This is a genomic window from Sinobaca sp. H24 (assembly GCF_023845525.1).
Map to the genome: position 1 here is coordinate 169025 of NZ_JALBWT010000005.1, position 56279 is coordinate 225303.

The following is a 56279-nucleotide window of genomic DNA, read 5'->3' on the forward strand; positions in this document are numbered from 1 at the left end:
TCAACAGGTGAATTATCAAAAATTTTGAATGTCTCGGTGCGAACGATTCGCTATTACGATCAAATTGAGTTGGTGCAGCCTTCAAAGAAGGGGGCTGGTGGTAAACGGCACTATTCTAAAGAGGATATTTTAAAGTTACAGAAGATACTTCTGCTCAAGTCATTGAACCTGTCGCTCGCAGATAGTCGTAGTATCCTGTTGGAACAATCGATGTCCGCAATTCTGCTTGCTCATCAGTCTTTGTTGAGCGAAGAGATCGAACACCTGACAAATTCTCTGAAGCACACCCAGTCCCTATTGAATCTACTGGACTTAAAAACCACTCTTCACTGGGAAGATTTAATTTCCTTGGTGGCGAATGCAGAGAAGGAAAAAGAATGGAATCAATACTTCTCTGTCGAGCAGCAGTCGCACCTTAAAAGTCAATTGCCTAAACTTGAAAACCGAGATAAGTCCACTAAAAAGTGGATTAATATCATCAAAAGGATTGAGCTTTGTCTTGAGAATGGGGTTTCCCCTGTCTCCTTAGAAGGTCAACTTATTCTGGAGGATATTGACATTCTATCGGAAGAAACGTTTGGCGACGATTCAGAACTGGTCAAGGCTTTTTGGGAAGTCCGCAAATCTCCCGAAGCTTCCGCTAAGTTGGGTCTCTACGCAATCTCACCAGCTATCATCGCTTTCTTGGAGATGGCCGCTAAAAAAGAAATCCCTCCCAACTGACAATTGGAGCACGTCAGTCTAGAGAAGGTAGTCAAGCAATAGCAGTCAGAATCACCGCAATCCCATTGAAGACACCGTGAATCAGGATACTGGGAATGATGGAGCCTGTTTTCTGATAAACCCATGAAAAAATAAGACCTGAGACAAAATTCACCGGCAATGTATTGAATGTAGGAATATGTACAACCGTAAAGATTAGGGAACTGATTATCATACCGCTTAAAACACCATAGCGGCTGCTGAAAAAACGGTAAAGGTAGCCGCGATAAAAAATTTCTTCATAGATAGGAGAAATGATCGCAGCCGAAACAAATCCTATTGTAAAGTTCAACAAAGTCATCTGTGACTGGAGGCTTTCCGTTTTGCTATTTTCCGTTCCCACCCCTATAAAAGACATAGTAATTACCAATGCAATGCTCCCAACGATTAGGATGACTGTCCAAACGGCTATCAGTTTCCACTCTCTTAACGGGAATGGCTTTAGTCCGACAGCTCTCCAAGACTGCCCATTAGGTTTCAAAACAATAAAATAAAGCGCAGCTGTAAAAATAATCGCCATGATAAAGCCGTTTAATGTACCGGCATATAACTCGTTTTGAAAAACGCTCAATAGATAATTAAATAATACATATTCAATGAAAATCGGAACCAGTACCAATACAAGAAACAGCATATAAATTAAATCACGCCATTTCCACATCTCATGTCGTTTAAAAGAATTTCCCATCAATGTTATCCCTCCAGGTTTTCAACTTACTAATACCAGCATACGTGGTGACGTAAGGTAACCTGCAAGGGTTTTCTGACAGTAACTGGTTCCGATATGAGAGTTTACATAATCCAACTTATCCGAAGTTCTTCTCATACAAAAGGAGAGAAAGGCTGATTAATTCACCTCTTCTCTCCTTTTTTGTTTGTAAAATCGTACTTTTGCGGAAGGTTATTTAATTTTGGTTACCTAAATGAGAACTAAAAACTTGTTGTAATGAATACAATATAAAAGTACTCAATACACCAATTCCTTATTAGCCAGTCTATTTATTAATAATGATAGATAGTTTGTAGTTTACATGTTCATTCAACTCGACTAGAAACTTATCCAATTCTTGGTTAGATGAGAATCTGCCTTCAAGAATGTAGCAACTATCCCCACTGATTTTATAGTTATTTATGATATATTGCTCTTTTGTCTTTAAGAAAGATAGATAGGGCTGGTGATAGGTGCTTTTAGTGAAGATGTTTATCAAAGCATGGACAGGATAGCCCAGCTCGGCTTGGTTGATCTGAATAGTATAACCCTCAATAACACCGTTTCTTTCCAATTTCTCCACACGTGCCGAAATAGCTGGACCACTTAAATGGATTTTCTCTCCTAATTCTTTCATCGAGATACGGCTATTTTTTGAAAGTTCCTCCAAAATCTTTAGATCTGTGTGATCTAACATCTATTTCAAATCCCTTCATTAATAAAGTCAAACGACCAAAAGACTTTATTTATACTGTGTATTTCGAAAGTGCTCTTATTATAAACTTAACATAATTCAAATTAAAGGAGATAAGAGTATGAACATACAACAAATCCGAAACGCAACTTTAGTGATCGATTATGCAGGGAAAAAATTTTTAGTCGATCCATTTTTATCAGAGAAAGGAACTTTTCCGCCTTTTCCGAATTCAGCACGCCAAGACCAAAAAAACCCGCTTGAGAGCTTACCTATTTCAATTGAAGAGATAATCGCTGGTGTGGATGCGGTAATCGTCACTCATACCCATATAGATCACTGGGACGATGCCGCAAAAGAATCATTGCCAAAAAACATTAAATTGTTTACACAAAACGAAGAAGACAAAAAAGAAATCGAAGATGCCGGGTTCACAAACATCGAAATTCTACATGAAAATACAGTATTTGAAGGCATTCAATTGATCAAAACGAAAGGTGAACATGGCAGAGGCGAAATCTTGAAAATGACCGGTTTAGTCTGTGGAGTTGTCTTCAAACACCACGATGAAAAAACGTTATACGTAGCTGGAGACACCGTGTGGTATGAAGAAGTACAGAAAGCCATAGATGCTCACAACCCGGAAATCATTGTAGTAAATGCAGGGGATAACCAATTCTTTGAAGGTGGTTCGCTTGTCATGAACAAAGAAGATGTTTACGAGGTGCACAGAGCTGCCCCTAAAGCAACAATTATTGCTGTTCATATGGAAGCCGTCAACCACTGGGTCTTGTCCAAAGAAGATTTGAAAAGCTTCACAGCGAAAAAAGGTATTTCTTCTCGAATTTTCGTGCCAGTAAATGGAGAATCTTATACATTCTAAGGTGGCAATTGGGCAGGAAGTCAGAGAGAGGAATTAAAAGTGCTGAGACAGCTAAAATCAAAATTATGGACCAAAAGTTTCATCATTCTTTCTTTAGTCAATTTTTTCTTGATCTTTGTGTACCTTTTATTAAATGCCACAATCACTCTTTACGCGCTGAAAGAATTTGATGCCACTACCGGGCAGGCAGGTCTGGTAGCTGGCATTTTTATCATTGGTGCATTAACGGGAAGATTACTTATTGGAGTAATTGTTACAAGAATCGAATACAAACGGTTATTAGTGATTGGGCTGATATTCTTTACTTTGACGATTCTCCTATACTTTGTAGATTATGGGCTTACCTTTTTCATTTTCAGCCGATTTTTGAACGGAATTACCCTTGGAATAGCAACGACCGTGATTGGAACCCTAGTTGCCCTTGTAATACCAGAAACAAAAAGAGGAGAAGGAATTGGCTATTTTGCTGTCAGTACAGCTATGGCTACAGGGATGGGACCGTTCGTCGGTTTATATATGACCCAGCACACCGATTTCAAGATGATTTTCATCTTATGCCTTCTATTGGGGATGGTAAGTACGATGATTGGTTTCTTCGTTAAAATGCCTGCAATAGAAAAACCAGAAATAAAACAGGAAGACAAAAGCTTTAAAATTTCTAATATTATAGAGCCAAAAGCACTCCCCATCAGTTTTATTATGCTCATTATGACTTTCTGCTTTTCTAGTGTTCTTTCTTATATAAATTTATACGCGATTGAGCTGGATTTAGTGAACACTGCCAGTTTTTTCTTTATTGTGTATACGATAACCGTTTTAGTATCACGACCATTCACCGGTCGATTGATGGACAGTATAGGACCTAATTATGTAATGTATCCGGCTTTTTTCGTGTTCGGTGCCGGAATGCTTATCCTCGGTACAGCCAGCAGTGCTGTAACTCTTTTAGTCGCAGCTGCTTTGATTGGATTTGGCTTTGGGAATATTTCTTCTATAAGCCAAACTATTGCAGTGACAGTCGCTGCACCTCATCGTATGGGGCTTGCCACTGCCACGTTCTTCATTTTCTTTGACATTGGAAACGGATTTGGCCCATCACTGTTGGGGCTTGTGATACCCCTAACCGGCTACTCTGTTATGTATATGATTCTGGGAATTGTGGTTATTGTGACTCCTTTTCTCTATTACTTACTGTATGGAAAAAGAGTAAAGGTGAAGACCCGTAGTTTAAAGAATCAAAAAGAATAATCTGCAATTAAAAACGATGAAAAAGAGGAATTAAAAGGAGCTAAAGAAATGTCTTTAAAACTAGAATCATTAACTAAAAAACATAGAGAATTTGCTAAAGTACAAGAGTTATATTATCGATCATTTCCTAAAAATGAACAAATTCCTATAAACCTTTTATTGTGGAAAGCAAAGCAAAGTTTTGTTGATTTTCTTGTGATATATGATGAGGATAAATTTGTCGGTTTTACTTATTTAATCACCCATAAAGATTTAACCTACGTGCTGTATATTGCAATCGATGCCACTGCTAGATCAAAAGGCTACGGCGGAAGGGCACTTGCTGAAATTAGAGAGCGGTATCCGAATAACCACATCATCCTGAATATAGAAGTCATTGATAAGACAGCAAACAACTATGAACAACGAATAACCAGAAGAAATTTCTATATTCGAAATGGTTATGAAGGATCCACTTATTTATACCAAGATCGCTGGAGCATTTACGAGGTTATGGTTCATGGAGGTAAAGTTAATGTAGAAGAATTTCATGCTTTATTAAAGAAATTCGCAGGAGCTTTACTGTTTTCAGTTTTCAAGCCGAAAATAACATCATCAAAGTAAATGTGATATATCCTTTTCTACAGTGTCGTTAGCGAAAGAGTTCGACAAATGAGCTATAAATGGATTTGGTTTGTGGAAGACCATACCCACGTTGCCTATGTAAGGGTCGCTACCGTATCAATCGCACAAAATATATTAGCAAATACCGATAACACTTGGGTAGATTCAGATGAGATTATGCTGGCGAACAGTTGAAAACACTTAAAACCTTTTGCGGATTTTTTTCCTCCTATAAAAAGAACAATTTTAATATTTTATGATCCGTTACTTATAAAATGAGAAAAAACTTTAATGAAGCTATATTGGGTTATATAATCCCGCTTACCACACATAAAAAAAGAAGAGAAAATGCTCCGACTTGGCATTTTCTCTTCTTTTAGGTTCTTTACTAGTTATTTGAAAAACTAATTCTTCATTAAATTAACTATTAAATTCAATTAACAGATCACCGGTGGCGATGGCGTCGCCATCGGCTACGTGAATGGTCTTTACTTCCCCATCAAACGGCGCCTGAACGGTCGTTTCCATTTTCATGGCTTCGGTGATCATTAAATGATCGCCTTTTTTCACTTTTTCTCCATCTACCACCAGGGTCTTAATCACAGTCCCCGGCATAGAGGCACCAATTTGATTGGCGTTTTTCTTATCTACCTTCGGCCGTTCCATAACGGAAGCCGCTACGTTCTGGTCTTTAATATTCACTTCCCGCGGCTGGCCGTTCAGTTCGAAGTACACAATTCTCGTACCATTGTCCTGCGGTTTGGAAATCGAAATCAGCTTCACAATCAACGTTTTTCCCTGTTCAATCTCCACTTCGATCTCTTCACCCAGGCGGAGCCCGTAAAAGAACGTAGCCGTATCGAGCACCGTGACATCGCCGAACTGCTGGCGGAAACGCTCGAAATCCATATACACTTTCGGATACAGCGCATAGGACAATAAGTCATGGCTGGTGATCTGGCGGTCTACTTCTTTATACAGCTCTTCCTGCAGGCTTTTAAAGTCTACATCATGCATATTTTCGCCGGGACGATTGGTGATCGCCTCGCGTCCTTTAAGAATGACGTCCTGCAGGTCTTTCGGAAAACCTTGATACGGCTGGCCCAGATAGCCCTGGAACAGCTCTACCACAGAATCAGGAAAGTCGAGACTTCCGCCTTTTTCCAGCACATCTTCTTCCGAAAGGTCATTTTGGACCATATACAGAGCCATGTCGCCAACTACTTTGGAAGAAGGTGTCACTTTGACCACATCTCCAAACATGTCGTTCACCCGGCGGTACATTTTCTTCACGTCATTCCAGCGTGCCCCAAGCCCGACCGCTTTCGCCTGCTGCTGCAGGTTGCTGTACTGGCCCCCGGCATTTCGTGCTCATATACCTCGGTATGCGGTGCATTCATGCCGCTCTCAAAGCCCTGGTAGTATTTCCGGGTGTAGTCCCAGTACTCATTGAGCTCTTCGACGGCTTTAATATCATATCCGGCTGCCGCTGGGTGCCTTTGATCGCATAGTACAGACTGTTCATGCTGGGCTGCGACGTTAACCCGGCCATCGAGCTGATGGCGACATCGACAATATCGACACCTGCTTCAATTGCTTTGGCATACGTGAAAATACCATTTCCGCTCGTATCGTGGGTATGCAGATGAATTGGAATCGAAATCGTCTGCTTGAGCTCGGTCACGAGCTGGTACGCCGCTTCCGGCTTCAGGAGTCCAGCCATATCTTTAATACCTAAAATATGGGCGCCTGCCTTTTCCAGAGAAACGGCCATATCTTTATAATACTGCAGGTCATATTTCGTTCGCGCAGCATCAAGAATATCTCCGGTGTAACAGATCGACGCTTCCGCTACTTTCTGCTGGTTTCTCACTTCATCAATCGCCAGCTGCATCCCCTCCAGCCAGTTAAGGGAGTCAAAAATACGGAAGACATCAATACCGGCATCGGCACTTTTTTCGACAAATTCCTTAATCACGTTATCCGGATAGTTTTTGTATCCGACGGCATTAGAAGCTCTAAGCAGCATCTGCAGCAGAATATTCGGCATTTTTCTCTTAGAAGCAGTAGACGCTCCCACGGATCTTCGTGCAGAAAGCGCATGGACACGTCAAACGTTGCCCCGCCCCACATCTCTGACGAAAACAGCTGCGGCAGCATATGGGACGTCGGTGCGGCAATCTTTTTTAGATCCTGTGTCCGGACTCTTGTCGCGAGCAGTGACTGGTGGGCATCCCGGAACGTCGTATCGGTGAGCAGCACCTGCTTTTGGCTTTTCACCCAGTCAGCAAGCCCTTCCGGACCTCGTTCATCCAGTATCTGCTTGGTTCCTTTTAGAGGCTCCGCCGTTTTTCAATAACAGGTACCGGAGGCTTGTGCAGCACCGGCTTTTTCATTTTTTCCAGTCCCGGGTAGCCGTTCACAATCGTTTCCCCGATAAAAGTAAGCATCTTTGTACCGCGGTCCTTTCGTTTTGGAAAGACAAAAAGCTCCTGCGTTTCATCAATAAACGACGTGTTGTAATCGCCGCTCAAAAAGCCGCGGTGCTGCACGAGGTTTTCCAGAAACGGAATGTTGGTGATAATGCCCCGGATCCGGAATTCACGAAGGTTGCGGAGCATTTTGGCCGCGGCTCCTTCAAACGTCAGCGACCAGGTGGATACTTTCACGAGCAGGGAATCATAATGCGGCGATATGACGGCTCCCTGAAAGCCGTTGCCTGCATCGAGCCGCACCCCAAATCCGCCGCTGGAACGGTAAGCCATAATTTTTCCGGTATCCGGCATAAAGCCGTTGGTGGGATCCTCCGTCGTCACACGCGACTGAATGGCAAAGCCGAACGTTTTGATATCTTTCTGCTCCGGCATGTTCAGTTCTTCGCCGTACAGAGACTTTCCATCCGCTATATACAGCTGGGCCTGCACAATATCAAAGCCGGTAATCATTTCCGTAATCGTGTGTTCCACCTGAATTCTTGGATTCACTTCAATGAAGAAAAATTCGCCGTGGGGATCAACCAGAAATTCCACGGTCCCGGCATTCACATACTCAATTTTTTTGCTTAACTGAACCGCTGCATCGCAGATTTTCTCGCGCAGTGCATCGCCGAGCGAGACGCTTGGAGCGATCTCCACTACTTTCTGGTGCCTTCTCTGCACCGAGCAGTCTCTTTCATATAAATGCACGACGTTGCCGTGGGTGTCCCCCAGAATCTGGACTTCAATGTGTTTCGGACTTTCCACAAACTTCTCAACGTAGACCTCATCATTACCAAATGCTGTCTTGGCTTCCGATTTAGCCCGGTCATACGATTCAGATAAAGAGTCGGCATCCCGGACAATTCGCATGCCGCGGCCGCCGCCGCCGAGAGATGCTTTAATAATAAACGGATAGCCATTGGCTTCGGCAAAGGCCCGTACTTCTTCCACGCTCTCCACCGGGCCATCGCTTCCCGGAATAACAGGAAGTCCTGCCTCCAGCGCCGTCGTCCGGGCTTTCACCTTATCACCGAACATATTTAGGTGTTTGGTTTCCGGTCCAATAAAAATAATGCCTTCTTCTTCGCAGCGTCTGGCAAATTCAATATTTTCAGACAAAAAACCATAGCCGGGATGAATCGCATCAATATTATTTTCTTTTGCCGTCGCAATAATATCTTCAATATCAAGATACGCGTCAATGGGCTTTTTTCCTTCTCCCACCAGGTAGGCTTCATCTGCTTTATAGCGATGAAAGGCCCCTGTGTCTTCCTTGGAATAAATCGCTACGGTGCGGATATGCAGCTCGGTACACGCTCTGAAAATCCGGATCGCAATTTCTCCACGGTTCGCTACCAATACTTTTTTTATGTGGTTGAGTTCACTCATATTAGATCGACTTCCCTTTCCAGAGTAATTGCTATCTTCTCTTGTTAAACGAGACAAAAAAGTCGTTTTTAAAACAATGATAAAGTTTTTTAGTTATTCGAACTGATATTAATTATCTCATCTACTGCTCCTGTACCCATTCGGATCAATGCTTCTTTTGTGTTTGCGCCATTATGAGGGGTCCCAATAAAGTTGTTACATGTAAATAACGGATGATCCTTAGAAACTGGTTCTTCTGCAAATACATCCAACGCAGCTCCAAATATCTTTTCTTGATTCAAACTTTCATAAAGAGCATTTTCATCTACTACTTTCCCGCGAGAAGTATTAATTACTATAGTATTTGGTTCCATTAAAGAAAATTCTTTGTGGCTGATTAAGTTCTCAGTATCTTTCGTTAGAGGAACAGAAATGCTAATGACTTGGCTTGCTTTAATTAAATCATTTAATTGTTCGTATTTTATAAATCCTTCTTCTTCACATTTTTGTTTGGAGGTGTAGGGGTCATATACCCCCACCTTCATGTCGAAACCATTTTTTAATTTCTTTCCTACCAGCGTTCCTATTCTTCCTAAACCAACTAATCCAACTGTTTTATTTTGAATCTCAAACCCTGTTAATTCAAACGGAGCTATTTTACTGATACCCTGAGTAACTAGTTGATGAGAGAGATTTATTTTTTTGGCACAGTTTAAAGCTAAAGCGACAACTAACTCTGCTACTGAGTTGATATTAGCTAAAGGGGTATTTGTTACTTTAATTCCTTTGCTTTTTGCATAGTCTAAGTCGATATTGTCTAAACCAACACCATGTTTAGCAATAATTTTTAATTCTGGCATTTTGTCGATTACTTCTTTTGTCATTTTAAATGTTCTAATAATAACAGCTTCTGCCTGACTGTAATTATTAATACCTTTATCCGTCCAGTCCACTATATCTAAGTGTTTTTTTGCATAATCTAATGCCACAGATTCGATAGGATCAAAAATAAATGTTTTGATTATACTCACCCCGTAAATAGATTTATAAACAATGTAATGATGATCGGATTGAAAGCGCTTAAGAAAACGGCAACAATTACTGGCAATACAATCATAGAGTTGGGGGATGGGCCGTTTTCATCGATAACAGCCTGCATATTTGCAACTGCATTAGGAGTAGAACCTAAGCCAACGCCACTCATACCAGAAGACATAACTGCTGCATCGTAGTTTTTTCCCATCACTTTAAATATGACGAATATTGCAAATAGTGCCATAATAATGGTTTGAATGATTAAAAATATGAACATTGGAACTGCCAAGTTTAAGAGATTCCATATCTCTAGCCCCATTATTGTTACAGCAAGAAACAAACTCAGCGAGATATTACCAATAATCGTTGTAGCTTTTGTATCTATAGTAATATTTGAATAGTCGAAAACATTTCTAATAATAGCTGCTATAAATAAACCTCCTACATAGTCAGGCCATATAAAACCGGTTTGGTTCAGTAATAAAACCATTAATGTACCTAATCCCATCGAAAAAAGAATAACAAAGGTTCCATTTGTAAGAGACTTTTCATTCAAATCTTTAACTTGAGTAGAAAGATTTACATTTAACGCTTCTCCAGCAGTTTTCGAAGATAATTTCTTTCTTTTAATAAGATATTTTGCCACCGGTCCCCCAATGATACTTCCCATGACTAATCCATATGTTGCTGATGAAATAGCGACCAAGGAAGCGTTCTCAATTCCCATACTTTCTAAAGTAGGACCGAAGGCTGCTGCTGTTCCTGGCCCGCCAGTTAAAGCCATAGATGCCATAGTCAATCCTAGCAAAGGATCCACACCTGCAAGAGGAGCAAGTAATGGTACAATACCATTTTGAAGAATAATCAATACAATAATGAGAATAGCTAATTTCAAACCAATGACGCCCGTTTTTTTCAAATCCTTTACGCTAAATAACAATCCTGTAGCAGTAAAGAAGGCTATCAGCAAGAAATCATTTAAAGTTTGATCTAATTCAATACTCCACGATCCCGTTTGGTTTCCTATTAACATTAGAATTGCAAAAATTAATCCTCCCACTACTGGGGTGGGAATAAAGTATTTTCTTAAAAAACTAACTTTATTTTTTACTATGTTTCCTAGTATTAGTACTAATACAGCCAAGGCCAATGTTTGAGTCAAATTCAATACTAAAGACATTTGTACCACCCCTACGAGTTAATTTTTATGCCCAAACGCTCAAGCGTATTATCTAAACCCATAATTTCAAATGTATTTTTTCCATGTCTTAGTTGATCCATAATTTCCGTTTCCGCGTCGATTTTTTCAATACATTTTTTATAAATAATTTCTATATCATTTTGAGGCACTACAGCTATCCCATTCTCATCAGCTACAATCAGATCCCCTGGAGAAACGGCCACACCTCCACATGAGATAGGAATGTTAACGGTTCCAGGATTGCTTTTATATCCTCCCCTAGCATTTATACCAGATGCGAACACGGGAAATTTCAATTCTTCAATTTCTTTAACATCTCTCACTGCTCCATCTATTACGATGCCTTTTATCTTTTTTTCCATCGCATTAACCGTCAATACTTCTCCCCATAAACCTGCGTTTTGATAGTTACCAGCATCAACAATCAAAAAATCTCCTTCCTCTGCTAAATCTACTCCTAAATGAATCATGAAATTATCAGAAGGATACGTCATAATAGGTAAAGCTGGACCGACATAACGATCTCCTTTCCAAATAGGTTTTATTCGTTCATCCATAATATTGAACCTGCCCATCACATCTCCAATCACAGGAGTCGGAATATCGGAATATTTCTCATTCCAACTTTTATGTGGTCTCTTAAAGCCTTTACTAAATTCTTGCATTGTTATTCTCCCTCTCTTCAATTACTATTTATCCTTAACATAGTTTTCATCATAGCAAGCGCTTACATTAATGGAAAATGAATGTTTTAGCTATTATTTATGAATATTTTGCATGTAAGGAAAAAAATCATTGTTTACTAAGGGGAAGCGATACGAAATGAACTATAAACTAGTGGAGACTTTTGCTGTATTAGCTAGAACACTAAGCGTGACAAAAACGGCTGAAAAACTATTTTTATCTCAGTCAGCCGTAAGCCACCGTTTAAAAAAATTGGAAGAAGAATTAGGGGTAACTTTGATAGTAAGGAGTAAAGGCTTCAAAAATATAAGACTAACCGACCAGGGAGAAGTTTTTAAATCGATAGCTATCGATTGGGAAAATATTAATGATAAAATGCAGAATTTCAATTCTTTGTCCTCAACAAAAAAGCTGACTATTGGTATCATAGACAGCGTGAATAATTATTTATTTCGTGATATATATCAGCATATGACTGAAAATTCAAATGTTCAATTAACTATAAAGACAGAACATACTAGAGAAATTTACGAGCAAGTGGGGGCTCGGATTATTGACATTGGATTTGTTTTGCACAATATACCTTCTGATCAAATTGAGCGAAAAACCATTTTAGAAGAAGAAATGGTTCTAGCTACTAAAAATCCTGATTTAATTCATCAAAAATCAATAAAACCGCAACATTTACATTCCGAAGATCAAATCTTTATGAATTGGGGATGCTTATTTACAATGGCATCATCATTACTTTAATAATAGATTCAACCCAAAACTAGTATTAGATTCAACCTTATTATCACTCTCCATGCTTAATGATAAGTCGTGGCTGATTGTTCCATTAAGTGCTGCAGACTATCTTCCTATGATTGCGGCAGACGTTCACATTTTGCCATTTGTTGAAAATCCTCCTTACCGAAAAGTGTATATGATATCAAATAACACCCCTATGTATAGCAATAAAGATACTGTAGATGACTTTAAACATATGGTGTATGATCATATGAAAAACTACAGTCATTTGAAAACATTTTAGCTGCTTTCTATAAACCATAGGGATTCATAAAAAAAACCTCCATATTATCGCAGTCATACATGCGAATTTGGGGTGTTTCTTTATATAAAAGAAGAGAAGCTTCAAGATCGAAACTCTTATGAAGTTTTTTTCCGCGTTCGATGGAAAACAATGGCGGTAATACTCATAATCCCCGCTTGGAATTAAGATCAGTGAAGCCTGCAGGCCAAAAAGAGCTACGTCCAATCGCATAACAGAGCCATAAGCTGGATTCATCGTATCAATGGCAATGACAAACACAATAAAACAAACTACGCCGCAAGCAAGTAACCCTAAACTAACGTAAATAACTTTTAAGGTGTTTGACCTGAAATAAATAACAAATGTAATCGCAAGTAATAAAAGGAGTATTCCTAAACCCAAGCAGCCCACCTCTTCCTTTAATTGATATTGTACAAACACCCTTGATAAGTGTTTGTCTTCATGCATACAAATTCTGTAATGTTACGATTTCGAAATCTTGCGAGAGGTCTATAAAATATTCATTTTGCCACAATTGAACTTTGCAGGCACTTTTATTTAATTCTGTAACCCAGCCTGGGTATACTCTAAGAGCCATTTTTCCCTTTTGTGGAGGTTTTTTTAATACTCCATATTTAAGAAGCACTTCCTTAGGAAAAATAAACTGGCCCTTTTTCTCATTATCTACGACGGACACGATTAATTTTTCCGGTGCATCCTCATAGCTGTAAGCCTGGTTAGATCCACATTTACTTTTCTCCCAAAATGCTATGAAATAACCCTGTTTCTTTGGAGTCAACTTAGCAAGTCTGCTTCTATAAATTTGTTGATCTATTTGTACGAGCATTCCCTCATATTCATGATTTTGTTCTTCATATTTTAGAATGGAGAACTCTGTACATTCTACCTTGTCGAGGGTTTCGCGAAGTAGTTTTTCAGATTTCATTTGAATAACTCTTTTCTATCTGGTTATTTAAAATATATTATACTAAAATTTTCTTTTTTCTTTTAATTAGTTATCAGAAATGTAAAAACAGTAAAAATGAAAACAAATATACCGTTTTTCATCTAACCGCACCTATCGTAAAGCGATCAAGAAAGCTGCTGGAGTATTTATTTCTATCTATAATGTTTATACCCGCAAAGTTAGTATAATCTTTGCCTGCGAAAAGAAACTCCACTCCTAACATGCTCTCTTTACTTTGTATTTCATCATCTGTAACCCTCAAGCAATAGACGTCCTCTTTTTTGAAAAGGACCTTCTGTTTATGAAGCCATCTTTCTAATTTCTGCGCATCATTACCTGTCAGTTCAAATCCATGTATAGCGTCTTTATTATTAACATCGACCATAACCGGAGCTTCTTCATTAAGGTCTTCCGTACTCACAATACGAGGAAATCTTTTCCTTTGTAATGTAACGTATCCCATATCTGCTTGTTTGTCATAAGCCAATATCGTTTTCATTAATATCCGCTCCCGACTTTTGAGTTTATTTGTTTTTTTATCCTATCTTTTAGAAAGTGAAAACTATAAATGAGAACTAAAAGTACACCCAGCGTAGGAAACGGATTTAGATTCGAAACAACTAATAAAAAAACTCCTAGAAAATATAAAATACTTAATAGGATGAAATAAGGATTTTTAAGCAGTTTCATGGAATCATCCTTCAAGTTTATTTTCTTTAACAGCAGTCAAAATTATTATAACCCAAAAAATGTAAAAAAGATAAATTTGAAGGGTAACCTTCATTGGATCATTTGTCTTTTAAACATAAATATTTTTCACAAGGAGAGAAGATCTGCTCTAAGCATCAGCTTTTCTCCTTTTATAAAGAATCGAGGTTATTATCATTATATCTACATACATTTGTAACTGTCTGATACGTTCTTTGAACCTGAATTTATTATAAAATCCTCACTTCCTTTGATTCGTCCATAATGGTCTTTATTATAAGGATATTTTATGATTTTTGTTTGCAACGCAAGCTATTTAGGTTGTTTACTACCTATGAATTGATCGCCATTGATCATTAACGCCTTCCGACGATAATATATTCATTTTCGTAATAAACTTCTAACTATTTAAGAAATAATATTCATCATTAAGGACACAACTCGCACTGATAGCTGGGAAGGCAGGTTGTATTGTCTTCAGGAATGCTATTTTTTATTTTTACCATCATGATTATTTTTCTTTTTACAGTTAAATAAAAGTTTAAACTATTTGCTGCTGCATAATACAATTTCACTATAGTGAACATTTAGAATAGTGAAAATAGTTGTATACTTTAATAAAAACGGGTGTATACTCTATGTGTAGCCTACTATTTGAAGCAATCAACTATCTTGGGAGTTTTATCCATAAATCAAAATTGTTCACTTTAGTGAATTTAATGATTATAAAAAAATTTATTAATGGGGACCTAATATTTTTGAAAGGAGTGAGTAATATTAATTTCACTATATTAAATTTACTGAAAATTAAGAAAACTAATATACTTTGTAGGTATATTACTATCTGAAGGGGTGAAACATTAAGTGAAATATTTTAGGATATTCTCCGTTTTTATGACCATCCTTCTCATACTTCCCCTTTTTTCATTACACGTTAATGCCGTCGGAGTTAACCCCGGACTTGGATCAGCAAACCCATATGGTATTTTAGGTGAATCCGTAACAGTGACAGAATCCACTTCAGTCAATGGCAGTTTAGGAGCCGGAGGTTTAACAGGCTCTGCAGATGTGACCGGTTCAACAGACGTAGCGAACGACGCATATACAGAAGCATATTCAGATTTTCAAGGTGCTATGACCCGTGCTGACTCACAACCTGCAGATACTACATTGTCTACACTAGGCGGAGACACATTAACTCCAGGTGTCTACAAATTTAATAATGCCGTCTCCATGGGATCAAGTATTACGCTTAATGGTGATGGCGTTTATATATTCCAGATTGATGGAGCACTTTCTACCGCTGCTAATACGGAGATCCAATTGCAAGGTGGTGCCCAGGCTTGTAATATCTTTTGGGTAGCCGACGTTGCCACTCTTGGCGCAAACAGCACGTTTGTTGGAACATTAATGAGTAAATCAGCCATCACAGTTGGTGCAGACTCCACTACTAACGGAAGAATATTAGCTCAGACAGCTATTACAGCTGATGCGGCCAATACTGAAATTATCGTGCCGCCGGTATGTGAAGCACCGGTCCCAGATCCTGATCCTGAACCTAACCCGGATCCAGACCCTGAACCAAATCCGGATCCTGAACCAAATCCGGACCCTGAACCAAATCCGGATCCTGAACCAAATCCGGACCCTGAACCAAATCCGGATCCTGAACCAAATCCGGATCCTGAACCAAATCCGGACCCTGAACCAAATCCGGACCCTGAACCAAATCCGGACCCTGAACCAAATCCGGATCCTGAACCAAATCCGGACCCTGAACCAAATCCGGATCCTGAACCAAATCCAGATCCTGAACCAAATCCGGATCCTGAACCAAATCCGGACCCTGAACCAAATCCGGACCCTGAACCAAATCCGGACCCTGAACCAAATCCGGATCCTGAACCAAATCCGGACCCTGAACCAAATCCGGATCCTGAACCAAATCCAGACCCTGAACCAAATCCAGACCCTGAACCAAATCCGGATCCTGAACCGAATCCAGACCCTGAACCAAATCCAGACCCTGAACCAAGCCCTGAGCCTGAGCCAAGCCCTGAGCCTGAGCCAAGCCCTGAGCCTGAACCAAGCCCTGAGCCTGAACCAAGCCCTGAGCCTGAACCAAGCCCTGAGCCTGAACCAAGCCCTGAGCCTGAACCAAGCCCTGAGCCTGAACCAAGCCCTGAGCCTGAACCAAGCCCTGAGCCTGAACCAAGCCCTGAGCCTGAACCAAGCCCTGAGCCTGAACCAAGCCCTGAGCCTGAGCCAAGCCCTGAGCCTGAGCCAAGCCCTGAGCCTGAGCCAAGCCCTGAGCCTGAGCCAAGCCCTGAGCCTGAGCCAAGCCCTGAGCCTACACCAGGATTTGTACCAACACCAACACTAAATCCTGAAGTCACACCAACACCAAACACTGACCAACCAGCTGAAACTGTTACTGTAGAAGTGAAGCCGGATGGCAGCGTGGAAATCCGCGCCGAATTACCTGAAGATACAAAGGTTCCAGGTACTTGGAAGTTTGACATTGGTGGAGAGACAGAAGAAGTTCGAGGCAATGAAAAAATTACGTATACCGCTGAAAATGTCCCAGCAGGGAATTATCAAGTAAACGTTCAATTCACTCCAGATGAAGATGAAGAAACAATCGATCTTGGCTCGCACGATGTCTCGGTCCCGACCGTTACAGGCGGCCAGCTTCCAGAAACAGCTACTTCCATGTATAACTTTCTCCTTGGCGGAATAATGCTATCGTTGATAGGATTAGCTCTCTTAATGAGAAGAAAAGTGTATGAATAAGAATTCTTTTCTTAAACGGATACTAAAAACTGTCCATAAACTTTCCCCGGGGTTCTTGATCCTGGGGATATGTTTAATTGCCTGGGCGTCCTATCAAATCTATACTCAATCTGCTCCTGCACCTGTCTCGGTCGAACAGCCGGCAGAAGAATCCGGACTAACCGCCGACACATCTGTATCAGCTGAGGGAGAAAAGAGAGAAGAAACACAAACAGAAGACACGGCCACGAATGAGGAAAATCAAACAGATACACAAATACCACCAGACACAACAGCTCCACCTGAAGCAAAAAAGGAAAAAGAAACACAAACAGCAGCAAGCCCAACAGAAGACACCGCCAAGAATGAAGAAAATCAAACAGATGCACAAATACCACCAGACACAACAGCTCCACCTAATGTACAAAAGGAAAAAGAAGCTGTAAAAGTAGCGCAAGCTCAAACGGAAACGAAAACAGAAACACCGAAACAAAACTCCATTTCAGATGAAACCCTTTATCCAGTAAGACCGAAAGTCGGTGAAAATATAGGCAACTTGACTATGCCGGCTATCGATCAAACACTGCCTATCATTCATGGAACAGATGAGGACGAATTAAGTAAAGGAATTGGACATTTTGCAGGCAGCGTACTGCCGGGCGAAAATGACAATTCTGTTCTATCCGGACACCGGGACACTGTCTTTAAAGAACTGGACCAGTTGGAAATTAACGATGAACTCATTGTTGAGACATCCGCCGGTACATTTACGTACGAAATCAGAGAAATCAAAATTGTTCCAAGAGATGACAAAACCATTATCACCCCGTCCGCTTCCCCTGTTCTCACCGTCACTACCTGTTACCCGTTCAATTTTATAGGTAGTGCCCCCGATCGCTATATCCTTATTGCTGATCTTGTAAGCAGTGAATAAACGAAACGATAAAATCAATATATCCCCTTACCGATACAATATCGGTAAGGGGATATATTTGTTAGTACTCTATTTTTCATCATGAATCCACTACTCAAGACAATACCTCAAGTTCCAAATAATCAGCTGAATGGATATGCGGCTATCCAAACCCTACGAACATGAAGATCCACAGGTTCGGTATGTCACTGCTGCTTAGGATTCAATACGACCGGAGAGTTGAATGACACCGCAGCTAATTATAAAGTGTTCTGGCCGCTGTCTCCCGAAGCGAAGCTCCTTTTCGTTTTCACCAGCATAAAAACATCCCATTTAAAGGAGCCGTCATATTTCTTCTTTTTCGGTTTTCTATTTAATCCTTCCTGCCACAGATTTCGATACCTATTCAGCCAAAGAAAACATCCAAACATTTGATTTCACTATAACTTTTGGGGTGCACTACCCCATCATGGCCATTTTTTATTTTAAGATATTCCCTTATTATCATGAGCCCAGCAGAACAGGGACCCCTTCTTCTTCTGTTCTAAACTGGTCATAGTGTTGTATGTGAAAGTAAGGAAGGTCGTTAAATAAAAGACCTTCGCTGTTTATAAAATCTTTCATATGAGAGGTTTCCATGAAGGGAATAGGTTTTGCCTGTTTTGCAAATATATAACGATAATCATCATAGTCTATTGGAAAAGCAGAACGATTTCTCTTTGCATCCATCGTGAAAAAGTAGATCGGTATATCACGGCTGCAGGCTTTTTGGAGCAGCCGGGTGATTCCTTCGTTATCCCGAATTTTAATACAGACTGGACCTGCGTCCGTTCGAGTAAGATAAAGGTGAATGCTGTTTTGTACTTTATTGGCTCCAGTTACATGTATATAATTTTCGATAATGATAGTCTTTATTTCTTTCCAATCAACGGTTTCGCCGCGTTTTCGGCTCAGCTTATAAACAATACGGTTTGGATACACAGCCGCTGCCGGCAGCTTGGAAAATGGGTAGGAAAGCATCGCCACGCCTGCCAGAATAGCGCAGCCCCCGCCAAGCACAGCAACTAAAAACAAAATGATGTAGAGAATATCGTTTCCCACCAGGTTTGCTAACCAGATCCCATTCCGGCCGGACGGGGTCGCGGAATTAAAAGTAAGGATATAGCCACTGAACCAGTTGTACACAAGAAGCCCGCTTAATATAAGAAAACCAACTCCAAAAAGAAAAACAGCGAGACCACCTAAAAGGTTATTAATAATACCTTTTGTTGTTTTAGGCTCCGAAATCATTGTCAGTATGTCTTCTCTTTTCGGAAAAGCACCATATTTTCGCTTCATCCAAACCACCATTCGTTTACCTCACTATAGATCTCTTCAAAAGAACAAGTCAACTAAATAATGGAAAATTAATTATCTTATGGAGTAATTTCACGCCAGCCCTCGAATAGTGCATTAAAAAAGATCACTATTTATGTATCCGTAAAAATGCATAAGAAACCGAGAACGTCCGCAACGTTATTTAAAATATTTACGGACGTTCATAACGGTTCTTTTTTACTCTATTGTCACCGTTCCTAAACGTGTATTTTTTAGAACACTTTTATATTTAACTTTTTTCGATCACTTTAAAAGTCTAGCTGAATATTATTGTATTCTTTGTCTGTCACCGGAGACAGCCATTCTGTATCTCCCTGTTGTACATTAGTGCTGATAGCTATATGCGTAAACCAGCTGTCTGAGGTCGCGCCGTGCCAGTGCTTTACCTTAGGAGCAATTTTGACAACGTCTCCTTCTTCTAGCATTCGCACTGGTTTTCCCTCTTCTTTATAAAAACCTTTGCCTTCGGTAACCAGCAAAATCTGCCCGCCGGGATGGATATGCCAATTGTTTCGTGCCCGTGGTTCAAACGTGACGTTCCCCATCGGAGAGTTCCATGTATTATCATTGTCCACCAGCATATGAAGCCATACAGCTCCATTGAAGTATTCGTTGGTGACTTTTTTTCCCTTTGGAAAAACAGCACCTTCACCTCCGTAATTGGATGAGCTCATATTTATTCACCTTTACCTTTCATATTGAAGAAGATATAACGTAGTATATTCCTTAGAGTTCACTTTAAGTCAAGCATTCTTTTTTCACAAAACTAAAAAGTCATTCAGAATAAGTAGTCCAAATGTTTTCTGTTTGCGAAGCTTTTCTACGATTATTTTGCTGTTAACTCTTCCAGCTGTTCAAAGTATTACCTCTTTGCATCTATTTTCTTGAATACTTTATCCCAATTTCTTTTTTGTTCTATTAGAATTAATATCTTCTAGAAAAGAAAAACCGAATTTCCAACCTAGGAAATTCGGTTTAAATACATATTTAAATATCATATTTTATTTCGCCAAATGTTTTGACTAACTCTGGATCACGGTGGTTAACAATCAGATTTTCTTCTGTATCTAATGTGCTAATCTGTTTCATATCTGATTCATCTAATTCAAAGTCGAAAACATTTATATTTTCTTCGATTCTTTCTTTATGAACAGATTTTGGAATTACGACTACTTTCCTTTGAATTAGCCACCGCAGGATTATTTGAGCTACACTTTTTTTATATTTATTAGCTAAATCAAGTAAAAGTTCATTTTCAAATATATTATTCTTTACTTCAGCTAACGGGCCCCATGATTCAACTTGCACCTTGAATTCTTTCATGATTTCTTGACTTTTAATTTGCTGAGTGAACGGATGTGTTTCAACTTGGTTAACAGCTGGAACTATTTCATTATGTTGAATCAGATCAATCAGCCGGTCAGAATAAAAATTACTGACGCCAATGGCTTTGATTTTTTCTTCCTTATATAATTCTTCCAGTGCTCTCCACGAACCGTAGTAATCTCCCAGAGGCTGATGAATAAGGTATAAATCCAAATAATCTAATTGTAGACGTTTTAGGGAGCCCTCGAATGCCTTTTTTGCTTCTTCGTATCCCTGCTCTTGAATGATTAGTTTTGTCGTGATAAATAATTCTTCTCTAGGTACTCCACTTCGTTTAATTGCTCTGCCAACTGCTGCTTCATTCAAATAAGCGGACGCTGTATCAATTAAACGATACCCTGCCTCAATAGCATCAACCACTGCCTGTTCACATTGCGCCTCATCTTCAATTTGAAAAACCCCAAAACCAATTATAGGCATTTCAACTCCGTTGTTTAAAGCTACTTTTTCCATGCTGAATACTCCTTCGTTATTTTTTATTTTAGTACCAATCTTTTGCCTTTACGTTGTATAAACGTAAAGATGACTTAATTGATCTCTTTTAACTTTGCGATATCTTCATCTGTACGATCACCATAAATTTGAACATTTTGAAGTTCTTTCTCCATTTGCTGAAATTCATTATTGATCATCTCTACCTCTGCTGCTCCAAGATTTTCCCGAATTCGCTCTAGTGTTCTTGAGCCTGGGATCGGTACAATAAAATCTTTTTTATGCATCATCCACGCTAATGAGATCTGAGCCGGAGTTGCTCCCTTAGAGTGTGCAAAACTAGTAATTAAATCTAATAGTGGCTGGTTTGCTTCGATATTATTTTTATCAAACCGAGTTATAACTCTTCTAACATCGTCTCCTTTAAATTCTGTTTCTTTTTGGATTGTTCCTGACAAAAACCCACTTGCTAAAGGAGAAAAAGGGACAAAACCAATCCCTAATTCTTCGCAGGCTGGAATAACATCCTTTTCAAACTTACGTTCCATAATGGAATATTCACTCTGTACAGCTGTCAAAGGAGTAATCGAATGAGCACGACGAATTTCTTCTTCCGTCGCCTGCGACTGTCCCCATCCGCGTATCTTACCTTCTTCAATCAATTCTCCCATAACAGATGCTATTACTTCTGGAGGTATGTTTTTATTTACTCTGTGCTGGTAGTATAAATCAATATATTCTGTACCTAATTTTTTTAAAGAAGCATCTACGTGAGCGTGTATGAACTGCGAAACTGATTTTTCGGAACTAGTAGAAGTGTTGTCATCAATTTTAAACTTTGTAGCAAGTACAACCTTATCTCGAATAGGCTCTAACGCCTCTCCAACTAACTTTTCGTTCGAGCCATTACCGTAAACTTCAGCTGTATCAAAAAATGTGCACCCTGATTCATACGCCTGGCGAATAAGATGGATCGATTCTTTTTTTTCTGGTCCATCACCATATCCATGGCTAAATCCCATGCACCCTAACCCTATTGATGAAACGTTTAGATTTCCTAACATACGATTATGAATAATATCTCCTCCTTTTATTGTTTATAAGATTATGCTAAATCATTCGTGTAACACGAAGTCAAATAGAAAATAAAATTAAGTCTTTTCGCTGTAAAAAGAAAAATAAAAAACGCACCTGGATAGGTACGTGTAAAACTATGATTATAAAGATTCAACGCGTTGTTTTTCTTTTTGCCAGTCGTCCGGATTCATATCGTCAGGAATCATATTGTTTAAAATTTTATTATAATGATCAACTTTTTTATTCATAAATTGAACACGCTGCTCAGCTTCCTCTAATTGGACATGTGCTTTTTTTTGCTGCTCTAGCAATATCTCATAACGTTGAGGTGTTGTCGATTCACCTTCCAGGCATAAATTTATATACTGTTTAATGGCTTCTATCGACATCCCGCTTTCTTTTAAGTACTTCACCCCCGTAAGCCAGTTAATAGATTCAGCATCAAATACCCTATTATTGTTTTTATCTCGTTTGATACTTGGCACCAGCCCTTTATCGGTATAAAAACGGACTGTATGTTCAGTCATATTAAGCAGTTTCGCAACTTCTTTTTAGTAATCATAATTTCCCACCTTAATTATAATCAATTAGACTTCGAGTTACTTGAAGGTTTTATAATCCTAATCATAGCTCAACTTATTTTATTTTGATAGGAAATTGATCAAGACAGAAAGGAAAACCCAGTAAAATTAATTTGGATAACGTGATCAACAATAAGCACAAAAAAGAATTCTTTCATCTTGCGCAAAATGAAAAATATAGTATGAAACCTTTATTTTTCACTATCTAACTTCATTCAAATCAAAAGAAACACGTATATCACCGTCTCCTACGGCTTGGGCAAAGCGTTCTGCCTCCTCCACATATCCAATACGAGTATAGCTGTAATCACTTGATAAGCTTTCATAAAACAATACCAGACCATTATCTCCATACAGCATAATATCTCCTGCATGAATCTCACCAGGTCTCTCAGAGTTTGTGGGAAGTGTATCTTGAAAACGATAAAATTTCTCATTACTATTAACATCGCTCATGTTTATATCTAATGGTAGTATTTCAATAAAGGCCTGAGTCGTTTCGTTATCATAAAGTCTTGCAGAAAATTCCTGTTCATCTATAGTTATAGCTATTAAAGTTGATGGATTCACCATATCACTATCCCTCGTTTCTTGAATGGAGTCACTTGGTTGTAATTCTTCTTGATTCATTTCATTACTTTCATTCGTGTCACTCATGGAACAGGCGGTCAGACTAAAAATAAATAAACAAAGGATTGAAAAAGATTTTTTCATTTTATACAATCCTTTCTATATGCTTTTATTATAAAGAGCTGCACAATGATGTCAGGAAACTTATAGGACTATACATTTTTATTTTCAATTTTCTTTACTATCTTCGCGGGCACCCCTCCTGCAACTACCTTGGAAGGTACATCCTTTGTCACTACCGCTCCCGCAGCTACAATAGCCCCATCTCCAATAGTGACACCAGGAAGAACAGTGGCATTCGCTCCTATCCAGACATCTTTTCCAATTGTAATGGGGGAAGGATGCATCGTGCTGCGCTTGGCAGGATCTATATCGTGATTAAGAGTAGCCAAAACCACATTATGTCCAATAAAAGCCCTATCTCCAATGGTAATGCCTCCTTGGTCTTGAAAACGACAGCCCGAGTTGATGAAAATATTCTTGCCTACCTTGGTATTTCTTCCCCAATCCGTATAAAAAGGGGGGAAAAGAGCAAATGTAGTATCTATCGGTTGATCAATTAAACGGAAAAATAGTACTTGCACTTCTTCCGGCGTATGATACTGTCCATTTAGCTCAACGGTGAGCTTCAATGCTTCCTGCGAGCCCTCGTGCATCAACTGGTGCAGCTCCGTACCACCTTCGACTGATTTCCCTTGATTCAAGTGGGCCAAAAGATCATTCGTATTCATTATGATTCTCCTTTTCATTTCCTTATTTTGTTGATTATTATCTATTCATTTTTTGCTGATAACTGATTTACATTTTGCAGGTGTTTTCGACTTTATTGTAATTCGACGATCGTTTCTATCTTTCCTTATATCTTCATAAAACAAGTTTAATACCTAGAGTTAACTCTAGTTCAAGAGATTATTTTTTAACTCTCCATAACTGTTCAAGTTAAAAATAAGCTTATAAACAATGAAAAATATATTTTTGAGAAAACTAGCTCTATAAGAAGGTGAACAGATAGAAGTGGATGGAGAAATTCCATCAAAGTGGCTGCATATAAACAGTTAATAATATTATATAGCGGGCACCTTCGAACAATTAATATTAAAAAAGCCCCTCTGTACTCATTCATGATGAGTGCAGAGGGGTACAATTAATGAGTAATTTCTATTTTATTCTTATGGATATCTTCCGTTCCTGCTTCCAGTGCCGTCTTATAGTACGTACATTTATGTTCAATGAGAGCCATTGTTTTTGTTAATTCTTCAATCTGCGCTTCTGCCGCAGCTTTCCGTTCCATAAACATATCGTACCTTTTTTGAAGGGTGGAATCTCCTTCCGCACACCAATCAATAAAATGTTTAATTTCTTTGATGGGCATACCTGTCGATTTTAGGCATTCAATAATTTTTAATGCTCCGATATCCGCGTCATTGAACATCCGCACCCCACTGGCTTTTCTTTCTATAAAAGGCATGAGCCCTTCTTTATCATAATAACGCAACGTATAGACCGTAAGATTCAGTTCTTTCGCCACTTCGCTTATCGAATATGTCTTCATTTGTTATCTTCCTTTCTATGCTAACCAATCCTCTAGTTAACTCTAACTACACAATTGTATCCTATCACGACGTTTATTACGCGTCAAAGAGCCTGGATGAAACTATTACTCGATTAAATTACTGAATAGCAAAAGTATTGGAATAACTTTTGTTTTTCTAAAGTTTCTTATTTTTTCATCACATAAAACACTTGACCTAGAGTTAACTATAAACGATAACATAAAACATACGAGAGAAAGTATAGTAGCATTTCTCTCGTATATTGATAATTAATAGGAGGATTTTTTATGGTAATCGCCAAAGCAAGAGCAGTCGACGGACCGAATAAAGCATTCCACACTACTGAAATTCAACGACGGGACCTGGATACGCATGATGTATTAATTGAAATTAAATATGCGGGGATCTGTCATTCAGATATTCACACCGCCCATGGCGATTGGGGAGAAGTCAACTATCCCTTGGTTCCCGGCCATGAAATAGCTGGAATTGTTACTAACGTCGGCCCAGAGGTCACAAGCTACAAAGCAGGAGACCGGGTTGGCGTTGGATGCATGGTGGATTCCTGCGGGGTATGTAAAAACTGTCAACAAGGAGAAGAACAGTACTGTTTAGAAGGAAATGTTCCTACCTATGCTGGAGTAGACAAATACGGGGAACCAACCCAAGGAGGTTATTCTACACACATTGTGGTTACGGAAGATTTTGTATTGCGTATACCAGATAATATTGGGCTTGACGTAGCAGCACCGCTTCTCTGCGCTGGCATTACCACTTATTCTCCATTGAATCACTGGAATGCTGGTCCTGGAAAGAAAGTGGCTGTAGTTGGAATGGGCGGCCTTGGACATATGGCTGTGAAAATTGCCAATGCGATGGGTGCAGAGGTAACTGTCTTATCCCAGACATTGAATAAACAAGAAGACGGGCTGCAGTTTGGCGCAGTGAATTATTTTGCCACCAGTGATGCCCAGACATTCGAGAAACTCAGTGGCACCTTCGATTTAATGATTAATACTGTAAGTGCCGATATTGACATCAATGCTTATCTTTCTTTATTAACACTGGATGGCACCTTGGTCAACGTTGGCGCTCCTTCGCAGCCATTACCAGTACATGTATTCTCTCTCATTCCTCACCGTCGTTCGTTTGCAGGTTCTATGATAGGCGGCATTCGTGAAACACAGGAAATGCTCGATTTTTGTGCCAAGCATGACATAGCACCCAACATCGAAGTAATTTCTGCCGATCAAATTGATGACGCCTACGAACGGGTAATGGCTTCCAAAGTAAAATATCGGTTTGTGATTGATATCAGTACTATATGACCTTCTTTGGATCCCTTTAAAAATGTAGAGGAGGATTTTCTATGAAAACATGGACTCAACAAGAAGTAACCCACATGAAAAAAGCGGATGATTTGTATATTTCCCCGTTTCGTGAAGATGGAGCGACGTACGGAACACCCACCTGGATTTGGTCTGTAGTAGTCGAGAATAACCTCTACGCTCGTGCCTACAATGGACGAAACTCCGCTGGTTTCAGGCAGCTGTGGATCAAAAAGCAGGTCGAATATCGATAGCCGGGATGACGAAAGAAGTTCGTTTCGAGCCTGTTGTGGAGGAAGATCTCAACGCCCTTATCGATGAAGCTTATCGAGATAAATACAGAAGCAGTTCCTACCTCTCTTCGATGATCAGCGAGCGGGCACGTGCTGCTACTGTGAGAATCATGCCTCGTGAGAACGTATAACTAAAGTTTCAGACGTGAATTCACTTTACATTCACCAAGAAATACAAAAAGCAGCCCCAAACATCTTCGGGCTGCTTTTTACTATTTTTTAAAATCCAACATTTCATAAGCATGCTTCCAGTCTTTTTCGAATCCTTCGATACTTTTTATCGTGCCTTCATGATGAAAAGAGGCCTCTACTAAACCAGGGATAACGTCACCGCGTGACATCCGACTGCACTTAACTGCTGAATCTGTTTCACATTTTAAAACTTGCTGCCAATACTTTTGTAAACCGGTAGTGTTCTATAATCTGAAGAAGCTCACGGGTTACCGCTGTTCCATCCGAAGACATGTTTTCTATTCTATTTACGTAAGGAGCCAGATAGGATGCTCCTGCTTTTGCTGCCCAAAGCCCTGCTGACTGGTAAATACAGCTGTCGCTAATGTTTTTATGCCTTGCTGATGAAAGTGTTGGATCGCTTTTAGGCCTTCGTGGGAGACCGGTATCTTGATTACCATTTGATCGCTTACTTTGTCCAATAGTTGAGAGGTCTGTTGTATCATTTCCTCTGCGTTTCCAGCGACCACTTGAGCGAATAATTGTTTTTTGGCCCAATAATTTTTTGTATTTCCTTTAACTGATCCAAAGGAGCCGATTTCTCTTTAGCTAATATTGATGGATTGGTCGTCACCCCATCCATGGGGAAAACCTCTAAGGTCTTTCGAATGGCAGACAGATCAGCAGTGTCTACATAGTAATCCATATAGAACCTCCTTATATTGCATGAGTCAAACGCCGGCTCACTATTGTTTAATGCATTACCTGCCCGCCGGTTACGTTAATAGACTGACCGGTCATATAAGACGCTTTCTCCGAAGCATAAAAAATCAGGGCATTCGCTACATCATCATACGTGCAGCCTCGTTTCAAAGGCACTTTATTTTTATACGTTTCTTCTACTTCTGTTTCCGGGATACCCAATTTCTTTGCATAGGAAGGAATAAGGCTCTGAAACATTGGTGAGGAAAGCAAATTTCCCGGCATAATAGAATTCACACGTACATTATGTTCGGCCAGATCTAAAGCCAGGCTCTGGGTTAATCCATACCGCCGAACTTCGAAGCCGAATACCCGGAATTATGCTTGCTTCCCACTTTACCGGATTTGGAATTGATTTGAATAATGTTTCCTGACCCCTGCTCGATCATGATTTTACTGGCTTCCCGGGCGCAGAGAAAATAGCCGGTAAGGTTCACATCCATGCTCAATTGCCAATCCGCTAAGGAAAAATTATCGATTTTCGTACTTCTGGCTACACCGGCGTTGTAGACAAGAAGATCCACGCTACCGAATTCTTCTTTTGTTTTTTCAAAAAGGGCTTTAACTTCGCTCTCTTCCATTACGTTTACCGCAACTGCTATTGCTTTATTGCCCGTTTTATTTTCGATAGCCGAGGCCGCTTCCTGTGCTTTTTTCTTCCTGGAGGTCGGCCACGACTACCTGATACCCTTCTTCACTAAGACGAAGGCTGATATGCTCTCCTAAATTCTGGGCTCCGCCTGCTATTACTGCTACTTTCATGATTCATCCACTCCTCTTTTTTTATCGGATAATTTGAATTTTGTCGCCTGCGTGAATGGTCGGAAGTTCTGCTTCTTCAATATTTAATGTGCCGGGAAGATCGGGTTCGGCCGATCCGTCCGCTTTAATCGTAATATGGCCCAAAGCCTCCAGGTTTTTATCGACTGCGCTGCCTACTGCCGTAATCGTGAAAGAATGTTCTCCGAGATGAAGCGTATCACCTGACTGTACTGTTCCCGTAAGCTCATTCTCTTCGTGGAGAATACAGAATTCTGCAAGTTCAGCGGGGGCATCCCCTTTAAATAAAATGATCATTTTTTCTTCTAAAAAGTCTCCTGCGCCTGGTCCTAAGTTTGTAACGGTTGTACTGTAAATGTTCATTCTTCTCTCTCCTTTAGTTATGATTCATACATTCCATAGCTTGCGAGCCACGCCACAAACACCGTTGGGGCTCCTGTTAAAAATCGACCATACAGTACAGCCGGCACGCCTACTTCCACCGTCTGTGGTTCTGCTTCTGCAAGTCCCAAACCAACAGGTACAAAATCAGCGGCCGCCTGTGAGTTAATAGCGAATAGTGCCGGTAGAGCGAATTGAGGAGGAATATTCCCTCTGCCTATTTCTACACCAATGAGTGTCCCAATAACCTGGGCAATAACGGCGCCCGGTCCCAAAAATGGGGATAATAGCGGAAAGGATACGATAGCCGAAAGCAACAGCAGCCCCCATATCGTGCCGCCAAGCGGTGTTAACACGTTTGCGATGACATCGCCGATACCAGAAGCAAGAATAAGACCGATGAGTAAGGATACAAACGCCATAAAAGGAAGAATGGTTTTTAAAACGGTATCAATCGCGTCCCGTCCGGCCTGATAAAAGACGTTGACGATTCCCCCCATCAGCTTTCCAATCCGGGACATAATATTGTCGTTCGTATCCGTGATTTTTTTATTCGTATCGTATTTGGCCGTCGATGTGGTGGCTTTTCCAATATCTGAAGAATCCGGCTGGTCTTCTGAGGACTCGACACTTGTTCCCGATTTATCTGTTAACTGGACCTGATTTGGTTTGACGCCGGATACATAAATATCTTCTACAATAAATTTAGCCATCGGCCCGCTTTGTCCGGTCGGCATCACGTTTACGGTAGGGATCCGTTTTTTCGGATACAGACCGGCTCGGAGCGTCCCGCCGCAGTCGATTACCACGCAGGCTATTTCTTCTTCCGGCACTGATGTTTTAAATCCATTCACAATTTCCCCACGGTTAATTCTGCAATTCGGGCGCCTACTTCAGAGATTGGCCCGCCGGTAATATTTACAATTTTGTTTTTGTCCGGGGTTGGAGTAATCACTAAAGGACCTCCAAAACCACCCGGTCCTTTTTCAATTTTAATAGATTGATAATTAGCCATTTGCGCGACCTCCTGCTGCTACTTTTTCAGACACGGTACCACTTAGTTTTACATTCTGCTGTCTTTCTACATAGAGCACCATCCAGTCTGTAATAAGACCGCGGAACATGTTCATCAACACGCCAACGAGGAAATAACGTAATGCCAGTTCTCCCGTCGAAAAGCCGAGCTGCGTAATTCCTGCGGCGACTCCAAGAAAAACGAAAAGTTCTGCGGGGTTTACGTGTGGGAATAAGCCGTTCATGGAATGACAGTGGTAACTCGCAGAGGCATAATAGCCCGGCTTAAACCTTTCTGGTAAAAACCGTCCTAATGACAAGGTCATTGGATTGAGAAAGAAAAAAGTACCAATGACCGGGAGAACCATGTAACGGGTGAAGATATTCTTCGATGACCTCATCGCCAAACGTTCGATTTTATCCTGGCCTACAAATTGAATCACAGCGTTCATAGCAACCAATAACATAATCAACAGTGGAATAATATCCGTGACCAGGCCAACGAAAACCTCGCCGCCTTCTTCAAACAATCCAATAAAACCTTCAGCAGCTGTTACTAAAAAATCCATTATTGTTTCACCTCACGTTTTTTTATAAAAATGGAGCTGACTTTTTCCAACAGCGATTTTTGTTTAGGTATCGCCGCCCGCTTGTATCACACGGTAGACATGTCTCGCATCCTGTAGCGCTTTTTTGGAAAAGCGGTCCAGCTTTTTTTCTTTTTGAGCATCCATTTTAAATAAATGCTCGTCTTCCAGAGCAGGGACCGATTTAAACCGGGCAAATATGGTTACTCCCTGCATTTTTTTGGCCCGTTGAATGGTGGCTTTATCATCTACCTGCAGCAGGAGTACCACGCCCGTCCGCAGCAGTCCCCTCGACCGGCCGATGGCTACTTTTCCTTCCTGACGCATCGCATAGTAGTGGGTATTAAAGTTTTTAATCTGCCAAAATCCTAGTACTGTTTGAAGTAAAAACCCTCCACCCAGTCCGATAATAAGAAGCAGAACAATCATTCTTCCACCTCCAGCAGCGCAATCGCTGTTTTTTCATCCGTGACAAAGTGGCTGATATATCCACCGCGCAGGGCCCCGAGAATCGAGTGGATTTTTTCTTCTGATTCCGCCACCGGCGATGGTCGCTTTCGTTTCTTTTAAGGCATCCAGTTCAATGGCTACAGCGCGGTCTTTTAATTCCGAGGTGGTTTCTTTGCCGTCGATCGTGTAAAAGCGAGAACAGACATCTCCTATAACCTTTTCTTCTTCCAGGAGTTTGTCTTCGCCGTTGTCCAGAAATCCGGCCCACACCAGGTTAGAAGAACGGATGGGGGCACCGATCCCGATCACAGCAATAGAGAGCCGTTTCCAAAGATTCGTTACGTCCTGCATATAACCGGAATACAAAATGTCATCCCGAATCTTCTTGGACTGAACAATAGCCGCCGAATCAAATATATTGCGATTTGCTTTGTATGCTTTGGCAAAATTATAAAACAATGGTGTTCACGTGATGCTCGACTCTCATTTTTTCCAGGACCGCCGACCAGGGCACAAAACACTGCCTCCTTTTTGCGAACGTTCTCAATAACGTCTGCCATCGTGCCCAAGGTTTCTCCCCAGGCTAGACCGACTGTATCTCCGTCCGCAATAATGGAATCCAATAGAGAATTAGCTGCTTTTCCGAGCGTTTCCAATTTGGCGGTTCGACCAGCGTCTTCTTCAATAGGAACAACAACACAGAGTCTTTTAAACCAAACCGTTTATTTATTTTTTGTTCAATATCTACCCGGACTCGTTCACTTCCCTTGATTTCAATCCGCACGATGCCTTCGTCTCTGGCTTTTTGAAGCATGCGCGTGATCGTCGTCCGGTAAATTCCCAGCCGATCGGCAATTTCACTTTGCGTCAGCGAATCCTCGTAATACATCTTTGCGGCGATAACCAGCATTCGTTCTTCATGCCAATCCATTATTTGGCCACCCTCTCTCACTTGCACATATGTGCTTATAAATATCATTAGTGCTTTATGGGACTAAGTATAAAACGCTTTCATAAACAACGTCAATACAATCTCCACCCTTTTAAACAATTTGTGTCAACTTCGCACAATTGTGCTGAAAAGAAAAATCGATTTTTTTAACGATAACTTTGTCCGGCATTATTGACGTCGAAGCTCTTTTATAACTCTTTTCAAAATTCCATAAGAGAACTCCCATCATGTATTAAACAGCACCCCACTATACATTTGCAGTAGAATGTCAGCGCCCCTAATTAAAAAAAAGTTGTATGAAAGAGCTTTCACATGATTTACTAGATAACATTAACCTTTAATAGGTTAAAAAAATTTACGGAGTGTGAACAGAATATGACAGTACGTCAAGCTGAGAACATGTTTTACACCTTACTTAACAACAAGTGGATGGGAAGCAGCAGTGGAGAAACTGTACCGATTTACTCTCCGGATGATAATGAAATCGTAGGGGAAGTCCCTTCTTTAAGCCAGGAGGAAGTCGGCACGGCGATTCAACAAACGGCCGACATGCAGGAAATCTGGGAAGCCAAAGAAGGCCATGAGCGCTCAGAGCTCCTTCACCGCTGGGCAGAGGAATTGAAAAGATGACTGATGAAATCGGGGAAATGATTCACAAAGAAGTAGGCAAGACCTTATCAGCAGGAAAAAGTGAAGTCAAGCGCACCGCACAGCTGATCCGTCATACTGCCGAAGAAGGGCTGCGGACACACGGCAGCTTTATTCAGGGAGATGCGTTTCCCGGAGCTACGAAGCAGACAAAAGCAATGGTACAGAAAGTGCCTCACGGCGTCGTGCTGGCTATTTCGCCTTTTACTACCCGGTGAACCTGGCAGCTTCCAAAATAGCACCGGCATTAATTACTGGGAATACCGTGGTGTTTAAGCCGGCTACCCAGGGAGCGATCAGCGGATTGTTAATGGTGGAAGCTCTAGTCAAAGCAGGCCTGCCGGAGGGTGTATTAAACGTTGTTACAGGACGAGGTTCCGTGATTGGTGATTTCATTGTTACCCACCCTTTGATAGATATGATTACCTTTACCGGGGGAACCGCCACGGGAAAACATATTGCGAAAAAGCATCGATGATTCCCGTCGTGCTTGAGCTTGGCGGAAAAGATCCTGCTATTGTACTCGAAGATGCCGATTTGGATAAAGCAGCCAAAGAAATCGTCAGCGGGGCGCTCAGTTATTCCGGCCAGCGCTGCACGGCCATCAAGCGCGTGATGGTAATAGACAGCGTAGCCGATGCGCTTATCGAAAAAGTAGCAGATATCGTCTCCGGTCTGAAAGTAGGCAGATCCAGCGAAGACGCCGACGTGACGCCGATGATCGATCAGAAGTCAGCGGACTTTGTATCCAGCCTGATTCAGGACGCCCGGGATAAAGGAGCGGCAGTCGTCCACGAAGGGGTAAAAGAAAAGAACCTTCTCGGACCAACTCTTCTGGACCACGTAACCGAAGAGATGGATGTCGCCTGGGAAGAACAGTTCGGCCCGGTGCTTCCCTTTATGCGGGTAGAGAATGAAGCGGAAGCGATTGCGCTTGAAAAACGAAACCAATACGGCCTGCAGGCCAGCGTGTTCACCAAAAATCTGGAGAACGCCTTCTCTATTTCAGACAAGCTGAATGTCGGCACGGTCCAGGTAAACGGCAAAACCTCGCGCGGACCCGATCACTTCCCTTTCCTCGGCGTTAAAATTCCGGACAGGGTGTCCAGGGAATCGGCAGAAGTATTGATTCGATGCTCCGGGATAAAGTACTGGTGCTTAACCTTTAAACCGTTAAAAGGTTCCATGTCTTTTTACTAATCAAAAGCTTTTATTATAATTTGTCAGAATGTTGCATTTTATCTACTTTCTTTTTAACATTAGGAGCTGATCCAAAAGGGTCAGCTCTTTTTCTGTACTAGCAGACCTTGCATTTTCATATAGAAAATCTATTTCACCTCTAATATTGATGTACTTCTATTTCTTCAACCATAAACACCCATTTTTCCCTCTTCCCTATAATCGTTAACTAGTTTTTAATATGTTCTACAGTTTATTAAAATAGTAAGTCATGAGGACTAAAAATGTATTTTTTAATAGCCGCATTGAAAGCTCACTCTTCAATGCCAGGAAAGATCCCAACCTCAACCATTTCTTCATAATGTATTGTCACTTATAAAACCGCGCTATTATAGTGGATGTTTGATATAATTTATTTACTATCGGCGACGTTAATAAATTGAAATTTGGTGAATCTTATGAAGGAAAAAAATAGACTAAGTAACGATAACACTGCTTTAAAGAAAACCTTATTGCTATATAAAGAAGAAGCAGATGAAGATCGTTTACCGCAGCAGGCGTATATCATTATTCAGAAAGCAATTTAAACCTGCAGCTTCAACCTAATGAAGCTTTTTTGGAACGGGAAATTATCGACATGCTGGAAATGAGCCGTACGCCCGTCGGAAGCATTAATTCGACTGGAGATGGACCGCTGGATTAGATTAATACCACGCAAAGGGTTTAGTGTGGAGCCCATCATAAAAGAAAATATTGAACAGATTTGTCAAATAGCTGAAGCTCTGGATGGAGTGGCGGCAGAATTGGCCACTTTCAATGTTGACGAAGAGCATCTTGAAATTCTGGATTCTCTTATCACGAGCCAGGAAAAGTATTTGAATGAAAATAATTTAAAGGCTTATTTGGATGCAGATAATCAATTTCATCATTTAATATTGAATACTCCCATAATGAACGGCTGATAGATATAATGGACAGTCACTCTGATCAATTGTACCGGGCTAGACTGTTTACCATTAATGAGCGAAGCTCCCTATTCGTCCATTAAGGAACATCGGGCAATAGTAGCTGCGATGCGGGCCCAGGACAGCAAGCCGCTCAACCTCATGCATTCCCACCGGCATCGTGGAGGACAGGAAATCCTGGGAATTATCGAAAGAAAGCCAGCAATACGAAAAAATAACGTAAGACGTTTCTTAACAAGAAGCGTCTTTTTTATGTACAAGAATTAAAAAATTTATTATTTAGCATTCTAAGCTATTTTAACTATTTAAGCTTTATATTGACATTAATGAATTTATTAATTATATTTAAACAGATAACAAACACCAAATAGGAGGTTTTAAGATGAAAATAATTGATATAAAAGAAAAAGCAAGCAGTACCTATTAAATCGAGTATAAGCAATGCTTATATTGATTTTTCAAAAATGAATGTTTCGGTCGTGGCAATCGTTACTGATGTATTTAAACACGGCAAAAGAGTTGTAGGGTACGGATTCAATTCAAATGGCCGCTATGCTCCAAGCGGAATGCTTCATGAACGATTTATACCTCGTTTATTAGAAGCGGAAACAAATGACATTCTAGATGATGAGAAGCTGAATTTTGACCCTCATAAAATTTGGGATATTTTAATGACCGGCGAAAAACCAGGCGGCCATGGAGAAAGATCGGTTGCAGTGGGAACTCTTGATATGGCAGTTTGGGATGCCGTTGCAAAAATAGAAGAGAAACCTCTTTATCAACTGCTGGCCGAACGTTATGGAAATGGAAAGCCGGATGATAAAGTATTTGTATATGCAGCAGGAGGCTACTATCAGCCAGGGAAAGACGATAAAATGCTTCAAGAAGAAATGAAAGGCTATCTGGACTTAGGATATTCCGTTGTGAAAATGAAAATTGGAAACGGTTTAGAAGAAGATCTTAGAAGAATTGAAGCCGTTCTGGAAGTAGTGCCTTCCGGCCAATCTCTAGCGGTAGACGTAAACGGGCGGTTTGATTTGAAAACAGCGATTCGTTATGCAGAAAAGTTAGAGCCATATAATTTATTTTGGTATGAAGAAGTAGGAGATCCGTTGGATTATGAACTTCAGGCGGAACTTTCTAAGCATTATAAAAACCCTATGGCCACTGGAGAGAATCTATTTTCTCTGCAGGATGCTCGAAATCTCATTCGCTATGGGGGAATGAGGCCGGATCGGATTATCTGCAATTTGACTGTGCATTAAGCTATGGCCTTGTAGAGTACATGAGAATATTGGATATGTTAAAGGAATATGGATGGTCCCCCCGCCGCTGCATTCCACATGGAGGACATCAAATGTCGCTGAATATTGCAGCAGGACTGGCTGGGAGGAAATGAATCTTACCCTGGAGTTTTTGAACCATTTGGGGATTTGCCGATAATATTCCTATTGAGAATGGATATGTTGGTTTGCCGGACGTTCCTGGAATAGGTTTTGAAACAAAAGCACCGTTAATTAAACTGCTTCGTTCGGTAGCTGAATAATACATTATAAAGAAAAAAGACACTGAAGCTTTTGTTTCCATACGATGACATCGATACCGTGTTTTTATCATGGTATCCGTTTCATCGTTTTTTTATTTCACTGCTTTTTTTATAATGTTGTTTGCTTTTCTTAATATATTGACAGCTAAATACCAACCTGATATATTTAGCATGCTAATACATTAAGTAAGGGGGATCACCTATGGATAACAAGGTGGATTGTGATATTCGCCAGTCTTTAGATAAAGTTTCCTCCCGATGCGTCGAGATTATAGTGAAAGTCGAGAACTGAATCTTTATGTCGGCCAGGACAATTTGCTCTTTCGTTTATGGGCTGATGATGGCATTACACAAATGCAGCTGTGTGACCATTTAAAATGTGAGCCCCCTACTGTAACGAATATGGTTAAAACGTTGGAGCAGAATGGGTTCATTCAACGTAAAACGGGATGAACATGATGCCAGAGTTATGCGGATCTATCTGACAGATAAAGGACGGGCCTTAGAAAAGCCGGTTGATATCAAATGGAAACAGCAGCAGGAAAAATTACTGCATTCAGTTTCTGAGGAAGAACGCTTAATCTTACTGGATCTAATAACCCGGATGGAGAAAAATTTGTTTTAACTTTTCTCTAAGTTATTACTTAGCCTACTAAACAAATTCTTATTTTAAAAGACTATCGAAACCGGTCACTACAGGGTTCTTACTGCCTTTTAGTTAGCAGACTAAATACATTCGAAGCATCTCTAATCCTTCATAGATAGATTTCTTTAAGTCTGCATATTTTACTCATAGGCAGTACTTGATAAGCCTATCAAGAAGAATAAATAGGAGTTAATCCTTAAAAATATATTTAGTAAGCTAACAAATTTAGTGGGATTTTAATCTATAGAGAAAAGGTAATACAATATTCGTCATATGGTCCATTTTATTAAATAGAATCCGTCTAAATCAAAGGAGAATACAAACATGACAAAACAAATGCAATTAGCATTACAAATGGTTTCCGGCTATGGCGCAGAATTCAGCGCCTGGAGAATGCCGGGTACTGATCCAGCTGCCTATACAAATACGGACAGCTACGTGGAACGGGCGAAAATAGCAGAAAAAGGGAAATTCCAGATGATTTTCATCGCAGATACTCCAGCCTTAACCGTTGACTTGGGTCCACAGACGCCTATGTTTCCAATGGATCCAATGCTGGCCCTTATGGCTGTTGCCAGGGAAACCGAGCATATCGGACTTGTGGCAACCCACTCTACAACGTTCAATTATCCTTACAACATTGCTCGTCAGTTCAAAGCACTGGATGTTATAAGTGGTGGACGTGTAGGTTGGAATGCGGTGACCTCGTCCACTCCAGCAGCGGCAGCGAACTTCGGTATGCAGGTTGCCGGCCGAAAAGAACGATATGCCAAAGCTCATGAATCAATCCAAATTGTCCAAGCGCTTTGGGGGAGCTGGGAATCAGATGCTACGACATTGGATGCAGAAGGCGGTCAATTTGCCGATATGGATAAAATTCAGCCGATCAATCTTCAAGGACAGTATTATGCTCTCGCGGTCCCCTGCCAATTCCGCCATCCGAACAGGGACAGCCGGTTATTTTCCAAGCCGGCGGCGGAGCTGAAGGGTTGGAGTTAGCAGGAAATACGCTTCGGTGTCTACGCAAACCCTTATGACATCAAATCCGCGTTGAACACCGGGAAGCCCTTCGGCAGAGTACTGCTCGTTTTGGCAGAAATCCGATGACATCAAATGTATGCCGGTTTATGTTTTCTATAGGATCAACTGAAGAAGAAGGGTTAGAACGGCGTAGACAACTATGAGTTTCAACCCAGGAATTCCAAGTCGGGTCAGCTACCTTGGTTCCATGGTAGGTGCAGGTTATCGGTGAATTCAATGGATATTGATCAACCTTTACCTGCCGAATTACTGGACCGCATACGCTAATCCGCAGGATCCCCGTTCTCCTAGAGCCTTACAGTTATTGAAAAAAGGACTGTCCATTCGGGACGTTTGGCGCATGGGGTCATCATTCATCCGGTAGTTGCTGGAACTGCAGTGCAGGTGGCTGATTTCTTGGAAGAATGGTTTTTGGCCGGTGCGAGTGACGGATTCTCGGTTGTGCCGGATATCGCCTACGATGGAGTTGCCGATTTGTGGAACAGGTGGTGCCTATTTTGCAGGAGCGCGGTTGTTCCATAAGGATATGAAGGAACAACATTACGCGGGAATATGGGTGTTTCTTATCAATACGGAAGCGTTGATGCACACATTAGCCAAGTAGGTATATACCAGAATTCAGCGAAAGTGATGAAATGAAATTTAGATTTTATTAAAGTAAAAGATTAACATGTAAATGTTCTGTGGGTCTCACTATATAAACAATAAAATAGATAAGGTGGATTAACGTACGATGAAAAACTCTTGGAAAATGAAAGTATATTTACTGGCCTCATAAGTCTTCTTGTAGGTACATCAGAATTTGTTCTTGTAGGATTCTGGATAAAGTTGCCGTTGATGTAGGAATTACCGTATCTGCTGCCGGGCAGCTTATAACTATATTTGCGTTTGCTAATGCTATTGGGACGCCATTAATTATTTTAGCTGCCTCAAAGTTAGACCAAAGAAAACAACTAATACTGGCTCTCGTTTTTACTGTCGTGGGTAGTTTAATGACCGTCCTGCTTCCGGATTCATTTTATTAATGATTTCGCGAATTATCCTTGCATAGGGATGGGTGTCTTTATTGTTACTGCTTCGTCCTTCGCTACAAAATTAGCCCCGCCTGGCCATCAGGCCAGCGCATTAGCTACCGTGGCAATGGGCTTTAGCGCCTCTTTAGTCTTAGGAGTACCTATTGGTCGATTTGTTTCTGCTTCGTACGATTGGACAATAATATTTTGGGCTATTGCCCTTTTAGGTGTAATCGCTATTTTGCTGTTGTAAAAGTACTTCCAGTAACAAAAGGAGAAATCCCGATACCCCTTAAAAAGCAGCTTGCCGTTTTGAAAAACCCTAAAATTACTGCTCTTTTGCTTGTAACGTTCTTCCTATTTATTGGATATGGTGTCTTTTATACGTACGTTACACCTTTATTAATACCGTCTCCTATGAGTAATACAGCATTGAGTCTAACTCTTTTAGGTTTTGGTCTAGCAACTTTGGTGGAGCTAGGTTAGGTGGATTTATGTCAGATCGTTTAGGAATTAATTCAACATTGTTTATAGGCATGGCAATCAACTTTCTTACATTGATCCTGCTTGCTACTATAGCCGGCTCCCATGTAATTACTATTTTATTACTTTTAATTTGGGGGACTGCCGCTTGGACATCAGGTCCAACATTACATATAACCTTGTACAAATCGCCCCTAAATCTTCCGTCATTATACTAAGCCTATCCAGTTCATTTTGCAGCTGGGAATGGCTGGCGGCGCTGGCATAGGTGGAATTTCGACTAGCGGATTGACATTCAATCCATTACCTGGATAGGAGCGGCAGCCGTTTTAATAGGAATAATTATTTTAATACTCTCTTTAAAATTGTCGCCTATTTAATAGAAGTCAACCAGCCACTCAAACAGCTGGTCAATAGGTATTAATCAATCGTTAACCATTGATTTGTTGAAAGCATTCTGCTAATCTAAATGTTTTTATCACTACAGAAGGCTAAAATAGTCAAAAATTATTAAAGGAGAGAATTTACATGAAAAATACTATTGATTTGCTTCAAAATCACGCCTCCATTCGTTCTTTTACCAATCAGCCACTAACAGAGGAGCAGCGGGATGAAATATTTAAGGCAGCTAACCAAACGTCTTCATTCAGCCTTTTGCAGGCTGTTTCTATTATTCGGATTACCGATCCAGAGCTGCGCAGAAAAATCATGCATCTTTCTGCGGATCAGCCCTATATTGAAGAAGCCGCAGAATTCTGGATTTTTTGTGCAGACTTTAACCGGGATCACGAGATTGCTCCCAATGTAGATTTGGAATATATTGAATACCTTTTAATAGGCACGTTTGATGCTGGCTCATGGCGCAGAGCGCCCTAACAGCAGCAGAAGCTATGGGACTGGGCGGCGTCTACATTGGCGGCGTTAGACTTCATATTGAAGAACTAACGGAAGTGCTGGATTTACCAAAGCATGTGGTTCCTTTAGTTGGACTGTGCATCGGCCATCCGGGGAGAAAAACCAGGACTAAAACCGCGTCTGCCAAAATCAATGGTCATGTTTGAAAATAGTACGAGCCAATGGATAATGAAAAGTTAACTGCCTATAACGAAGAGATGCGCGACTACTATAAAAATCGTCCTAATACTGCCCCATTCTCAGTGAAGCAGGTAAAGGGATGGTCCGATCATATTGAGAATCATCTAGAAAGAAGCAGACTGCCCTTCATGCTCGACTATTTAAACAAACAAGGATTTGCCAAAAAGTAGATAGTTTTTTCTGATTTAACACTTCCTGTGCAGCATGTTAATGGAGTATTTCCGTCATAGAATCAATAAATATCACGATGTTTTACAAGTGAATGATAAAAAGGAGTGTTTGATATGAGCAAAAAAATTAGAGCAGGTATTATCGGTGGATCCGTCAATAACGGATGGGCTAAAGGGACGCACATTCCTGCCATAGAGCACTTGAATGAGATGGAACTTACAGCCGTTGGCACGAGCAATATGGAAAGTGCAGAAAAGCGCGGAAGCCTTTCAGGCCGCTCATGCGTTTGATAAAGCGGAAGATCTGGCGCAGCATCCTGATGTGATATGGTGGTTGTCAGTGTCAATGTCCAGGAACATTATCGTGCAGTAAAAGCGATTCTGCCATCGGAGAAAAGCCCATTTATTGTGAATGGCCATGGGGTCTAATACTACAGAAGCACTTGAGATGCAGAACTGGGTGGAATCCCGGCAATTAACAATGCGATTGGATTACAGGCCAGGCAGGCTCCAGCCGTTAATTATGAAAGATTTGGTGGCGGACGGCTATGTCGGAAAAGTGTTGTCCGCTAATTTAAAGATCTCTATTGATGGCATGGGAGGCGTGGGTGATAAAGCCAGTGCCTACCTATATGACCGCAAAACAGGAGGAAGTCTATTCACCATTGTGGGCGGCCATAACCTGGATGCATTCACCTATATGCTTGGAGAATTTAAGGAGCTTTCCGCTGTTACAGCCCAGCAGTTTCCCGAAGTAGAATTGGTGGATATCCAAAAAGTCATAGAAAAAACGACAGATGATCAAATATTAATTACAGGAAAATTAGATAATGACGCCGTAGCAAATGTCCATATACAAGGGGAGTCAAACACCAAACCGGGCTTACTATCGAAATTTTTGGAGACAAGGGCACCATCGTACTCGATGCTCCGGCTACCATTCAGTTCGGCTCGCATCAGCTGCGGGGGCAGGCTCTAATGATCAGAACTTCAAGAATTACTCATCCGGATCATTATTACCGGGTACCTGATTCGCTAAAAAATGACGCAGGCTTTGTGCTGAATGTCGCCCAGGCCCATCGTACGTTTGCGAAAGATATACATGAAAGGAACCTCCCAAACACCTGGTTTTGCAGAAGCCGTAAAACTTCATCAGCTGCTTGATGCTGTAGAAAGAGCTGCCCAAACAGGAGAACCAGTATTTATAAAACCTCTTAGCATTTATACAAGGAAATGACCGCGTTTTAAAAGGAGAAAATATAAATGGAACGTAAAAGACAGCTTAAATTAGGAGCTATCATTGATGGAGTAGGTTGGAATTATATGGGATGGCGTCATGCGGATATGCCGGCTGATGCTAGTGAGAATATTGATTTTTATATACAAAAAGCCAAAGAGCCGAAGAAGCTAAATTTGATATGCTTTTTCTAGCAGATGTCAGTCATATTGGACCGGATGATTCCTCATTATCTCAGTATGTTTGAAGGATAAGTGTTCTGTCCGCCTTAAGCATGGCTACTCATTCGATTGGCCTTACGGCAACCATCGCCACTTCCTATGCAGATCCATTTACCGTAGCCCGGCAGATGGCGTCTCTTGATAAAATTAGTAATGGCCGGCCGGATGGAATGCGGTCACTCTAATCCAGGAGGGTTAGCCAACTATAGTCGAAGGCACCTGTCCAAATCGGATTTATATCCGATGAAAAAGGAATTTTAGAAATTGTCGAAGGGCTTTGGGACTCTATGAGGACGACGCTTTGATACGGGATAAAACGAGCGGAGTCTTCCTGGACCCACAAAAAATGCACGCGTTAAACTATAGAGGAAACTACTTTTCCGTGGATGGCCCGTTAAATATAAGCCGCTCCAAGCAGGAAGGCCGGTAATTTTTCAAGCTGGTACCTCTCACAATTACTGGACCTTGCTTCCGTCCATGCGGAAGGTCTGTTTATCAGCGGGGACAGCCTGGAATATGCAAACAATTCAGTGGGGAATTAAAAAGAGGCGGCTCTACAGGGACGTTCCCCGGAAGATCTTAATCATGCCACAAAATCCAATCGTTGGCAGAACGGAAGCGGAAGAAAAATTTCAAGAGCTGCAGGCCCTTATGCCTCACTTTGGCATACCAAACCGACTTTTTGGATCAGCAGAAAAAGTCGCAGATCAAATCCAGCACTGGTACGAGGCGGGTGCCATGGATATCCTTTTAGTGCGACAAGAACATCCTTCCGGGATTGACGATTTTATCGACTTAGTCGTGCCATCTTACAAGAACGCGGCATTTTCCGGAAAGAATATGAATCAAATACGCTACGTGGAAATTTAGAACTGCCTTATCCAGAAAACAGGTATGCCAAATTAACGAAAAGCTATAATCAAGCCATGGGCTGGAAACCAATAGTAGTGCCTCCTCTATTTCGATAGGAGGCACTATTTAGTATTTCCCAATTGAAACTACTTAATTTTTGGTTCGCCTTTCTTTATATACCGACTCTTTATTCGGTCTCTTGTTTCATAAGACCACCTAGAAATGCCTCTAAATTAACAGAAACCCACTTGTCTTTGTGTACAGCTGTATAAATACCAATTGCTTCTTCTTTCGACTCTTCTATTAAATCTTCGTTGTTGAGCTCCTCTTCTATTGTAAAATGAGGCAGCATTGATTTTCCTAATCCTAATAGTACACATTTTTTAATGGCTTCAACGCTTGGTAATTCTATTGTTTTCAGGAACAGCTTTCTCTGCTAAATAGCGATCAATAAGAACGCCAGCTGCAGGATATTCCGTAACAAACATCGTTTCGGGAAGCTGCTCCTGCTCTTTTTTTGCTGATCGGACAAGAGTCAGCTCTCTTCTTTTAATTTATGCACGACCAATCCTTTTGACTTCCATCCGCTCCCTTCTACCAGCACCGCAGCATCGATTTCTCCTTTTTTTAACGCCGGACATTCTCATAATCTAGTGATTTGAGTGTCAGCTTCACCTTTGGGTAACTCTCCATAAAGTCCATAATAATAGCAGGCAGCCAATAGATCATTAACGACTCACTAACCCCAATGGTTAATTCTCCTGCTGGTATATCAGCCTCTTTAATGACCTCTTTTGATTTTGAATACAGATCAATGATTTCGACAGCATAAGGCAGAAACGCTCGCCCGTCTGCGTCATCGTAATGCTTTTTCCCAATCGATCAAAAAGCGGATAACCCAGCTCTTTTTCAAGCTCTTTTATGTGGGCAGTAATAGAAGACTGCACGTATCCTAATTCATCGGCAGCTTTTTTGAAACCACCGGTATCAACGATTGTGGTAAACGTTATGAGATGGCGAAGTTCCATTGTGCACTCTCCTATCATATTTAGTGAATGTTTTTATCAAAACTATCAATTTTACTGAATAATACACTTAGTATAAACTTTACTTACACGACATTCCAGATAGGAATGACGGAAAATGAAAAAAATAGGGGTTCATACATGAATATTATGGTACTGCTTGGAAGTTCAAGAAGAAACGGCAATACGGAGTATTAGTGGAAGAAGCTTTAAAAGGAGTGAACTATAAAAGCGTTTATCTATTGGATGTCCATATGGATCCTATTGTCGATCAGCGCCACGAATCCAATGGCTTTGATGACGTCGATGATGAATACGAAAAGCTTTTTAAAGAATTCTTAAATCAGGATATTATTGTTTTTGCCACGCCTTTGTACTGGTTTGGCATGTCCGGTCAGATGAAAACCTTTTTTGACCGCTGGAGCCAGTATATGCGGGAAGATCAATATAATTTCAAAGAAAAAATGAGTCAAAAAAAAGCCTATGTCATCATCACCGGCGAAAACCCGCCTCCGAAAACCGCTGCTCTGCCTTTAATACAGCAGTTTCAATACATCTTTGAATATGTCGGAATCGAATTTGCAGATTATATTATTGGAAAAGCCAATAAGCCAAATGAGATTAGACATGACCCGCATGCGATAACAAAGGCGCAGATGTGGAACAAAGAAATAGGACATGTTATTTCTACGTAAAAAGCTTCAGCCTTTTTCCAAAAAAGGCTGAAGCTTTGATTTAATTATCATGCTGCTCATCTCTTTTCGTTGCTTGTTTTTCATTTAATATTTTTAGCTTTTTTAACTGATATTCTTTTATATGTGAATAAATGGCCAGTCCCGTGAAGCCTGCAACAAAAATGATCAGCGCAATGAAGAACAAAGTAATAATGTCCACGCTACCACCTCCTATATCGTTTAAAGAATAAGGATTTTTACTACCTTTATTCTACACACTCAAATTCATACCCGTTGGCAGAGCTTGCTGCAGAACTATTCGTTGTTCCATTCAGGCCGGCGGAATCAGCACTGTCCACTTGCGGTGTTCCACCTTCATCATAACATCTATCAATAAGATTCATTTTTTGTTGGTGATTAAAGTATAAAGCAGAAAAGATAACAGCTGCTCCCAAAAATAATCCAAATGCTGCTACTCCACCGTAAATAATAGCAGGAGCCACTTGAGTGGAAACCTCTCCGCTGTCATTTTGATTAACATCAGCTCCAACACTTTGCATTGCAGCTTCAGCTTCATCTGATGAAATGTTATTTAGTTTTTCCTGATAGCCAGCTAACACTTCTTGAGAAATATCAATATTTTGAGTAACTAGTTCCTCATCCAAGATAAAGGTTCTAGAGCTTGGGTCGTAAAAAACCCCTGAAGCAATCGCCTCTTCTTCATCTGTAAAATTTAAATTGATTAATGTTAACCGTAACATTTACTTCGTTATCGTAAAATGAAACATTGGAATTTTTTAGAAAATAAGGAAATACGGTGAAACCTTACTAAATCGAAATAACTACATAACAATTATAATTTATATTATCTACCTACTAAATAATTCACCTGCATCGTTTTTCAAGAAGGCATAGGAGGAAGCAATCCGGCGTGATATACTATACAACTACATATAATTTTAAGTACATTGATACATAGTATTATTTATAAAATATAATGACATAATAACTATAAAATACGATTAGAAGTGAGGATTTACAATGATTGCAAAGACAGAAGAGGATTTCACCGGATTAAAAGAGATTGGTGCCATTTGCGGTAACATTCGGGATACATTAGTTCAGGCTGCTAAACCCGGTATCACGACGAAAGAACTCGATAATATGGCGGGTGAGCTTTTCAAAAAGGCAGGCGCTGTCTCGGCTCCAAAAGGAGAGTACGACTTTCCCGGCTATACGTGTATCAGCATGAATGAAGAGGTAGCCCACGGGATTCCCAAAAAGCGAACCATTCAGGAGGGCGATCTGATCAATATAGATGTCTCCGGTTCGAAAAATGGTTATTTTGCCGATACCGGCATTTCCTTTGTCGTAGGAAAAGGGGAGCTTATTCTACAGGAAATATGTGACGTAGCGAAGGAAGCATTTGAGGCTGGTCTTCAGAGAGCAAAGCCCGGCTCGAGAAAAAGCGGACTTGGAAAAGCGGTCCACACTACAGCTAAAAAGAATGACTTAACGGTCATCAAAAACCTTACCGGCCACGGCGTTGGACGATCCATTCATGAAGCACCGGAAAATATTCTCAACTATTATTCCCGGCGGGACGATGAAATACTAAAAGATGGTATGGTTATTGCCTTTGAACCCTTTATTTCTACATTTGAAGAAGAAGTATTCCAATCCAACGATGGATGGACTTTTCTCACGGACGAAAGCTTTGTCGCTCAGTACGAACATACGATTATTCTGACGAAAGATGGACCAATTATTACGACGTTGTAATTAACTATATACGATAAAAGCTTCCGCCCTTAACAAAGAGGCGGAAGCTTTTTCTACTTTCAGGCTGCAGAGCATCTATACTTCTACGGCATTCCCTTTTACACGGGCTCCGGTGATTTTATTTTCATGTATGAACGTCTCAGGCTGAATGAAACTTGCCTTCCCATAGCCGCCCCCTGCATGACCATAAAAGAATTCCAGCCTTCCTGCAGTGGGGAGAAGTATTCATGTTTCGTTAAATAGGCGCTCAGCGCTGACGCGGCTGTTCCTGTTGCAGGGTCTTCCGGATAACCGGCTCTTTTCGGAAACTGCCGGGCCTGGACGCTCCTGCTGCTCTGCTCTTCCACTGCAAAAGGATAGAAGCCGGTCGTATTGAATTCATCACATACCTGCCAAAGGTATTCAAAATCCGGTTCGAGACGATGAAGCACGTGGGTGCTTTTCAGCGGCACCACTAACTTAGACCGGGAGGTAGAACCGATTGAACAGGCCACTCGTCTATTTCTTCTGGTGTAATATTCAAAGCTTTGCCTACTGTCTCTTTTGAAGGAATATCATCTATAAATTGAGGCGGAAACTGCTCGACGCTGATATCTAATGCAGACCCATTTCTTTTCCATTCGACGTTTACCGGACCAAGAGCTGTCTCTACTTTTATTGGGGAAGTCGTCAGTATATTTCTGTTGACGAGAACCGTTATGCTTCCTATTGTGGCATGAATACACATCTCCATTTCATGAGCAGGAACAAAATAACGAAGCTTTATATCACAATCCGAGTGCTCCGGTTTTAAAACAAAAGCAGACTCGTGCCCAAAGTCTTTCGTCATCTGCTGCATTGTCTCCGCGGTTAAATCATCGGCCTGTAAAACCACCGGACAGGGATTGCCTCCGCCCTTTTCCATAGCGAATACTATTGTGTGTACCACTTGATGATTCATTCCCTCACGTCCCTTCTGAAATTGGATTTTTATATTTTCCTCGCATATAGATAACTTTCGACCATAGGGATCAGTATAAGCAAAGGCAGCATACTAATAATTAACGCAGTTGATTCCTGCAGCGGTGGAAGAAATAGAATGATGATCCCAGCTGTGAATATAGGGACAGACCAGATGATCATTCGCTTGGCACCGTATTTGTTAATACGATACCACTTTTCGTCCGACTTATAGGATTGCGGAAATTTCACTCCATACAAGCTGTTCATTTTCACTTTTTCTTTATATAAAGGGATAGCTAAGACCGTAAACAAGAAGGCAGACCCGATATTAATCAAAGCATAGAATATATTTTCCATAGTAACGCCTTCCTTACCTGCAGCTTTTTTACGCTTTTATCCACTCCATGACGAACTCCGCTTCGCCCGTTTTCTCCTCTATCTGCTCTTCTTTTATTATAAATTCATTTCTTTGATAAAATTCTCCCGCTCTTTCATTTTTCTTATACACCTTTAATTGGAGCTGCTTATATTGTTCTTTGACAAAGTCTAAAAGTGCCCGTCCATACCCCTCTCCTTGATGCTTAGAGTCGATAAATAGCGCAGCCAGGTAGACGTTGTCTACTATGGAAACGAATCCCACAATTTCTGTATCATTCCTGCATAGTACATAGTTTTCCGCCAGCGGCAGGTATGTCTCCTTCATGGCCTCCCGCTGTGATGTCCAATAAGCGCTGTCAATAAAATCGTGCGCTTTCAAAGATCCTTCATGCCATATCTCTACCAATTCATCTATTTCTGTTTCTTTACTTGTTCTTATGTTCATATTATTTACCTTTCTGTTGAAATAACTCTGCATCATTTAACCTCTATGCACGAATATAAGTATCCAAATACAACTCCGCCACTGTTGAATGTTCTCCATTCACATCATGGAATAGGCAAACATTATAAGTAGAGTAAAGAGAATCAGTAACCCATAATAAATAGTGTAACGATAAACCTGCTGGTTTAAATACTGAAAAATCTCTCTTAAAGTTGTATCTGTTGTGAATAACCCGCCGTTTTCCACTATCATTTTTGAATACTTATTCTGTATCCTATATTGAATCACTTCTATTACAAAACGGATAATCATATAAATTAGAAACGAAGAGACAAACCACGAATAACTATGAATATCCTCTATTGACCAGGTGCCTATTCTTATTGAATGCTCCGCCATAATAATAGGCATTGCAAGAAATAAAAGGAAGTATAAATAATCCATACAATTGAGCAGCAACCTTAGAAAGGCAGACAGCCTCCCTGGAGAAACTGAGGCATACATGCCCCCAGCATTTTTATGATACGCCCGTATTCTTCTATTCTTCGGCTTTGTTTTATATCTTCTGCTATTTTGTAGCTGAGAGCGGGTCTTTCCCTAGTAAACATCCAAGGGAAACTAAAAGAGAGATGATTGTATTTTTTGTTTTCTTTGGTTTTTATAAGCATATCAGGATAATCTATAAAAGCCTGCATCGACAAATCAAAATAAGTTCCGGCCGTTAAAGGCTTTCCATCCAGTAATTCCGTGACCTCCGCCTTATAGCGGCTGCTTTTCAGAGGGAACTGGGTATAACGCTGATACTTCCATGGTCCCCGATATCCAACGTATACAATAAAGATATAAAAGAAGATAGCTGCTGCCAGCATATAACTCTCTTCCATAACGTCCCTCCCAATATATGCAACAGTATCTATGAATAGTATTAACTAGTTCTTGTATTGAGTTTATTTTTTCATTATCTTAGTTTCTTTTGTTTTATACCTTCAATTTCTATAGGGGTAAATTACCTTATATTAACATTACCACCTGTTGCGTTTTGATAGAATAAGATAAAGGGGTTTTTTAGAAAATAAAGAAATACAGTGAAACAATACTAAATCAAAATAACTAAATGAAGTGATAATGAAGTGATTATATATACATGCTTTCGAGAGTATGGGCAGATTAAAGAGGAGGATTACGTGGATAATATTGATATTCAAAACACCTATAATAAATTATGGAATCAGGGAGCAGCTGCTGTTCAAAAAAATTCTTTAAAGGCGGATCCTTACTATTGAATAAAGCAGGCGATAGCAGGCTGGGACTATCTGTCGTCTTCCGTCCCTCACAGGAAGTGCGTCATTCGGTTCAGAGCTTTTTGAGCGGCATTAAAGAGAGAGAGCCTAACCAGTATTTCTATATACCAGTTCAACTACATACTACGATTTTATCCATTATAACGTGCAGTACGGAAGTTAATATGGCAGAAATAGAGGTAAATCCTTATTTTAAAATCCTCTCCGAAGCTATCGAATCCATACCGGCCTTTCCTATCAAATATCAGGGTGTCACCGCCACACCAGACAGTGTTCTAATTCAAGGCTTTCCTGAAGATGCTCATCTTGAAAAATACGCCACAGGATTAGAAGTCATATCAAAAGATCCAGCGTGCTGCACACACTGGATCAGCGGTATAGAACGCATACTGCTCATATGACATGCCTTCGTTATCGAACAACCGGCCTGAACAATTCAGAAGCATTTTTGGAATACTTACAGGATTATAAAGAGCACGATTTTGGCACAAATAAAATCACGAACCTGGAATTTGTCTTACATGACTGGTACATGAGTGAAGGAAAGACAGAGACATTGTATAGATATCCGTTGATGTGTTATTAATATTTGCAAAGTCCTTTCTGTTTTTTTACCCTAAATACTAAAACCGGTTTTCTTTTACTGCCCAAATCTTGTTCCTTTCCCAATGGATGCGTTCATCTGCTGCTCCAGCCGTTTAAAATACATATAGAAAATGATCCAGTTCAGTACATACGACCCTGTGAAAATTCCCAGTCCGATTAATAAGGCCTGTGGCTCTAATGGAACCCAGCCGGTCAAAAATGTGAATACTGGAAAAAGGACAACAAGGGATACGCTGAAGTGTACCACGGTCTGTTTAAGCGCACTCCAGGATTCGATGTAAAATAAGAGAGACGCCACACTAAAGAAAGCACCGGTGATCATACTTCCAAGTAAGTGCATTCTCACATCTGCTACGGGGACGTCTATAGACTGCTGCACGACTATTGTTAAGGCAATAAATGTAACAAGCGCTGCTATTCCGAGACCGCCGAATATTCTAATGGTAATATCATGAATCATCTCTATCCCCTCCATTAATAAGCTGTTCTTTCAGGATGTGAACATATTTTCTCGTCACATACTCTTTTGTGCCGGATTTAAAATACACGCATAGATTTCCATTGAAGGAGAGTTCGAACCGGTCCATTTGATTCATATTTCCAATCACAGACTTAGAAAACCGGATAAATCCATATGGTGCAAGGAGTTCTTCCAATTCATACAACTTCTGCTTCATTTCCAATGATTTGTCGTGAACCATCGCAAACACCTTCCTTTTTTCGGCAAAAACAAAGTCAATCTCATTTGGCTCCAGCAGAATGGAATGGTCTTCTTCGACTGCAACAATTCGTTTTGTCATCGTGTTCTCACGTCTGGTTCCTTTTTCGGGATCCTGGATATGGTCTTCAAGCAGCTGCATGACAGACCCTGCCTCCTTTGTCCATTCTTTTACTTGTATCATAATCACCGGGTCGCCCTCATATTGAGGATCGATATCGATTTTGATTTTCATGGCATCTCCTTTCTTTTTTCCATTATGCTGCTTTTTACAAAAGAAAAAGTGCTTCTCTGCACCACATACATTAATCGCGGTATAAAATGTAAGCTGTCAGACATAAGATGAATTCCCTGGACTTGATATGTATGGCTGCTTCTTTTTATTATTTAAATATTTCTCTAATCATACAATAAACACCTCCAGCCACTGTATAAATTACTAACGATCGTTTTTTATTCCAAACAGGAGTTCTTCGTTCTCTGAAGAATAGTAGATTAAGAACCTGCCTGCTGAAATACTGTCCGGACAGCGCATAAAATGACAGGACCGCTCGTCACGTTATTCTTTATTATGTAATAAAGGAGTGGAGCATATGACGTTGGTGGAATCATTGCAGAAGGCGATTGATTACATGGAAACACATCTACTGGAGCGTATAACAATAGAAGCCATATCCAAACAGGCACATGTATCTTCTTTTCACTTTCAGCGTTTGTTTATGATTTTGACGGAGACGTCCGTCGGTGAATATCTCAGACGCCGCCGTCTTACCCTTGCCGCACAGGAGCTCTCCAACTCAGACGATAAAATTATTGATATTGCCTATAAATACGGCTATGACACTCCTGAAGCTTTTTCAAAAGCTTTCCGGAAACAGCACGGTGTCAGCCCAACTGAAGCGCGAAAAGGAATCGGAAAGCTGAATGCCTATAACCGCCTGACGATTCAGGTGAATTTGAAAGGAGCCGAACCGATGAACTATCAGATTGTGGAAAAAGAAGCATTTCACGTCGTGGGGATCAAAAAGGAATGTCCGTGTGGTAAAGAAGCCATGGGAATTGCGGAGTTTTGGGGACAAGTTACTTCGGATGGAACGATTGGGAAACTCATTGATTTAATGAACAGTGAAACTAAAGGTCTGCTGGGGCTCACGGATAACTATGACGAGGAAAAGAACACGATTGATTACTGGATTGCGGTGGAGCATATAGGGAACCCGCCGGCTGATTTCAACCGGTTGGACCTCCCCAAAACCAAATGGGTGGTTTTTGAAGTGCACGGTCCTGCTCCTACCGCCATGCCGGAAGTATGGAAACAAATTTACAGCGAGTGGATTCCGTCAAATGGGTATGAAATAGCTGATGTGCCGGCCATCGAAGCCTACACTGATCCTGATCCCTACAGTACCGAATCCTCCAACCAAATATGGCTGGCTGTAAAGTAAATGTGCAGCCTTACCAAGAAAATCGAGTACGAACGCTTTGCGCGTTTACTCGATTTTTTTATTGTCAAAACGTCACTTCCCTTCCCTTAGGCATATAAATTGCTCCCTGCTTCTATCCGCCTCTACAATGAAGATACCTTTAGTTATTATTGCTTTAAGAAGGTTCTTCCAAAAAAGGAGTGAAGCAGATGATTGATTATCTGATTATTGGAGGCGGTATCATTGGGACGGCGCTGGCGCGTGAGCTTTCCCACTGCCGGGGGCAGACCGTTCTTATCGAAAAAGGACGTACGCTCTCCGGTGTTCAATCGACTCACAACAGTGCCCTTGTTCATCCTCCCGCTATGATGCCCCCTTATAAGGGTAAATTAAAATCAGCGCTTGGCATAAAGGGGAGCCTTCTGCACCAGACACTTGCCGAACGCTTTGATGTTCCCGTGTTTCGTAACGGTGCGATTGCCACAGCCCGCACTGAGGACGAGCTCGATAAGCTCCGACAGCTGAAAAGACAAAGCGAAGCGGAAGGGATTGATACGATCACCTGGTTAAGCCGTGAAGAGATGTTTGAACGGGAACCAAATCTCCATCAAGCGCTCAAGGGCGGGCTGTATATGCCGGAAGCTATGAGCGCGGATACTTCAATACTGACAGAAAGAATGGCATCAAACGCCCGGCACAACGGTGCAGAGATTTATACGAATACCGAAGTGACCGCCCTAAAAAAATCCGGAAACGGATTTGAAATAGAAACCCGATCGGGACAGCTGTTTCGCAGCCGTTTTGTTATCAATGCCGCCGGGGCTGCTGCTGGATTTATCGCAGGGATGATCGAGGACCAAGTGCCTTTTGAACCTGTATCCAGACGAGGCGAGTACGTGGTGCTTGGAAAACAGGCGTCCGGCTTTATTAACCATATCATCTATCCACCGCCGACAAGCCGAACAAAAGGTGTGCTGATTATTCCACAGCCCGATGGAACAATACGCCTCGGTCCGACCGATACAGAGCAGAAAAGCTTCTATTCCTCTCTTCCGACAGAAGCCGGGATTAATCAGATCCGAAACGAGGTTAACCTGCTCGCAGAAGAGATTCCCTATGACCTTGAGGAGCGTTACTATTCAGGTATCCGATCGAGCATCATCGATCCGGACTTTTATATCCGGCCATCTGCGAAATATCCGCAGCTGATTCACCTTGCCGGTCTCGACTCTCCGGGAGTGACCGCCTCCCCTGCCATTGCTTCCTATGTAGTAACGGATATCCTCCACCATATCGAACCTGTGGCAAGGAAAATCAGTCCGAATTTTTTTGGTTACTAAATAGAAAAAAAGCTGATTTCCGCAATCAGCTTTTTTCTTTGATCAGGAAGGCGCCCTGACACCTCTCCAGAATACTTCCCAGACAAGCTCCGAGCGCTCCTTCATCTGCTTATAATCATATAGACTCATTTCATTGGCCAATCCATCAATTAACGCAAAAAAAGTATTGTATATATGGTCGTTGGACAGCTCTTTGTCCATTTCTCCTCGCTTTTTCCCTTCATTCCATACGTCTCCAAGCACTGAAAATAATGAAGCGTCCACCTTTCTATACTGTTCGAGTATAGATTCCTTCAGCTCTGCAGGCGGATAATTCACAAAACGATAATAAAAAAGAGTGCTGATCTCGTTATCTTCATTAATCGAATGAATGAGAAAAAGATACTGTAGCTGTTCTTTCACAGACTGTCCCCTTTTTTCATCAATCCGGCTCTGCACAAACTGTAAATATCCTTCTATTTCATTATTAAATACATCAAGGAACAATGCTTCTTTATTCTGATAATGAGCGTATAGAGAAGGTTTTTTTATACCTACCAGACTGGCAATCTCAGACATGGTGGTCGCTTTATATCCATTGGAGGCAAAGCACTGTGTGCCTGCCTGTATGATTTTTTCTTTTGTACGCATGGATTTTCTCCTTTTATCTGTAATTTTCCCCATTTATGGCACAATCTGTTGAAACGCTTTTGCTTTGAATAATATCGTGATAGCAATCACCATGCCTGTGGCTCCAAATCCCAATAAAATAAACTGTACCGGAATTCCTGCTGTGGTAAGCACACTAACGATAGCATAAGCGATAGGATCAAAACCATTCATGGCAAGGAATACGAGGCTCATCACCCGTCCAGTCATCCGGTTCTCGGTCATTTCCTGGGCTGCCGTAAAAAACGGAATAAACACAAAAGCCATCGCAAATCCAATAAAGAATAAAATAACGGTCAACACCGTTAAACTCTGGACAAAACCGAAGATAAGGTAGAAGACTAAAGCAGCTATCAGACCGTACAGAATCGCCCGGCCTTTTTTTGCAATCATGTAACCGCCGAGTATGATCGTACCGGTGACCATTCCCAGACCAAGACTTACTTCCATATAGCTTAAGTTTAACGGGGTTCCGCCATAGGCATCCACCAGCAAAGGAATAGCTATATGAAGCGTGCCGAACACAAAGAAGTTCAGCGTAACCAGAATAATAAGACCAAGCAGTAAAAAAGTGGAGCCGTATACATAGACAAAGCCCTCTTTAAAGTTTTGAAACGGACTTTGTTTAACGGTGTTTTCCACCGGTCCTTCCTTTATAAACGGCGGGAAAATAATCAGCGCCGAAAGAGCTACCAGGATGGATGCAGTGAAGTAGCTCGCAGTAACCGAGGACGTTTCCATAATAACTCCGGCTATAATCGGACCGGCTATAAAAGAAATCTGGTCCACGCCCTGGAAATAGGCATTGGCCTGCTGTAACTGATGCCTTTCCACGATTTTAGGAAGCATCGAGGTGCTGGCAGGTCCAAAAAACGCATCCAGCATTCCAAATACACCTGCCAGAAGTAATAGCAGTACAATCGTCATCGTATCGTTCCATATGAACCAAGTAATACCAAGCAGAAGAAACGCCTGTATCAAATTAGTGCTGAACATGATTGTTGTTTTTTTATAATTATCCGCTACGACGCCTCCATACGTCATCATAACAAGCCGGGGCACGCTGATAACAATAAGAACGAGCCCGAGCATAGAAGCGGAGTCAAGTTCTGTGATGACATACCAGGTCGTTGTCGTTAAGAACATACTGAATCCTGTAACAGCCATAATACTGGCAATGAATAATAAAATAAAGGTGATGTTCCTTGTGACAGGAACGTTTTTAGCAGTCATTATAATGCTCCTCTTTCATAAAATTAAATTTAAAACCTAACGGTAGGTAGGCAATAAACTATACTAAATGTTAAAAGAGATATTTGCAAGAGAAATATGGCTGATGTAACAAATAGTCGTATTATTCTTGAATGTCCAGAGCGGGCTTCCGATATAAATAGGGTAATGAAACCGGAGAGGAAGAAGCTTATGAAATGGTCGATACGCACCAAATTACTTAGTTTTATCCCTATTATGATGGTAGTCGTACTGTTAATCACCGGCATCAGCTACAGCTTTGCCAGAGGTGAAATAGAAACCCAGATCAGAGATCGCCTTTCTCATCAGGCTGGTGAAACTGCCGGCAGTATAGAACAAGAGCTTACGGAGCATCAGCGCATCGGGGAAACGCTTGCTGAAATCACCGGAGAAGAAGGCACAGATCTGGATCAAGCCGACTATGAGGCCCTGCAGGCACGTCTTGTTCAATTAAATGAAGCAACGTTTGGTATCGGCGTCTGGTTTGAACCATTTGCTTACGACGCAGATACTGAATATTTCGGTCCCTACAGCTATGAAGATGGTGACAGCGTCGTATTTACCGATGAATATGAGACTGCGGAGTACGACTATCCCTCTCATGAATGGTATACAGCCGGTGCCGAAACAGGAGAAGCCTCCTGGACAGCGCCTTACTTTGATGAAGCCCTGGATACGTTTCTCGTTACAACAAGCACTCCATTCTACGAATCAGATGGGACGCTTGCAGGCGTTATCTCAAGTGATATGGATGCCGGCTCCATCCAGCAGATGGCAGAAGAAATTGAGGTTGGTGACAACGGCTGGGCGTTTTTAATGGACGAAACAGGAGCATTTC

General features: G+C 41.0%; 63 protein-coding genes and 9 pseudogenes (2 of these 72 running past the window's edge). 28 read left to right on the forward strand and 44 right to left on the reverse strand.

Annotated features, from left to right (window positions below):
• On the forward strand, positions 1 to 723 hold the 3' portion of the coding sequence (locus MMY81_RS09625) for a MerR family transcriptional regulator (protein ID WP_252312664.1). It extends 30 nt beyond the left edge of the window; the window shows 723 of its 753 coding nt (coding positions 31–753); its start codon lies beyond the left edge, outside the window; its stop codon occupies positions 721 to 723.
• A 31-nt stretch (positions 724 to 754) separates the two neighbouring features.
• On the opposite strand, the gene MMY81_RS09630 is transcribed toward MMY81_RS09625, so the two are convergent.
• Together MMY81_RS09630 and MMY81_RS09635 are read right to left on the reverse strand one after the other, a co-directional pair.
• Positions 755 to 1450 (reverse strand): CPBP family intramembrane glutamic endopeptidase, encoded by a 696-nt coding sequence (locus MMY81_RS09630; RefSeq protein WP_252312665.1) that lies wholly within the window; start codon positions 1448 to 1450, stop codon positions 755 to 757.
• A gap of 307 nt (positions 1451 to 1757) precedes the next feature.
• Complete coding sequence (locus MMY81_RS09635) at positions 1758 to 2168, reverse strand: Lrp/AsnC family transcriptional regulator (protein WP_252312666.1); 411 nt, start codon at positions 2166 to 2168, stop codon at positions 1758 to 1760.
• A 118-nt stretch (positions 2169 to 2286) separates the two neighbouring features.
• On the opposite strand from MMY81_RS09635, the gene MMY81_RS09640 reads away from it, so the two are divergent.
• From MMY81_RS09640 to MMY81_RS09650, 3 genes are read left to right on the forward strand one after another with little or no spacing between them, the layout of a single operon-like run.
• Positions 2287 to 3048, forward strand: coding sequence for an MBL fold metallo-hydrolase (locus tag MMY81_RS09640; RefSeq protein WP_252312667.1), 762 nt, complete (start codon positions 2287 to 2289; stop codon positions 3046 to 3048).
• Between the two features lie 39 nt (positions 3049 to 3087).
• A complete protein-coding gene (locus tag MMY81_RS09645) occupies positions 3088 to 4296 on the forward strand; it encodes an MFS transporter (RefSeq protein WP_308215286.1) in 1209 nt (402 codons plus the stop codon).
• A gap of 48 nt (positions 4297 to 4344) precedes the next feature.
• Positions 4345 to 4899, forward strand: a complete 555-nt coding sequence (locus tag MMY81_RS09650; RefSeq protein WP_252312668.1) for a GNAT family N-acetyltransferase — start codon at positions 4345 to 4347, stop codon at positions 4897 to 4899.
• Positions 4900 to 5319: 420 nt separating this feature from the next.
• Here MMY81_RS09650 and pyc read toward each other — a convergent pair.
• The 4 genes and pseudogenes from pyc to MMY81_RS09670 all read right to left on the reverse strand — a co-directional run bounded on the left by pyc (position 5320) and on the right by MMY81_RS09670 (position 11645).
• Positions 5320 to 8765, reverse strand: a pseudogene (pyc, locus tag MMY81_RS09655) (pyruvate carboxylase).
• 89 nt (positions 8766 to 8854) lie between these two features.
• A complete protein-coding gene (locus tag MMY81_RS09660; RefSeq protein WP_252312669.1) occupies positions 8855 to 9775 on the reverse strand; it encodes a hydroxyacid dehydrogenase in 921 nt (306 codons plus the stop codon).
• Positions 9772 to 10959 (reverse strand): sodium/glutamate symporter, encoded by a 1188-nt coding sequence (gene gltS / locus MMY81_RS09665; RefSeq protein WP_252312670.1) that lies wholly within the window; start codon positions 10957 to 10959, stop codon positions 9772 to 9774. Before gltS ends, MMY81_RS09660 begins: the two co-directional genes overlap by 4 nt.
• An 11-nt stretch (positions 10960 to 10970) precedes the next feature.
• Positions 10971 to 11645 carry an RraA family protein gene (locus MMY81_RS09670; protein WP_252312671.1) on the reverse strand — a complete coding sequence of 225 codons (675 nt, stop codon included), beginning with the start codon at positions 11643 to 11645 and terminating at the stop codon, positions 10971 to 10973.
• 157 nt (positions 11646 to 11802) lie between these two features.
• On the opposite strand from MMY81_RS09670, the gene MMY81_RS09675 reads away from it, so the two are divergent.
• On the forward strand, positions 11803 to 12417 hold the full coding sequence (locus MMY81_RS09675; protein ID WP_252312678.1) for a LysR family transcriptional regulator: 615 nt from the start codon (positions 11803 to 11805) through the stop codon (positions 12415 to 12417).
• Between the two features lie 740 nt (positions 12418 to 13157).
• On the opposite strand, the gene MMY81_RS09680 is transcribed toward MMY81_RS09675, so the two are convergent.
• Both MMY81_RS09680 and MMY81_RS09685 read right to left on the reverse strand, forming a co-directional pair.
• The gene (locus MMY81_RS09680; protein WP_252312679.1) at positions 13158 to 13643 is read right to left on the reverse strand and encodes a MepB family protein; all 486 of its coding nucleotides are present in this window, start codon (positions 13641 to 13643) and stop codon (positions 13158 to 13160) included.
• 118 nt (positions 13644 to 13761) lie between these two features.
• On the reverse strand, positions 13762 to 14163 hold the full coding sequence (locus tag MMY81_RS09685; protein ID WP_252312680.1) for a hypothetical protein: 402 nt from the start codon (positions 14161 to 14163) through the stop codon (positions 13762 to 13764).
• A 1214-nt stretch (positions 14164 to 15377) separates the two neighbouring features.
• On the opposite strand from MMY81_RS09685, the gene MMY81_RS09690 reads away from it, so the two are divergent.
• Positions 15378 to 17165 carry an ice-binding family protein gene (locus tag MMY81_RS09690; RefSeq protein WP_252312681.1) on the forward strand — a complete coding sequence of 596 codons (1788 nt, stop codon included), beginning with the start codon at positions 15378 to 15380 and terminating at the stop codon, positions 17163 to 17165.
• Complete coding sequence (locus MMY81_RS33940) at positions 17158 to 18078, forward strand: class D sortase (RefSeq protein ID WP_308215287.1); 921 nt, start codon at positions 17158 to 17160, stop codon at positions 18076 to 18078. Before MMY81_RS09690 ends, MMY81_RS33940 begins: the two co-directional genes overlap by 8 nt.
• Positions 18079 to 18561: 483 nt before the next feature.
• Here MMY81_RS33940 and MMY81_RS09700 read toward each other — a convergent pair whose 3' ends face one another.
• From MMY81_RS09700 to MMY81_RS09735, 8 genes and pseudogenes are all read right to left on the reverse strand, one after another.
• Positions 18562 to 19395 (reverse strand): hypothetical protein, encoded by an 834-nt coding sequence (locus tag MMY81_RS09700; RefSeq protein WP_252312682.1) that lies wholly within the window; start codon positions 19393 to 19395, stop codon positions 18562 to 18564.
• Positions 19396 to 19682: 287 nt separating this feature from the next.
• Positions 19683 to 20108 (reverse strand): cupin domain-containing protein, encoded by a 426-nt coding sequence (locus tag MMY81_RS09705; protein ID WP_252312683.1) that lies wholly within the window; start codon positions 20106 to 20108, stop codon positions 19683 to 19685.
• Between the two features lie 313 nt (positions 20109 to 20421).
• Entirely contained in the window at positions 20422 to 21273 is an 852-nt protein-coding gene (locus MMY81_RS09710; protein WP_252312684.1) for an aldo/keto reductase, read from the reverse strand.
• 74 nt (positions 21274 to 21347) lie between these two features.
• Positions 21348 to 22316: an aldo/keto reductase gene (locus MMY81_RS09715; RefSeq protein WP_256497879.1), complete on the reverse strand. Its 969-nt coding sequence runs from the start codon at positions 22314 to 22316 to the stop codon at positions 21348 to 21350.
• Positions 22317 to 22469: 153 nt separating this feature from the next.
• Positions 22470 to 22880: pseudogene (locus MMY81_RS09720) on the reverse strand (MerR family transcriptional regulator); the annotation flags it as partial.
• Between the two features lie 231 nt (positions 22881 to 23111).
• Positions 23112 to 23624, reverse strand: a complete 513-nt coding sequence (locus MMY81_RS09725; RefSeq protein ID WP_252312687.1) for a cyclophilin-like fold protein — start codon at positions 23622 to 23624, stop codon at positions 23112 to 23114.
• Between the two features lie 68 nt (positions 23625 to 23692).
• On the reverse strand, positions 23693 to 24271 hold the full coding sequence (locus tag MMY81_RS33585) for a DapH/DapD/GlmU-related protein (protein ID WP_274622834.1): 579 nt from the start codon (positions 24269 to 24271) through the stop codon (positions 23693 to 23695).
• A gap of 413 nt (positions 24272 to 24684) precedes the next feature.
• Positions 24685 to 25092, reverse strand: a complete 408-nt coding sequence (locus tag MMY81_RS09735) for a MerR family transcriptional regulator (protein WP_252312688.1) — start codon at positions 25090 to 25092, stop codon at positions 24685 to 24687.
• A 288-nt stretch (positions 25093 to 25380) separates the two neighbouring features.
• On the opposite strand from MMY81_RS09735, the gene MMY81_RS09740 reads away from it, so the two are divergent.
• On the forward strand, positions 25381 to 26421 hold the full coding sequence (locus MMY81_RS09740; RefSeq protein ID WP_252312689.1) for an NAD(P)-dependent alcohol dehydrogenase: 1041 nt from the start codon (positions 25381 to 25383) through the stop codon (positions 26419 to 26421).
• A gap of 74 nt (positions 26422 to 26495) precedes the next feature.
• Positions 26496 to 26845, forward strand: a pseudogene (locus tag MMY81_RS09745) (DUF2255 family protein).
• Between the two features lie 81 nt (positions 26846 to 26926).
• Here the strand turns inward: MMY81_RS09745 and MMY81_RS33325 are convergent.
• The 14 genes and pseudogenes from MMY81_RS33325 to MMY81_RS09795 form a co-directional block, all read right to left on the reverse strand.
• The gene (locus MMY81_RS33325; RefSeq protein WP_256497880.1) at positions 26927 to 27055 is read right to left on the reverse strand and encodes a hypothetical protein; all 129 of its coding nucleotides are present in this window, start codon (positions 27053 to 27055) and stop codon (positions 26927 to 26929) included.
• Between the two features lie 28 nt (positions 27056 to 27083).
• Positions 27084 to 27391 (reverse strand): annotated as a pseudogene (locus MMY81_RS35125) (transaldolase family protein).
• Positions 27388 to 27591, reverse strand: coding sequence for a transaldolase family protein (locus MMY81_RS09750; RefSeq protein WP_252312690.1), 204 nt, complete (start codon positions 27589 to 27591; stop codon positions 27388 to 27390). The pseudogene MMY81_RS35125 and the gene MMY81_RS09750 overlap by 4 nt, the downstream one beginning before the upstream one ends.
• Before the next feature lie 47 nt (positions 27592 to 27638).
• Positions 27639 to 27872: an SDR family oxidoreductase gene (locus MMY81_RS09755; RefSeq protein WP_252312691.1), complete on the reverse strand. Its 234-nt coding sequence runs from the start codon at positions 27870 to 27872 to the stop codon at positions 27639 to 27641.
• Positions 27873 to 27925: 53 nt separating this feature from the next.
• Positions 27926 to 28276 carry an SDR family NAD(P)-dependent oxidoreductase gene (locus MMY81_RS09760; protein ID WP_252312738.1) on the reverse strand — a complete coding sequence of 117 codons (351 nt, stop codon included), beginning with the start codon at positions 28274 to 28276 and terminating at the stop codon, positions 27926 to 27928.
• Entirely contained in the window at positions 28266 to 28409 is a 144-nt protein-coding gene (locus MMY81_RS09765) for a hypothetical protein (protein WP_252312692.1), read from the reverse strand. The genes MMY81_RS09760 and MMY81_RS09765 overlap by 11 nt, the downstream gene beginning before the upstream one ends.
• A 21-nt stretch (positions 28410 to 28430) precedes the next feature.
• Positions 28431 to 28790, reverse strand: a complete 360-nt coding sequence (locus tag MMY81_RS09770) for a PTS glucitol/sorbitol transporter subunit IIA (RefSeq protein WP_252312693.1) — start codon at positions 28788 to 28790, stop codon at positions 28431 to 28433.
• Between the two features lie 17 nt (positions 28791 to 28807).
• Positions 28808 to 29823: pseudogene (gene srlE, locus MMY81_RS09775) on the reverse strand (PTS glucitol/sorbitol transporter subunit IIB).
• Complete coding sequence (gene srlA, locus MMY81_RS09780) at positions 29816 to 30391, reverse strand: PTS glucitol/sorbitol transporter subunit IIC (protein ID WP_253075892.1); 576 nt, start codon at positions 30389 to 30391, stop codon at positions 29816 to 29818. Before srlA ends, srlE begins: the two are co-directional and overlap by 8 nt.
• A 63-nt stretch (positions 30392 to 30454) precedes the next feature.
• Positions 30455 to 30838 carry a transcriptional regulator GutM gene (locus MMY81_RS09785; protein ID WP_252312694.1) on the reverse strand — a complete coding sequence of 128 codons (384 nt, stop codon included), beginning with the start codon at positions 30836 to 30838 and terminating at the stop codon, positions 30455 to 30457.
• Positions 30835 to 30951, reverse strand: a complete 117-nt coding sequence (locus tag MMY81_RS35130) for a sugar-binding domain-containing protein (protein ID WP_374561611.1) — start codon at positions 30949 to 30951, stop codon at positions 30835 to 30837. The genes MMY81_RS09785 and MMY81_RS35130 overlap by 4 nt, the downstream gene beginning before the upstream one ends.
• Positions 30952 to 30964: 13 nt before the next feature.
• Positions 30965 to 31303 (reverse strand): annotated as a pseudogene (locus MMY81_RS09790) (sugar-binding domain-containing protein); the annotation flags it as partial.
• Positions 31198 to 31515, reverse strand: coding sequence for a sugar-binding domain-containing protein (locus MMY81_RS35135; RefSeq protein ID WP_374561612.1), 318 nt, complete (start codon positions 31513 to 31515; stop codon positions 31198 to 31200). The pseudogene MMY81_RS09790 and the gene MMY81_RS35135, both read right to left, overlap by 106 nt.
• The gene (locus tag MMY81_RS09795) at positions 31443 to 31790 is read right to left on the reverse strand and encodes a helix-turn-helix domain-containing protein (RefSeq protein WP_252312696.1); all 348 of its coding nucleotides are present in this window, start codon (positions 31788 to 31790) and stop codon (positions 31443 to 31445) included. The genes MMY81_RS35135 and MMY81_RS09795 overlap by 73 nt, the downstream gene beginning before the upstream one ends.
• 396 nt (positions 31791 to 32186) lie before the next feature.
• On the opposite strand from MMY81_RS09795, the pseudogene MMY81_RS09800 reads away from it, so the two are divergent.
• The 13 genes and pseudogenes from MMY81_RS09800 (at position 32187) to MMY81_RS33960 (ending at position 42925) form a co-directional block, all read left to right on the forward strand.
• Positions 32187 to 33628: pseudogene (locus tag MMY81_RS09800) on the forward strand (NADP-dependent glyceraldehyde-3-phosphate dehydrogenase).
• 738 nt (positions 33629 to 34366) lie between these two features.
• A complete protein-coding gene (locus MMY81_RS09805; protein WP_252312697.1) occupies positions 34367 to 34600 on the forward strand; it encodes an FCD domain-containing protein in 234 nt (77 codons plus the stop codon).
• 482 nt (positions 34601 to 35082) lie between these two features.
• Positions 35083 to 35868, forward strand: coding sequence for an enolase C-terminal domain-like protein (locus tag MMY81_RS33590; RefSeq protein WP_308215289.1), 786 nt, complete (start codon positions 35083 to 35085; stop codon positions 35866 to 35868).
• Positions 35869 to 36503: 635 nt separating this feature from the next.
• The gene (locus MMY81_RS09815) at positions 36504 to 36602 is read left to right on the forward strand and encodes a MarR family transcriptional regulator (RefSeq protein ID WP_252312740.1); all 99 of its coding nucleotides are present in this window, start codon (positions 36504 to 36506) and stop codon (positions 36600 to 36602) included.
• A gap of 517 nt (positions 36603 to 37119) precedes the next feature.
• On the forward strand, positions 37120 to 37794 hold the full coding sequence (locus MMY81_RS09820; protein ID WP_252312698.1) for an LLM class flavin-dependent oxidoreductase: 675 nt from the start codon (positions 37120 to 37122) through the stop codon (positions 37792 to 37794).
• 1095 nt (positions 37795 to 38889) lie between these two features.
• On the forward strand, positions 38890 to 39102 hold the full coding sequence (locus MMY81_RS09825; protein ID WP_252312699.1) for an MFS transporter: 213 nt from the start codon (positions 38890 to 38892) through the stop codon (positions 39100 to 39102).
• Between the two features lie 758 nt (positions 39103 to 39860).
• Positions 39861 to 40597: pseudogene (gene nfsA, locus MMY81_RS33945) on the forward strand (oxygen-insensitive NADPH nitroreductase).
• 114 nt (positions 40598 to 40711) lie between these two features.
• A complete protein-coding gene (locus MMY81_RS09835) occupies positions 40712 to 40888 on the forward strand; it encodes a hypothetical protein (protein WP_252312700.1) in 177 nt (58 codons plus the stop codon).
• A gap of 127 nt (positions 40889 to 41015) precedes the next feature.
• On the forward strand, positions 41016 to 41576 hold the full coding sequence (locus MMY81_RS09840; RefSeq protein ID WP_252312701.1) for a Gfo/Idh/MocA family protein: 561 nt from the start codon (positions 41016 to 41018) through the stop codon (positions 41574 to 41576).
• Positions 41576 to 41761: a hypothetical protein gene (locus tag MMY81_RS09845; protein WP_252312702.1), complete on the forward strand. Its 186-nt coding sequence runs from the start codon at positions 41576 to 41578 to the stop codon at positions 41759 to 41761. The genes MMY81_RS09840 and MMY81_RS09845 overlap by 1 nt, the downstream gene beginning before the upstream one ends.
• 99 nt (positions 41762 to 41860) lie before the next feature.
• Complete coding sequence (locus tag MMY81_RS33950) at positions 41861 to 42028, forward strand: hypothetical protein (RefSeq protein ID WP_308215290.1); 168 nt, start codon at positions 41861 to 41863, stop codon at positions 42026 to 42028.
• Positions 42029 to 42108: 80 nt separating this feature from the next.
• Positions 42109 to 42240 (forward strand): LLM class flavin-dependent oxidoreductase, encoded by a 132-nt coding sequence (locus MMY81_RS33955; RefSeq protein WP_308215291.1) that lies wholly within the window; start codon positions 42109 to 42111, stop codon positions 42238 to 42240.
• 400 nt (positions 42241 to 42640) lie between these two features.
• On the forward strand, positions 42641 to 42925 hold the full coding sequence (locus tag MMY81_RS33960; protein ID WP_308215292.1) for a hypothetical protein: 285 nt from the start codon (positions 42641 to 42643) through the stop codon (positions 42923 to 42925).
• 169 nt (positions 42926 to 43094) lie between these two features.
• Here the strand turns inward: MMY81_RS33960 and MMY81_RS09855 are convergent, their stop codons facing one another.
• The 3 genes from MMY81_RS09855 to MMY81_RS09865 form a co-directional block, all read right to left on the reverse strand.
• Positions 43095 to 43334 (reverse strand): LysR substrate-binding domain-containing protein, encoded by a 240-nt coding sequence (locus MMY81_RS09855; RefSeq protein ID WP_308215295.1) that lies wholly within the window; start codon positions 43332 to 43334, stop codon positions 43095 to 43097.
• Between the two features lie 200 nt (positions 43335 to 43534).
• On the reverse strand, positions 43535 to 43636 hold the full coding sequence (locus tag MMY81_RS09860) for a hypothetical protein (RefSeq protein WP_252312703.1): 102 nt from the start codon (positions 43634 to 43636) through the stop codon (positions 43535 to 43537).
• 23 nt (positions 43637 to 43659) lie between these two features.
• On the reverse strand, positions 43660 to 43935 hold the full coding sequence (locus MMY81_RS09865) for a LysR family transcriptional regulator (RefSeq protein ID WP_252312704.1): 276 nt from the start codon (positions 43933 to 43935) through the stop codon (positions 43660 to 43662).
• A 144-nt stretch (positions 43936 to 44079) separates the two neighbouring features.
• Between MMY81_RS09865 and MMY81_RS09870 the strand changes: the two are divergent.
• Positions 44080 to 44627, forward strand: a pseudogene (locus tag MMY81_RS09870) (flavodoxin family protein).
• Between the two features lie 40 nt (positions 44628 to 44667).
• On the opposite strand, the gene MMY81_RS09875 reads toward MMY81_RS09870, so the two are convergent.
• The gene (locus MMY81_RS09875; protein ID WP_252312705.1) at positions 44668 to 44826 is read right to left on the reverse strand and encodes a hypothetical protein; all 159 of its coding nucleotides are present in this window, start codon (positions 44824 to 44826) and stop codon (positions 44668 to 44670) included.
• A gap of 46 nt (positions 44827 to 44872) precedes the next feature.
• Entirely contained in the window at positions 44873 to 45367 is a 495-nt protein-coding gene (locus tag MMY81_RS09880; RefSeq protein ID WP_252312706.1) for a hypothetical protein, read from the reverse strand.
• Between the two features lie 280 nt (positions 45368 to 45647).
• On the opposite strand from MMY81_RS09880, the gene map reads away from it, so the two are divergent.
• Positions 45648 to 46388, forward strand: a complete 741-nt coding sequence (map, locus tag MMY81_RS09885; protein ID WP_252312707.1) for a type I methionyl aminopeptidase — start codon at positions 45648 to 45650, stop codon at positions 46386 to 46388.
• Positions 46389 to 46486: 98 nt separating this feature from the next.
• Here the strand turns inward: map and MMY81_RS09890 are convergent, their stop codons facing one another.
• From MMY81_RS09890 to MMY81_RS09910, 5 genes are all read right to left on the reverse strand, one after another.
• Positions 46487 to 46882 (reverse strand): PhzF family phenazine biosynthesis protein, encoded by a 396-nt coding sequence (locus MMY81_RS09890; protein WP_252312708.1) that lies wholly within the window; start codon positions 46880 to 46882, stop codon positions 46487 to 46489.
• A complete protein-coding gene (locus MMY81_RS09895) occupies positions 46843 to 47328 on the reverse strand; it encodes a PhzF family phenazine biosynthesis protein (RefSeq protein ID WP_252312709.1) in 486 nt (161 codons plus the stop codon). The genes MMY81_RS09890 and MMY81_RS09895 overlap by 40 nt, the downstream gene beginning before the upstream one ends.
• A 29-nt stretch (positions 47329 to 47357) precedes the next feature.
• Positions 47358 to 47687 carry an SdpI family protein gene (locus MMY81_RS09900; RefSeq protein WP_252312710.1) on the reverse strand — a complete coding sequence of 110 codons (330 nt, stop codon included), beginning with the start codon at positions 47685 to 47687 and terminating at the stop codon, positions 47358 to 47360.
• A 28-nt stretch (positions 47688 to 47715) separates the two neighbouring features.
• Entirely contained in the window at positions 47716 to 48153 is a 438-nt protein-coding gene (locus MMY81_RS09905; RefSeq protein ID WP_252312711.1) for an N-acetyltransferase, read from the reverse strand.
• Positions 48154 to 48614: 461 nt separating this feature from the next.
• Positions 48615 to 49037 carry a hypothetical protein gene (locus tag MMY81_RS09910; protein ID WP_252312712.1) on the reverse strand — a complete coding sequence of 141 codons (423 nt, stop codon included), beginning with the start codon at positions 49035 to 49037 and terminating at the stop codon, positions 48615 to 48617.
• A gap of 395 nt (positions 49038 to 49432) precedes the next feature.
• Here MMY81_RS09910 and MMY81_RS09915 point away from each other — a divergent pair, with 395 nt between their 5' ends.
• Positions 49433 to 49855, forward strand: a complete 423-nt coding sequence (locus MMY81_RS09915) for a hypothetical protein (protein ID WP_252312713.1) — start codon at positions 49433 to 49435, stop codon at positions 49853 to 49855.
• Between the two features lie 239 nt (positions 49856 to 50094).
• On the opposite strand, the gene MMY81_RS09920 is transcribed toward MMY81_RS09915, so the two are convergent.
• Positions 50095 to 50520 carry a DUF3021 domain-containing protein gene (locus tag MMY81_RS09920; protein WP_252312714.1) on the reverse strand — a complete coding sequence of 142 codons (426 nt, stop codon included), beginning with the start codon at positions 50518 to 50520 and terminating at the stop codon, positions 50095 to 50097.
• Positions 50510 to 51013, reverse strand: coding sequence for a LytTR family DNA-binding domain-containing protein (locus tag MMY81_RS09925; protein ID WP_252312715.1), 504 nt, complete (start codon positions 51011 to 51013; stop codon positions 50510 to 50512). The genes MMY81_RS09920 and MMY81_RS09925 overlap by 11 nt, the downstream gene beginning before the upstream one ends.
• A 358-nt stretch (positions 51014 to 51371) precedes the next feature.
• On the opposite strand from MMY81_RS09925, the gene MMY81_RS09930 reads away from it, so the two are divergent.
• On the forward strand, positions 51372 to 52223 hold the full coding sequence (locus MMY81_RS09930) for an AraC family transcriptional regulator (protein ID WP_252312716.1): 852 nt from the start codon (positions 51372 to 51374) through the stop codon (positions 52221 to 52223).
• Positions 52224 to 52411: 188 nt separating this feature from the next.
• Positions 52412 to 53542, forward strand: coding sequence for an NAD(P)/FAD-dependent oxidoreductase (locus tag MMY81_RS09935; protein ID WP_252312717.1), 1131 nt, complete (start codon positions 52412 to 52414; stop codon positions 53540 to 53542).
• Between the two features lie 42 nt (positions 53543 to 53584).
• On the opposite strand, the gene MMY81_RS09940 is transcribed toward MMY81_RS09935, so the two are convergent.
• Together MMY81_RS09940 and MMY81_RS09945 are read right to left on the reverse strand one after the other, a co-directional pair.
• A complete protein-coding gene (locus MMY81_RS09940) occupies positions 53585 to 54172 on the reverse strand; it encodes a TetR/AcrR family transcriptional regulator (RefSeq protein WP_252312718.1) in 588 nt (195 codons plus the stop codon).
• Between the two features lie 33 nt (positions 54173 to 54205).
• Complete coding sequence (locus tag MMY81_RS09945) at positions 54206 to 55423, reverse strand: MFS transporter (RefSeq protein ID WP_252312719.1); 1218 nt, start codon at positions 55421 to 55423, stop codon at positions 54206 to 54208.
• A 189-nt stretch (positions 55424 to 55612) separates the two neighbouring features.
• On the opposite strand from MMY81_RS09945, the gene MMY81_RS09950 reads away from it, so the two are divergent.
• Positions 55613 to 56279 carry the 5' portion of a methyl-accepting chemotaxis protein gene (locus tag MMY81_RS09950; RefSeq protein ID WP_252312720.1) on the forward strand. Its footprint extends 1310 nt past the window's final position, so only the first 667 of its 1977 coding nucleotides appear in the window; the start codon lies at positions 55613 to 55615; its stop codon lies off the right edge, out of view.

What these genes read in the sequence shown, in the direction of transcription:
- MMY81_RS09825 (WP_252312699.1), top strand. Translation starts at nt 38,890, where the DNA reads ATGGGTGTCTTTATTGTTACTGCTTCGTCCTTCGCTACAAAATTAGCC.
- MMY81_RS33325 (WP_256497880.1), bottom strand. Translation starts at nt 27,055, where the DNA reads ATGTCACGCGGTGACGTTATCCCTGGTTTAGTAGAGGCCTCTTTTCAT.
- map (WP_252312707.1), top strand. Translation starts at nt 45,648, where the DNA reads ATGATTGCAAAGACAGAAGAGGATTTCACCGGATTAAAAGAGATTGGT.
- MMY81_RS33960 (WP_308215292.1), top strand. Translation starts at nt 42,641, where the DNA reads ATGCCACAAAATCCAATCGTTGGCAGAACGGAAGCGGAAGAAAAATTT.
- MMY81_RS09880 (WP_252312706.1), bottom strand. Translation starts at nt 45,367, where the DNA reads ATGTTACGGTTAACATTAATCAATTTAAATTTTACAGATGAAGAAGAG.
- MMY81_RS09675 (WP_252312678.1), top strand. Translation starts at nt 11,803, where the DNA reads ATGAACTATAAACTAGTGGAGACTTTTGCTGTATTAGCTAGAACACTA.
- MMY81_RS09740 (WP_252312689.1), top strand. Translation starts at nt 25,381, where the DNA reads ATGGTAATCGCCAAAGCAAGAGCAGTCGACGGACCGAATAAAGCATTC.
- MMY81_RS09820 (WP_252312698.1), top strand. Translation starts at nt 37,120, where the DNA reads ATGACAAAACAAATGCAATTAGCATTACAAATGGTTTCCGGCTATGGC.
- MMY81_RS09920 (WP_252312714.1), bottom strand. Translation starts at nt 50,520, where the DNA reads ATGATTCATGATATTACCATTAGAATATTCGGCGGTCTCGGAATAGCA.
- MMY81_RS09755 (WP_252312691.1), bottom strand. Translation starts at nt 27,872, where the DNA reads ATGCCGGGAAATTTGCTTTCCTCACCAATGTTTCAGAGCCTTATTCCT.
- MMY81_RS09840 (WP_252312701.1), top strand. Translation starts at nt 41,016, where the DNA reads ATGGGGTCTAATACTACAGAAGCACTTGAGATGCAGAACTGGGTGGAA.
- MMY81_RS09770 (WP_252312693.1), bottom strand. Translation starts at nt 28,790, where the DNA reads ATGAACATTTACAGTACAACCGTTACAAACTTAGGACCAGGCGCAGGA.
- gltS (WP_252312670.1), bottom strand. Translation starts at nt 10,959, where the DNA reads ATGTCTTTAGTATTGAATTTGACTCAAACATTGGCCTTGGCTGTATTA.
- MMY81_RS09940 (WP_252312718.1), bottom strand. Translation starts at nt 54,172, where the DNA reads ATGCGTACAAAAGAAAAAATCATACAGGCAGGCACACAGTGCTTTGCC.
- srlA (WP_253075892.1), bottom strand. Translation starts at nt 30,391, where the DNA reads ATGGATTTTTTAGTAACAGCTGCTGAAGGTTTTATTGGATTGTTTGAA.
- MMY81_RS09925 (WP_252312715.1), bottom strand. Translation starts at nt 51,013, where the DNA reads ATGAAAATCAAAATCGATATCGATCCTCAATATGAGGGCGACCCGGTG.
- MMY81_RS09735 (WP_252312688.1), bottom strand. Translation starts at nt 25,092, where the DNA reads ATGAAGACATATTCGATAAGCGAAGTGGCGAAAGAACTGAATCTTACG.
- MMY81_RS09910 (WP_252312712.1), bottom strand. Translation starts at nt 49,037, where the DNA reads ATGGAAGAGAGTTATATGCTGGCAGCAGCTATCTTCTTTTATATCTTT.
- MMY81_RS09785 (WP_252312694.1), bottom strand. Translation starts at nt 30,838, where the DNA reads ATGATTGTTCTGCTTCTTATTATCGGACTGGGTGGAGGGTTTTTACTT.
- MMY81_RS09845 (WP_252312702.1), top strand. Translation starts at nt 41,576, where the DNA reads ATGATCAGAACTTCAAGAATTACTCATCCGGATCATTATTACCGGGTA.
- MMY81_RS09945 (WP_252312719.1), bottom strand. Translation starts at nt 55,423, where the DNA reads ATGACTGCTAAAAACGTTCCTGTCACAAGGAACATCACCTTTATTTTA.
- MMY81_RS09640 (WP_252312667.1), top strand. Translation starts at nt 2,287, where the DNA reads ATGAACATACAACAAATCCGAAACGCAACTTTAGTGATCGATTATGCA.
- MMY81_RS09765 (WP_252312692.1), bottom strand. Translation starts at nt 28,409, where the DNA reads ATGAAAGTAGCAGTAATAGCAGGCGGAGCCCAGAATTTAGGAGAGCAT.
- MMY81_RS09930 (WP_252312716.1), top strand. Translation starts at nt 51,372, where the DNA reads ATGACGTTGGTGGAATCATTGCAGAAGGCGATTGATTACATGGAAACA.
- MMY81_RS09900 (WP_252312710.1), bottom strand. Translation starts at nt 47,687, where the DNA reads ATGGAAAATATATTCTATGCTTTGATTAATATCGGGTCTGCCTTCTTG.
- MMY81_RS09905 (WP_252312711.1), bottom strand. Translation starts at nt 48,153, where the DNA reads ATGAACATAAGAACAAGTAAAGAAACAGAAATAGATGAATTGGTAGAG.
- MMY81_RS09685 (WP_252312680.1), bottom strand. Translation starts at nt 14,163, where the DNA reads ATGAAAACGATATTGGCTTATGACAAACAAGCAGATATGGGATACGTT.
- MMY81_RS09635 (WP_252312666.1), bottom strand. Translation starts at nt 2,168, where the DNA reads ATGTTAGATCACACAGATCTAAAGATTTTGGAGGAACTTTCAAAAAAT.
- MMY81_RS09795 (WP_252312696.1), bottom strand. Translation starts at nt 31,790, where the DNA reads ATGGATTGGCATGAAGAACGAATGCTGGTTATCGCCGCAAAGATGTAT.
- MMY81_RS09630 (WP_252312665.1), bottom strand. Translation starts at nt 1,450, where the DNA reads ATGGGAAATTCTTTTAAACGACATGAGATGTGGAAATGGCGTGATTTA.
- MMY81_RS09835 (WP_252312700.1), top strand. Translation starts at nt 40,712, where the DNA reads ATGAGCAAAAAAATTAGAGCAGGTATTATCGGTGGATCCGTCAATAAC.
- MMY81_RS33940 (WP_308215287.1), top strand. Translation starts at nt 17,158, where the DNA reads ATGAATAAGAATTCTTTTCTTAAACGGATACTAAAAACTGTCCATAAA.
- MMY81_RS09705 (WP_252312683.1), bottom strand. Translation starts at nt 20,108, where the DNA reads ATGAGCTCATCCAATTACGGAGGTGAAGGTGCTGTTTTTCCAAAGGGA.
- MMY81_RS09865 (WP_252312704.1), bottom strand. Translation starts at nt 43,935, where the DNA reads ATGGAACTTCGCCATCTCATAACGTTTACCACAATCGTTGATACCGGT.
- MMY81_RS09700 (WP_252312682.1), bottom strand. Translation starts at nt 19,395, where the DNA reads ATGAAGCGAAAATATGGTGCTTTTCCGAAAAGAGAAGACATACTGACA.
- MMY81_RS33955 (WP_308215291.1), top strand. Translation starts at nt 42,109, where the DNA reads ATGGCTACTCATTCGATTGGCCTTACGGCAACCATCGCCACTTCCTAT.
- MMY81_RS09935 (WP_252312717.1), top strand. Translation starts at nt 52,412, where the DNA reads ATGATTGATTATCTGATTATTGGAGGCGGTATCATTGGGACGGCGCTG.
- MMY81_RS09725 (WP_252312687.1), bottom strand. Translation starts at nt 23,624, where the DNA reads ATGAAAAAATCTTTTTCAATCCTTTGTTTATTTATTTTTAGTCTGACC.
- MMY81_RS09715 (WP_256497879.1), bottom strand. Translation starts at nt 22,316, where the DNA reads ATGTTAGGAAATCTAAACGTTTCATCAATAGGGTTAGGGTGCATGGGA.
- MMY81_RS33585 (WP_274622834.1), bottom strand. Translation starts at nt 24,271, where the DNA reads ATGAATACGAATGATCTTTTGGCCCACTTGAATCAAGGGAAATCAGTC.
- MMY81_RS09860 (WP_252312703.1), bottom strand. Translation starts at nt 43,636, where the DNA reads ATGATCTATTGGCTGCCTGCTATTATTATGGACTTTATGGAGAGTTAC.
- MMY81_RS09895 (WP_252312709.1), bottom strand. Translation starts at nt 47,328, where the DNA reads ATGAATCATCAAGTGGTACACACAATAGTATTCGCTATGGAAAAGGGC.
- MMY81_RS09750 (WP_252312690.1), bottom strand. Translation starts at nt 27,591, where the DNA reads ATGGATTACTATGTAGACACTGCTGATCTGTCTGCCATTCGAAAGACC.
- MMY81_RS09680 (WP_252312679.1), bottom strand. Translation starts at nt 13,643, where the DNA reads ATGAAATCTGAAAAACTACTTCGCGAAACCCTCGACAAGGTAGAATGT.
- MMY81_RS09710 (WP_252312684.1), bottom strand. Translation starts at nt 21,273, where the DNA reads ATGGAAAAAGTAGCTTTAAACAACGGAGTTGAAATGCCTATAATTGGT.
- MMY81_RS09815 (WP_252312740.1), top strand. Translation starts at nt 36,504, where the DNA reads ATGCAGCTGTGTGACCATTTAAAATGTGAGCCCCCTACTGTAACGAAT.
- MMY81_RS33950 (WP_308215290.1), top strand. Translation starts at nt 41,861, where the DNA reads ATGGAACGTAAAAGACAGCTTAAATTAGGAGCTATCATTGATGGAGTA.
- MMY81_RS09670 (WP_252312671.1), bottom strand. Translation starts at nt 11,645, where the DNA reads ATGCAAGAATTTAGTAAAGGCTTTAAGAGACCACATAAAAGTTGGAAT.
- MMY81_RS09650 (WP_252312668.1), top strand. Translation starts at nt 4,345, where the DNA reads ATGTCTTTAAAACTAGAATCATTAACTAAAAAACATAGAGAATTTGCT.